This is a genomic window from Alteromonas sp. KS69 (assembly GCF_003989595.1).
Lineage (GTDB): Bacteria > Pseudomonadota > Gammaproteobacteria > Enterobacterales > Alteromonadaceae > Alteromonas > Alteromonas naphthalenivorans.
In genome coordinates, this window is record NZ_PYHU01000013.1 from 1 (window position 1) to 57671 (window position 57671).

Annotated in this window: 49 protein-coding genes (1 of these 49 running past the window's edge); 28 read left to right on the forward strand and 21 right to left on the reverse strand. The window is 44.5% G+C overall.

Annotated features, from left to right (window positions below; genetic code table 11):
* Both C7Y69_RS10165 and C7Y69_RS10170 read left to right on the forward strand, forming a co-directional pair.
* Window positions 1-1996, forward strand: a 1996-nt coding sequence (locus C7Y69_RS10165) for a hybrid sensor histidine kinase/response regulator (RefSeq protein WP_126872638.1), incomplete at its 5' end; no start/stop codon positions are given.
* The gene (locus C7Y69_RS10170) at window positions 1980-3227 is read left to right on the forward strand and encodes a response regulator (RefSeq protein ID WP_013785889.1); all 1248 of its coding nucleotides are present in this window, start codon (window positions 1980-1982) and stop codon (window positions 3225-3227) included. The genes C7Y69_RS10165 and C7Y69_RS10170, both read left to right, overlap by 17 nt.
* 111 nt (window positions 3228-3338) lie before the next feature.
* On the opposite strand, the gene C7Y69_RS10175 is transcribed toward C7Y69_RS10170, so the two are convergent.
* The 7 genes from C7Y69_RS10175 to C7Y69_RS10205 all read right to left on the reverse strand — a co-directional run bounded on the left by C7Y69_RS10175 (window position 3339) and on the right by C7Y69_RS10205 (window position 13267).
* Window positions 3339-4682, reverse strand: coding sequence for a tetratricopeptide repeat protein (locus C7Y69_RS10175; protein WP_013785890.1), 1344 nt, complete (start codon window positions 4680-4682; stop codon window positions 3339-3341).
* Between the two features lie 18 nt (window positions 4683-4700).
* Window positions 4701-6893, reverse strand: a complete 2193-nt coding sequence (locus tag C7Y69_RS10180) for a DUF3857 domain-containing protein (protein ID WP_013785891.1) — start codon at window positions 6891-6893, stop codon at window positions 4701-4703.
* A 258-nt stretch (window positions 6894-7151) separates the two neighbouring features.
* Window positions 7152-7739, reverse strand: a complete 588-nt coding sequence (locus tag C7Y69_RS10185) for a single-stranded DNA-binding protein (RefSeq protein ID WP_013785892.1) — start codon at window positions 7737-7739, stop codon at window positions 7152-7154.
* Window positions 7740-8021: 282 nt separating this feature from the next.
* Window positions 8022-9584 carry a sodium/sugar symporter gene (locus C7Y69_RS10190; protein WP_126872640.1) on the reverse strand — a complete coding sequence of 521 codons (1563 nt, stop codon included), beginning with the start codon at window positions 9582-9584 and terminating at the stop codon, window positions 8022-8024.
* Window positions 9585-9861: 277 nt separating this feature from the next.
* Window positions 9862-11001, reverse strand: coding sequence for a galactokinase (gene galK / locus C7Y69_RS10195; protein ID WP_013785895.1), 1140 nt, complete (start codon window positions 10999-11001; stop codon window positions 9862-9864).
* Window positions 10994-12049 (reverse strand): UDP-glucose--hexose-1-phosphate uridylyltransferase, encoded by a 1056-nt coding sequence (locus C7Y69_RS10200; RefSeq protein WP_013785896.1) that lies wholly within the window; start codon window positions 12047-12049, stop codon window positions 10994-10996. The genes galK and C7Y69_RS10200 overlap by 8 nt, the downstream gene beginning before the upstream one ends.
* 201 nt (window positions 12050-12250) lie before the next feature.
* On the reverse strand, window positions 12251-13267 hold the full coding sequence (locus C7Y69_RS10205) for an aldose epimerase family protein (RefSeq protein ID WP_013785897.1): 1017 nt from the start codon (window positions 13265-13267) through the stop codon (window positions 12251-12253).
* Window positions 13268-13551: 284 nt separating this feature from the next.
* Between C7Y69_RS10205 and C7Y69_RS10210 the strand changes: the two genes are divergently transcribed.
* A complete protein-coding gene (locus C7Y69_RS10210) occupies window positions 13552-14553 on the forward strand; it encodes a LacI family DNA-binding transcriptional regulator (RefSeq protein ID WP_126872641.1) in 1002 nt (333 codons plus the stop codon).
* Window positions 14554-14924: 371 nt separating this feature from the next.
* Here C7Y69_RS10210 and C7Y69_RS10215 read toward each other — a convergent pair whose 3' ends face one another.
* From C7Y69_RS10215 to C7Y69_RS10225, 3 genes are read right to left on the reverse strand one after another with little or no spacing between them, the layout of a single operon-like run.
* Entirely contained in the window at window positions 14925-15785 is an 861-nt protein-coding gene (locus tag C7Y69_RS10215) for an alpha/beta hydrolase (RefSeq protein WP_126872642.1), read from the reverse strand.
* Between the two features lie 29 nt (window positions 15786-15814).
* Window positions 15815-16408, reverse strand: coding sequence for an HAD family hydrolase (locus tag C7Y69_RS10220; RefSeq protein WP_126872643.1), 594 nt, complete (start codon window positions 16406-16408; stop codon window positions 15815-15817).
* Window positions 16409-16461: 53 nt separating this feature from the next.
* Window positions 16462-17802 carry an MFS transporter gene (locus tag C7Y69_RS10225; protein WP_126872644.1) on the reverse strand — a complete coding sequence of 447 codons (1341 nt, stop codon included), beginning with the start codon at window positions 17800-17802 and terminating at the stop codon, window positions 16462-16464.
* 211 nt (window positions 17803-18013) lie between these two features.
* Here C7Y69_RS10225 and uvrA point away from each other — a divergent pair, with 211 nt between their 5' ends.
* Window positions 18014-20848 (forward strand): excinuclease ABC subunit UvrA, encoded by a 2835-nt coding sequence (gene uvrA / locus C7Y69_RS10230; protein ID WP_126872645.1) that lies wholly within the window; start codon window positions 18014-18016, stop codon window positions 20846-20848.
* Between the two features lie 116 nt (window positions 20849-20964).
* Here the strand turns inward: uvrA and C7Y69_RS10235 are convergent, their stop codons facing one another.
* Window positions 20965-22464 carry an Hsp70 family protein gene (locus tag C7Y69_RS10235; RefSeq protein ID WP_013785903.1) on the reverse strand — a complete coding sequence of 500 codons (1500 nt, stop codon included), beginning with the start codon at window positions 22462-22464 and terminating at the stop codon, window positions 20965-20967.
* Window positions 22465-22633: 169 nt separating this feature from the next.
* On the opposite strand from C7Y69_RS10235, the gene C7Y69_RS10240 reads away from it, so the two are divergent.
* The gene (locus tag C7Y69_RS10240) at window positions 22634-23068 is read left to right on the forward strand and encodes an acyl-CoA thioesterase (protein ID WP_013785904.1); all 435 of its coding nucleotides are present in this window, start codon (window positions 22634-22636) and stop codon (window positions 23066-23068) included.
* Window positions 23061-23762: a 2OG-Fe(II) oxygenase gene (locus C7Y69_RS10245; protein ID WP_126872646.1), complete on the forward strand. Its 702-nt coding sequence runs from the start codon at window positions 23061-23063 to the stop codon at window positions 23760-23762. Before C7Y69_RS10240 ends, C7Y69_RS10245 begins: the two co-directional genes overlap by 8 nt.
* A gap of 93 nt (window positions 23763-23855) precedes the next feature.
* On the opposite strand, the gene C7Y69_RS10250 is transcribed toward C7Y69_RS10245, so the two are convergent.
* The 3 genes from C7Y69_RS10250 to C7Y69_RS10260 form a co-directional block, all read right to left on the reverse strand.
* A complete protein-coding gene (locus C7Y69_RS10250; RefSeq protein WP_409513428.1) occupies window positions 23856-24326 on the reverse strand; it encodes a DUF3299 domain-containing protein in 471 nt (156 codons plus the stop codon).
* 107 nt (window positions 24327-24433) lie between these two features.
* Window positions 24434-24964: an inorganic diphosphatase gene (gene ppa, locus C7Y69_RS10255; protein WP_013785907.1), complete on the reverse strand. Its 531-nt coding sequence runs from the start codon at window positions 24962-24964 to the stop codon at window positions 24434-24436.
* Between the two features lie 118 nt (window positions 24965-25082).
* Entirely contained in the window at window positions 25083-26060 is a 978-nt protein-coding gene (locus tag C7Y69_RS10260) for a class 1 fructose-bisphosphatase (protein WP_013785908.1), read from the reverse strand.
* A 274-nt stretch (window positions 26061-26334) separates the two neighbouring features.
* Between C7Y69_RS10260 and mpl the strand changes: the two genes are divergently transcribed.
* From mpl to C7Y69_RS10275, 3 genes are all read left to right on the forward strand, one after another.
* On the forward strand, window positions 26335-27717 hold the full coding sequence (mpl, locus tag C7Y69_RS10265; protein ID WP_013785909.1) for a UDP-N-acetylmuramate:L-alanyl-gamma-D-glutamyl-meso-diaminopimelate ligase: 1383 nt from the start codon (window positions 26335-26337) through the stop codon (window positions 27715-27717).
* Window positions 27714-28349 carry a flavin prenyltransferase UbiX gene (locus C7Y69_RS10270; protein WP_013785910.1) on the forward strand — a complete coding sequence of 212 codons (636 nt, stop codon included), beginning with the start codon at window positions 27714-27716 and terminating at the stop codon, window positions 28347-28349. The genes mpl and C7Y69_RS10270 overlap by 4 nt, the downstream gene beginning before the upstream one ends.
* A gap of 78 nt (window positions 28350-28427) precedes the next feature.
* A complete protein-coding gene (locus tag C7Y69_RS10275; RefSeq protein ID WP_126872648.1) occupies window positions 28428-29228 on the forward strand; it encodes a S1/P1 nuclease in 801 nt (266 codons plus the stop codon).
* A gap of 168 nt (window positions 29229-29396) precedes the next feature.
* Here C7Y69_RS10275 and rraA read toward each other — a convergent pair whose 3' ends face one another.
* A complete protein-coding gene (gene rraA, locus C7Y69_RS10280; protein WP_013785912.1) occupies window positions 29397-29882 on the reverse strand; it encodes a ribonuclease E activity regulator RraA in 486 nt (161 codons plus the stop codon).
* 358 nt (window positions 29883-30240) lie between these two features.
* Here rraA and C7Y69_RS10285 point away from each other — a divergent pair, with 358 nt between their 5' ends.
* Genes C7Y69_RS10285 through C7Y69_RS10320 form a run of 8 tightly spaced genes read left to right on the forward strand, consistent with a single transcriptional unit; the run spans window position 30241 to window position 36552 of the window.
* Window positions 30241-30759, forward strand: a complete 519-nt coding sequence (locus C7Y69_RS10285; RefSeq protein ID WP_013785913.1) for a phosphatase PAP2 family protein — start codon at window positions 30241-30243, stop codon at window positions 30757-30759.
* A gap of 1 nt (window position 30760) precedes the next feature.
* Window positions 30761-31828: an MJ1255/VC2487 family glycosyltransferase gene (locus tag C7Y69_RS10290; protein ID WP_013785914.1), complete on the forward strand. Its 1068-nt coding sequence runs from the start codon at window positions 30761-30763 to the stop codon at window positions 31826-31828.
* A 51-nt stretch (window positions 31829-31879) separates the two neighbouring features.
* Window positions 31880-32062, forward strand: coding sequence for an LPS translocon maturation chaperone LptM (lptM, locus tag C7Y69_RS10295; protein ID WP_256770312.1), 183 nt, complete (start codon window positions 31880-31882; stop codon window positions 32060-32062).
* On the forward strand, window positions 32062-33312 hold the full coding sequence (gene lysA, locus C7Y69_RS10300; protein ID WP_013785916.1) for a diaminopimelate decarboxylase: 1251 nt from the start codon (window positions 32062-32064) through the stop codon (window positions 33310-33312). Before lptM ends, lysA begins: the two co-directional genes overlap by 1 nt.
* Window positions 33313-33347: 35 nt before the next feature.
* Window positions 33348-34178, forward strand: a complete 831-nt coding sequence (gene dapF, locus C7Y69_RS10305) for a diaminopimelate epimerase (protein ID WP_013785917.1) — start codon at window positions 33348-33350, stop codon at window positions 34176-34178.
* Window positions 34175-34870 carry a DUF484 family protein gene (locus tag C7Y69_RS10310; protein ID WP_126872649.1) on the forward strand — a complete coding sequence of 232 codons (696 nt, stop codon included), beginning with the start codon at window positions 34175-34177 and terminating at the stop codon, window positions 34868-34870. The genes dapF and C7Y69_RS10310 overlap by 4 nt, the downstream gene beginning before the upstream one ends.
* A 5-nt stretch (window positions 34871-34875) precedes the next feature.
* Window positions 34876-35799, forward strand: coding sequence for a tyrosine recombinase XerC (locus tag C7Y69_RS10315; protein WP_013785919.1), 924 nt, complete (start codon window positions 34876-34878; stop codon window positions 35797-35799).
* Between the two features lie 30 nt (window positions 35800-35829).
* The gene (locus C7Y69_RS10320; protein WP_013785920.1) at window positions 35830-36552 is read left to right on the forward strand and encodes an HAD-IA family hydrolase; all 723 of its coding nucleotides are present in this window, start codon (window positions 35830-35832) and stop codon (window positions 36550-36552) included.
* A 72-nt stretch (window positions 36553-36624) separates the two neighbouring features.
* On the opposite strand, the gene cysE is transcribed toward C7Y69_RS10320, so the two are convergent.
* Window positions 36625-37443: a serine O-acetyltransferase gene (gene cysE / locus C7Y69_RS10325; RefSeq protein ID WP_013785921.1), complete on the reverse strand. Its 819-nt coding sequence runs from the start codon at window positions 37441-37443 to the stop codon at window positions 36625-36627.
* A gap of 321 nt (window positions 37444-37764) precedes the next feature.
* Between cysE and uvrD the strand changes: the two genes are divergently transcribed.
* Window positions 37765-39936, forward strand: coding sequence for a DNA helicase II (gene uvrD / locus C7Y69_RS10330; RefSeq protein ID WP_013785922.1), 2172 nt, complete (start codon window positions 37765-37767; stop codon window positions 39934-39936).
* A 36-nt stretch (window positions 39937-39972) separates the two neighbouring features.
* Entirely contained in the window at window positions 39973-41229 is a 1257-nt protein-coding gene (locus C7Y69_RS10335; protein WP_126872650.1) for a diguanylate cyclase, read from the forward strand.
* Here the strand turns inward: C7Y69_RS10335 and rarD are convergent.
* From rarD to C7Y69_RS10350, 3 genes are all read right to left on the reverse strand, one after another.
* Window positions 41217-42167: an EamA family transporter RarD gene (rarD, locus tag C7Y69_RS10340; RefSeq protein WP_126872651.1), complete on the reverse strand. Its 951-nt coding sequence runs from the start codon at window positions 42165-42167 to the stop codon at window positions 41217-41219. The genes C7Y69_RS10335 and rarD overlap by 13 nt on opposite strands.
* A gap of 138 nt (window positions 42168-42305) precedes the next feature.
* Window positions 42306-43643 carry a magnesium transporter gene (locus C7Y69_RS10345; RefSeq protein ID WP_013785925.1) on the reverse strand — a complete coding sequence of 446 codons (1338 nt, stop codon included), beginning with the start codon at window positions 43641-43643 and terminating at the stop codon, window positions 42306-42308.
* A gap of 30 nt (window positions 43644-43673) precedes the next feature.
* Window positions 43674-44168, reverse strand: coding sequence for a thioesterase family protein (locus tag C7Y69_RS10350; protein ID WP_013785926.1), 495 nt, complete (start codon window positions 44166-44168; stop codon window positions 43674-43676).
* Between the two features lie 162 nt (window positions 44169-44330).
* Here C7Y69_RS10350 and recQ point away from each other — a divergent pair, with 162 nt between their 5' ends.
* Window positions 44331-46169, forward strand: a complete 1839-nt coding sequence (recQ, locus tag C7Y69_RS10355) for a DNA helicase RecQ (RefSeq protein WP_126872652.1) — start codon at window positions 44331-44333, stop codon at window positions 46167-46169.
* 137 nt (window positions 46170-46306) lie between these two features.
* Here the strand turns inward: recQ and C7Y69_RS10360 are convergent, their stop codons facing one another.
* Window positions 46307-46975: a glutathione S-transferase family protein gene (locus C7Y69_RS10360; RefSeq protein WP_126872653.1), complete on the reverse strand. Its 669-nt coding sequence runs from the start codon at window positions 46973-46975 to the stop codon at window positions 46307-46309.
* Between the two features lie 206 nt (window positions 46976-47181).
* On the opposite strand from C7Y69_RS10360, the gene C7Y69_RS10365 reads away from it, so the two are divergent.
* The 8 genes from C7Y69_RS10365 (at window position 47182) to C7Y69_RS10400 (ending at window position 57512) form a co-directional block, all read left to right on the forward strand.
* Complete coding sequence (locus C7Y69_RS10365; protein ID WP_126872654.1) at window positions 47182-48645, forward strand: protein adenylyltransferase SelO; 1464 nt, start codon at window positions 47182-47184, stop codon at window positions 48643-48645.
* A complete protein-coding gene (locus tag C7Y69_RS10370; protein ID WP_013786032.1) occupies window positions 48633-48941 on the forward strand; it encodes a DUF3630 family protein in 309 nt (102 codons plus the stop codon). Before C7Y69_RS10365 ends, C7Y69_RS10370 begins: the two co-directional genes overlap by 13 nt.
* A 123-nt stretch (window positions 48942-49064) precedes the next feature.
* Window positions 49065-51905, forward strand: a complete 2841-nt coding sequence (locus tag C7Y69_RS10375) for a putative bifunctional diguanylate cyclase/phosphodiesterase (RefSeq protein WP_126872655.1) — start codon at window positions 49065-49067, stop codon at window positions 51903-51905.
* Window positions 51906-52058: 153 nt separating this feature from the next.
* Window positions 52059-52673 carry a GTP cyclohydrolase II gene (gene ribA / locus C7Y69_RS10380; protein ID WP_013786034.1) on the forward strand — a complete coding sequence of 205 codons (615 nt, stop codon included), beginning with the start codon at window positions 52059-52061 and terminating at the stop codon, window positions 52671-52673.
* Between the two features lie 163 nt (window positions 52674-52836).
* Complete coding sequence (locus C7Y69_RS10385) at window positions 52837-54195, forward strand: DUF3300 domain-containing protein (RefSeq protein WP_126872656.1); 1359 nt, start codon at window positions 52837-52839, stop codon at window positions 54193-54195.
* Between the two features lie 145 nt (window positions 54196-54340).
* Window positions 54341-55330, forward strand: coding sequence for a zinc transporter ZntB (locus C7Y69_RS10390; protein ID WP_082605070.1), 990 nt, complete (start codon window positions 54341-54343; stop codon window positions 55328-55330).
* A gap of 167 nt (window positions 55331-55497) precedes the next feature.
* Complete coding sequence (locus C7Y69_RS10395; RefSeq protein ID WP_126872657.1) at window positions 55498-56979, forward strand: methyl-accepting chemotaxis protein; 1482 nt, start codon at window positions 55498-55500, stop codon at window positions 56977-56979.
* Window positions 56979-57512: a DUF6436 domain-containing protein gene (locus C7Y69_RS10400; protein ID WP_013786038.1), complete on the forward strand. Its 534-nt coding sequence runs from the start codon at window positions 56979-56981 to the stop codon at window positions 57510-57512. The genes C7Y69_RS10395 and C7Y69_RS10400 overlap by 1 nt, the downstream gene beginning before the upstream one ends.
* Here C7Y69_RS10400 and C7Y69_RS10405 read toward each other — a convergent pair.
* On the reverse strand, window positions 57509-57671 hold the 3' end of the coding sequence (locus C7Y69_RS10405) for a histone deacetylase family protein (protein WP_126872658.1). Its footprint extends 806 nt past the window's final position; only the last 163 of its 969 coding nucleotides appear in the window; its start codon lies off the right edge, out of view; its stop codon occupies window positions 57509-57511. The genes C7Y69_RS10400 and C7Y69_RS10405 overlap by 4 nt on opposite strands.

Genomic DNA, 57671 nt, shown 5'->3' on the forward strand with positions numbered 1-57671 from the left:
GGGAAAATCCCTAGAACCCCTTAATGAAGCCACTGCACTTAGCAATGCAAAAAGCAACTTCATGGCAGCAATGAGTCATGAGATACGCACCCCATTAAATGGCATTATAGGTCTGCTAGATTTATGCGAGCATCAAGAAGAGTTTAAAGGGAATGAGCTATTAAAAAGAGTGTCTAAAAGCTCTATCTCACTGTTAAGCCTCATCAATGATGTTTTAGATTTCACTAAGTTTGATGCCAATATGGTACAGCTCTCGCCGTCAGACGTTAATTTGAGAGTACTGTGTGAAGAGCTAATTAACACCTTCTATGGACAGGCAAAGCAGCAAAATGTGGAACTTACGTTGTTTGTCGATCCCGTCATATCTCGAATTGTTAGTGTAGATGAACTTCGCCTTACCCAAGTACTCACAAACCTTATTAGCAATGGTCTGAAGTTTAATCAAAAGCTAAATGCAACACTTCGCCTTGAGGTATTGCAAGATGATTTAACCAACTACATTCACTTCAACGTTATTGATAATGGGATTGGGATAGAGAGTACTAAAGTACATACGATTTTTGATCGCTTCACCCAAGCTAATGATGATATTCACAAAACGTTTGGTGGCACCGGACTTGGGTTAAGCATCTGTCAGAAAATAGTACAGTTAATGGGTGGCGGTATCTATGTAGACAGTGAGCTAGGCAAAGGCTCTACCTTTGTGGTGCAACTACCATTAGAAGCCTGCTCTGCGCCGGAAATAGAGCTAGCGCCAGCAAATTTAGACACGTTCACTTTTGAAACTAACAGCGCGGTATTTTTTAACGACCTCAATCGCTATGCACAGCGATTCCACTTTAAGGCCATCTTAACAGACGCCTTACCCAGTAACGCATTGCCAAACCACTTCTACTTACTGGATGCATCTAGCGGCTGTGAAACCGAAGTAATTAATATTGAACAGGCATTGCAAGATAACAGGCCTCCTATCCCTGTGCATCAAATCGCGCTGCTCGTGGATAATGTGAATATGCATGCCCAGCTAACTATTAAGCAAATTCATCTCGCTCCACTCAAGTTAGCCGAATTGTTAAGCCTAGCAGCACCACACTGCCCTTCCTTGTCGGCTACTGCTGCAAGTATGTCACCCAAAAACATTTCCGACCGATTGCGAATTTTAGTAGTAGAGGACAACCCAGATAATATTTACGTGCTCAAAAAACAGTTTGATGCGCTGAACATTAAAGCAAGCTTTGCAATGTCTGCTGAAGAAGCGATTATTTTCTTCGAACAACAGCCGTTCAATGTGGTTATTAGCGATTACCAGATGCCCGTCATTACTGGTGGAGAACTGATTGGTATTTTGCGATGTTTAGAAGAAAGTGAACAGCGACCCAAGTCTACCATGCTAATCCTTACCGCCGACAATTCTAAGCAGTGTCAGGCTCACTGTAACGAGGTGGGTGTCGATAGAATCTTAATGAAGCCCTTAACCTTGCAAACCCTAGCAGATTTAATTAGCCGTCTTAACAGCGAACAATCCGCCCTGACTTCCTCTGTGGAAACCGTCACAGATGAACACGATGCGGAAAATCTCCTCTTTGAAGCGGACTTTTTTGATGACAGTAGTGAGGTTAATAGTAAGGTTGATTCTACGCGTGTTTTTGATATTGCAGCACTCACCGAAATTGTTGGCGATATTAGCCCACAAGAGGAGTACGACTATTTATGCGGGTTTGAACAAAGCCTGAGTAAAGACTTGCCTCTTATGCTTGATGTAGTGGATGTTGAAGACTGGCAAACCCTCTCGAAGTTTGCTCACAGATTGAAAAGTAGTGCCAGAATTGTTGGTGCTTATCATTTAAGCCAGAAGTGCGAAACGGTGGAACATATAGGGCGTCAAATTCCCGCAGAACCACTCATATTGTTAGATTGGGAAGAAATGAAACTCGCTATTGAAGAACTCATTACCCATATAAGGAAGTATTTGGAAAATCATGACTCAACCCAGTGAAGCACAAATTGTACTCTACATTACAGAGCCGCAAAGTGACGAAATCGTTCTTGAGGTTATTAAGAAGCATTTTGATGACTACGTTACCTGTGATTCTTTAAGAGACTTATGCAAGCTATTAATTGATTCTAAGCCCAAAGTGCTTTTGCTGACAGGCGACTCATTAGAGAAAAGCTTGTTTACTTATTACCGCACACTGGAAGCACTAAAATCATACCATCTATGCAACCACAAGATAGTTAGTTTAATACCTCGTCAGTTTGAAAGAGAAGCTTATGAAGCCCATGCGGCGGGGATTATCGATGATTACATGATTGCCCGGCCGGTTTATGAACTACATCGCATTATATTAATTTGCGAACATTTATTCAGCGAACTAGGGGTGCATGTTCAAGATAAAGAGATGCTGGCTCAACAAACCTACTTTAGCAAAATCGATCATTTTGATGACAAAATAAAGCAGGCTTTAAAACAAGGCCTAGACTACAAAAATCAATTACAGTTAGAGTTTGAAAGCTCTATTGTAGAAATTGAAAACGCATTAGAACGCGCAGTAACACGGGTAGAAATGGAGCAGTCCGTAGATCTTGATATTGCCAAGTTACAAGAGACCCTATCTAAAATAAAGTCAGACCAAATTCGCCCAGAGCTAATTAAACTGCAAGCAAGGGCAATTAGCTTATTAGAAAAAACCCTTGATTTAAAAACCGCAGAATTAACGTCAAATACTAACGCTGAAGAAGCAACGACAGGTGCGAGCACTGAAACAAGCGCAGACGAAAAAGACAAGGGCTATGTCTTTAACCGACTATACAACCAAGATATCGACCCTGAAAAAATACTGGCAAAAAAGAACGACGTGCCCTCTATTCTTGTGGTTGAGGATGACATTATTAGCCTTCAATTAACTAAGCGATTGATTGATAAATATAAGATGCATTGCGATACCGTTACCACAGGCAGGCAAGCCTTCGCTTCTTTGACCGCCAAAAAGTACGACCTTGTGCTGATGGATGTGAATTTACCAGACACTAATGGCATCTACATTGTAGGCCAGGCTAACTCGGAGCAAAGCCTAAATGCTGACACACCGATTATTATGTTGTCGGGGGATAAACATAAAGCCACGGTGACTAAAGCGATGCAAAAGGGAGCTAAGGGTTACATTATTAAGCCCCTGCAAAAAAGCTCGTTTGATAGGTTAATTGAAAAATATATCCCTAAGGCTTAAACAAACACTTAGGTAGTTATTCACCGTTTTATTTGAAAAAAGGCTGTATGGGGAACCCTGACGGGAACCCCGTTACATTAGAATAGGTTTGGCAGAGTAGGTCTGGCCCTGCTACTTTTTTGCAGCTTTAATTTTATTCTTCGCTACTGCGAATTCGAAAAACGTTCTTATATCAAGTTCGTAAATACGCTGCCAGTAGGTCTCTGCAAGTTCAGCGTTGTCGTTTTCTATGTGGTTTAGCGCTGCAATGAATAGGGCTTCAGACTGTTCGCAGCGATCACTCGCCAGTGCCATCAATTGCGTTTCATCAATACTGCCTTTGGCAAAGTTAAGCATCCCTTTTTGCCAATCATCCAATTCAAGTTTCTCAGAGGCAAAGTTTAATAGCTCACGACTTTCTTGGCTATTACCCTGCATTCTATAGCCATACGCACCATAAAGTACCCCATAGATTCGAGCCTCGTCAGCTTGACTATAACGACTAGCAAGATTAGCTACTTTATCCCAATTTCCCGCCGCAATATTTGCGTAAATTTGGGTAAGTAAAATCTCTGCTTTGCTATCAACATCAGTTATCTCATAGTCGATGACTTTATCGATTTTGGTATCCCATAAATACATTTCATTTAAATAACTCTGATAGCTAGGATCTAATTTAGCCGCTTTTTGTGCGGTATAGACGGCCAACGTGGTTTTATTACTAATACGGAATAATTCCGCGAGTAAATTAAAATGAAATGGATCATTAGGAAAAGACTGCGTCAGAAGACGGCTTTCGGTAATGATATCGTCTAATGGTTTATAAGTGCCCGTATCACACATATTATTAAGTGCGTATTCCGTTTGATAAAGCACCCAGTCCGACTTTGCATCAGGATTACTATCATCTCGCTTGCGCGCCGCCTCTACAATGTATAACGCTAATTCAACCTGATCCTGATTATAATAATAATAAGCTAACTCTAAAGCCCCATTCATAAAAAATGGATTGTCACGAACCGTTTGTTTTAACGCCGCTAACATTTTTTCGTCTTGGGGTTGCTCGAGTAAGTAAGAGACATACACCGGCGGTGCAATATCTAACGTACTCAAAAACGGGTGCTGATTATAAAAACCTTGCCACTTTTGTTCGTCGTATTCTTGCTCTACAAATGCTAATTGCAAATTCAACCGGTAATAGTGAAAAGCAAAATACCGATCGTTAGGCGCTTGTTTTATGCCTTGTTGCAAATTGCTTTGCAGCTTATTCAATAAGTCATAATCCGGCTCTCGCTCAAACGCCTTTAGCTGGTACTCAACTAAATTGCGCAATGCCTGCGAATCGTTAGGATAATTCTTAACCTGCTGCTCTAAACCAACGAGTTCAGACGAGGCATTTACATTTTGGGTTGAAGTAGACTCACAGCCGCTCAGTAATATCGCACCAGCAAGTAGTACAATTCGGTAAAACATCATCTAATAATCCTTTATGTACTAATACTGATAGCCAAGCGATTCAGCACGCTCGAACGCCGCTTCAGACAGCGCGTCTTTGCCATTAAAACCATGCACAATACCCAGTAAAAACTGCACTTCCCCATTATCTTTGTTGCCATTAGCAAGTTCGGTAACATATTCCAACGCCTCGTCAAAGCGCCCACTATCAAGTAAGGCTCGCGAGTGCGCTATTTGCTCTTCTATCGATAACGCTTCGTGGCTTTGCGGTGATGTTGCCACCACCTTGTCATAGACGAACATACTCTCGCTGCCTTTTTGAAAGGCATCAATAGCATTAAAAAAGGCCGCATATTCTTCAACCGGTATGGTTTGCGCATACAGTACAAACTTTGAGGTACTTGTTACCTCGTTGTCACTAGGCTGCGCAGTATGTGTAATTTCAAAAAATGGGTTTTGATAATTACTGGCAGGCCCATTTTGCACTAGTTCTGCATCTGACCAAGGGGCTGGATAAGTAATAGAAAGTTCTACCGTAATGGGTATTTGTATATAAAGGTCTTGGTCGCGCTCAGATACAGGTTCCATGATGGAAAAACCGGTAAAGACTTTTAAAATTTGCGCATAATTCATGCTGTAATGAAAACGAGAAATGTCTTCAGTAATAGAGAGTAAATCTACAAAATCTCCCTCTATTTCAAAAGGTGTAGCCGAGTCTGCGGGATCCGTTGCGGTAAACGACGTTACTCGATTATCGTGAACAAATGGCGACAGAAGTTGCTCTACTACAGCGCGCTTTTCTGGCGAAAATTGATAGTAACTACGAAGGTTCGTTTCTACCTGACCGTCAAAACTCATCTTTACTGATGCGTCTAATGCAGAATCATTCAGCGAATAATCAACCGCCACTTTTGCCACATTCTCTTCAGGTTGAACATGGGGAACCTCTACTAGTTCACCCGCGCTGCCCGTTACCACAAATGTACGTTTGCCCCCAAGCATGGCACTTAACCCCGGGAAAGTGCCCGTTTGGCCACTGGTATCTAGCCAATAACTACCTTCATCCGTGGTAACGTAAGTGATCATATGGTTAAAGTTAAGTGCTGGTAAATCGTCAAATACAACACTTCCATTGTAGGTATTTACGAGTGCTGGTGATGCTTTTATACCGGCTTCGTTGAGTAGCGCCACAATAAGAGTTGTTTGGTCTTTACAGTCACCATAGGCGTTCTGCAGCACTTCTTGCGCAGTATGAGGCTGATAGCCCCCACGATTAACATGTGCACCTATATAACGAACATTTTTTTGCATGTAATCAAACACCGCTTTTACTTTATCGGTCTGGGTGTCCTGCTCACTAAACAGTTCATTCGCTAACGCGGTAACTTTATCTGCTGGCATCAAGCTTGGCTTGAATAAGTCCCAGTACCAATCATCTACTGTTTTCCAATTGTTCATCGTAGAGACGTAAACAAGAGGTAAGGTTTCATCGATAGGCGGCATGCCAGACTCAATTTCTATGCCTTCTAGCTTATCCATTTTCCACACGTATTGCGTTGTGCTTCCACTTTTCGTCACAAGCGGAGACAAATCCGTGTTTCGATTTTCGATATATAAATCAACGGTGTTTGGAATAGTGAGTGTGGTTAACGAGGACAGAATAGGATCGATTCTCACCCAGTTTTTCAGCGGTAAAAACTTTACGTGATTAAAGCGAATGCCTGTGAACCATTCACCATCGATAATCGCTTTCGTCTGCTTTTCGTTAATTTGGTACTCGATAATATTACCGACTTTTAACTGAGGCACAGCGAACTCAATACGCTTCATATCATCAAGGTAATCGTCATTATTAGCCGACACTTCAGAGATAGCATCATCTTGCATATTGAAAATTTGACCGTCGGCAGCAATTACCCGAGCAAAATCGATACTGCTAGTGTGATAATAAGCATTGAACGAGTTAACCAATTTTGAATAGTCAGATACCGCCTCTTCGCTTGCAATATAGATAGCACGGTAATATTTGGTGGACTCTAAACGTTGCTCGTCGACCGTAATTTCGGTTCTGCGACTGAGTATTACCGCCCCCCTGTCTGCATATTCTGTAGCGTCCGTTTTGAGTGCTAATAAAGTCTCGGCATCGGGACCTATACTCGTCGTTTCTGCACTTGCGTTAGTTATCGATAAGAAACTCAAAAAGATAACGAACACTCGGATATATACTGCCATCCCATTCTTCCTTGTTGATACAAATTCCAACCAAACGCGTGCGTTCAACTGTTTATTTTTTAAGTTATGCTGCCGTATCTTGCGTTAATTGTCGATAAGAGATTTCTTATATCAGTGCCCCTTTAAATTTGTCTGATACATATCGCGCTTCACAACGAGCTAATTAGCTACTAATCAATTAATTTTGAACAAAAAAAAGCCCTTAATATAAGGGCTTAGTATCTATTTTTTTGATTTACAAAAAAGCTTTATCAGAACCTAGAACGGAATGTCGTCATCAAAATCAAAGTCTGGCTCAGCCATTGGAGGCTGCTTAGGCTGTGACTGACCGCCACCTTGGTTAGGTGCTGGCTGTTGATAGCCGCCCTGGTTTTGACCACCTTGATTTTGGCCGCCTTGTTGCTGATAACCGCCTTGGCTTTGACCACCTTGTTGCTGGTATCCACCTTGCTGGTTATTCTGAGGGCGTTGATAACCGCCACCCGCATTACCACCGCCACCTTCACCACCGCGACCACCAAGCATTTGCATTTGGTCTACAATGATTTCTGTAGTGTAACGGTCTTGGCCTGACTGATCTTGCCACTTACGCGTTTGCAATTTACCTTCAACGTAAATTTGAGAACCCTTTTTCAGGTATTCTCCGGCAATTTCTGCTAAGCGACGGTACATAGTAAGGCGGTGCCACTCAGTGCGTTCCTGCATTTGGCCTTGCGGATCTTTCCAGCTTTCGCTGGTAGCCAAGCTTAGGTTCGCAACGGCGTTACCGTTAGGCATGTATCGTACTTCAGGATCATTACCTAGATTTCCCACAAGTATGACCTTGTTAACGCCTTTCGTTGCCATTGGTGTCTCCTGTAACGTATTTAGTGCCTTGCTGCTCTATCACTTTGTGACAACAACAAGTGCGAAAGTTTCATCGATATTAGCCGGTTAGTATATCTTATTTTGAACGGGAGAAATTAAGTTTTTTCTCTCCCGTGTGCTTTCAAATTTGAACGCTATCAAAATATTCATCGCTTGTCGGCTGAACTTTCGCATGGTTTTATCGGGCGCTTGATAGCTTAAGCGCCCAAACCATTACCATTTACTTTCTAACTCCACCGGCTCTTTATTGTCAGCAGCGCTTTACCACCAAGCGCCGTAGAAGGCGATAAGCAAACACACTACGGCGAACGCGGCAATATTAAACCCTTTCGTTGTAGCGAATTCGACCTCATCTAAATCTACCGCATTTTCATGTACACCTTTTTTCTCTGCAAGCGACACGATAATAGCCACAGAAACACAAAGTAAGAACACAATTCCAACGCGGTCGATAAACGGCAGTTCAGGCCAGAATTGACGGAATACAATACTAAGTACAAAGGAACCTAGTGCCGCACACAGTCCACCGGTTGCAGTGGTCTTCTTCCAGAACATGCCCAATACAAACAAGGCGCAAATACCTGGCGTAAAGAAGCCTGTAAACTCTTGGATATATTGAAAGGCTTGGTCGAAATTACCCAACAATGGTTTGGCCGTGATCATGGCAATAATCAGTGAGACAAAGCTCACTATACGCCCTACTTTCACATAGTGATGTTGGCTTTCATTTGGGCGTTTGTCTTTGTATAAATCCATAGTGAAAATGGTCGATACACTGTTGGTCATCGAGGCTAACGACGACACAATAGCTGCTACTAACGCGGCAAAAATAACCCCTTTCAACCCTACTGGCATCATGCTCATAAGTGATGGGTAGGCTTGATCAGGCTTTGAAAGCTCCGGCACTAATAGCACTGCCGCAATGCCTGGTAACACTACAATCAGTGGCATTAACAGTTTAAGGAATGCCGCAAACGCTATCCCTTTTTGGGCTTCTTGTAGGCTTTTCGCCGCCAATGTGCGCTGAATAATGTATTGGTTAAAGCCCCAATATGAGAGGTTCATTATCCACATACCGCCAATGAGTACGGAAATGCCCGGCAAGTCCATATAATGCGGATTATCTTTCGATAAAATCATATCGAATTTTTCAGGTAACTGGTTGCTAAGGTCGATAAAACCTTGAATGGGGCCATTACCGCCACTGATTAAATTAAGCGCGGTGTAAGACAAAAACAGGCCGCCGAATATTAACAATACCACTTGAATAATGTCGGTAAGTGCCACAGCTTTTAGCCCGCCGTATAATGAATAAGCCAGCGAGAAAGCACCTAGGAATATCATGCCGTAAACCATATCCACACCAGCAATGGTGTTAATGGCTAAAGCGCCTAACCACAATACCGCGGTTAAGTTTACAAATACGTAAACACCCAACCAAAATACTGCCATGACTTTACGCACTCGATGGTCGTAACGCTGCTCTAAGAACTGCGGCATGGTATATATTTTGTGCTTTAAAAAAATAGGTAAAAAGTATTTCCCCACAATGATAAGTGTAATAGCTGCCATCCACTCATAAGAAGCGATAGCTAAACCTAGTTGATAGCCAGAGCCTGACATACCAATAATTTGTTCTGCCGATATATTTGCTGCAATCAGCGAGGCCCCTATTGCCCACCACGGCAAGCTAGAGCCTGCTAAGAAGTAGTCGTTCGTATCTTTTTCGTGTCCCTGCTTTTCCCTTGATACCCACCATGCGATGCCGATAAGCGCCACCACATAGATCACAAACACTGTGATATCTAACGATGCTAATTTCATAGTTTTTCCCAACGATTATTTTAGTTTTGCGGTGCGAATTTTCTCGATGCAGGGTCGATGAAGGCTATTGGTTTTATTATTATTGTAAAAGTTAAAGTCCACACCATGACTTTCTTTATGACTTTGCCCAAAAGCGCATCATTAATATCACATTTCATTAACTTAGATGAACAAGAATTGTAAATTTAAGGCAAAAAAAAGCGTTGTTTTGAAATTCAAAACAACGCAAGGGGCACAATTAATTGTTAACGGGAATCTTGTGTATTACATATAATGTTTAAGCAAATGCACCTTGAGTGGCAGTGCATACATATATATCAGCTTTGTAGCCAGTCTCGTCAAAGTACTTATCAGCAACCACTTGCTTAACCGCATCGACAGAATCAGTTGGAACTAACGCCACGACGCAGCCACCAAAACCACCGCCCGTCATGCGAACGCCACCGGTTTCACCTAATACTTCACCAATAATTTCAACAAGGTAGTCAATGGGCGGTACGGTAATTTCAAAGTCGTCGCGCATAGAAACATGCGACTCTGCCATCGCCTCACTCACCGTAGTGATATCACCTACCTTCAACGCTTCACTTGCACTTAATGTACGCGCATTTTCAGTAATAATATGACGGGCCCGGCGATAAACCACTTCAGGCATATGGGGCTTAGCGGTTTCCAGCATTTCTATCGTTGCTTCACGTAACGACGGAACGCTTAATAACGACGCGCCTTGCTCACACTGTTCACGACGCAAATTGTATTCGCTGTCTACCAAACCGCGTTTTACATTTGAGTTAATGATCACAATCTGATGTGATGATGGCAGTGGAGAATGTTCAATCGCCAGTGATTGGCAATCAAGCAACATTGCACTTCCTTCGTGCCCCATTGCCGATACCAATTGATCCATAATGCCGCACGAACAACCCACAAAGGTGTTTTCAGCTTTCTGACCAAGTAAGGCCGCTTGAACACCGTCTAGCGGTAATTCATATAGTGCGCTAAGGGCTTTCAAAATAGCGATTTCAAAAGAAGCAGATGAGCTTAAACCCGCGCCTTGTGGCACGTTGCCTGTAACAACAAGATTAGCACCAGAAAAATCAGGTAAGGCATCCTTAAGCACTTTAACTACGCCACGCACATAATTCGCCCAGCCTTGATTGTCGTCATACTGAATATCGTTAAGTGAAAACTGATTTTGCTGATTTTCATAATCAAGCGCTGTCACTACAATATCGTTGTCATCACGTTTGGATGCAGCAACCCACGTACCAAAGTTAATGGCGGCTGGAAACACAAATCCTTCGTTGTAGTCGGTATGCTCACCGATTAGGTTCACTCGACCTGGCGCGTGGGCAATAAGCGTAGGCTCTGTGCCGAAACAACGTGTAAATTCTGATGAAAGTAACTGGTTATCCATTGGTGTTCTCGCGTTTCTTATAGTGCACTACAGGCAGTGCTTTTAATCGGTCTGCAGCTTGCTCGGGCGTAAGATCGCGCTGAGCTTCAGCCATCATTTCGTAGCCAACCATAAATTTACGTACACTTGCTGAGCGTAAAAGTGGCGGGAAGAAATGGGCGTGTACAGTCCATTCTGGGTGCGTTTCGTTATCGAACGGCGCACTATGCCAGCCCATTGAATAAGGGAATGATGTTTCAAATAAATTGTCGTAGCGACTGGTAATATCACCAATAATTTGCGCCAACGAGTAAGATTGCGCATCGGTTATTTTATCTAATGACTGTACGTTAAAGCGCGGAAGCAATAAGGTTTCAAAAGGCCAAGCTGCCCAGTATGGTACTACTACAACCCAGTCATCGTTTTGACAAACTACTCGCTCTTGCTTTTCCACTTCTTGTTCGGCGTAATCGAGCAACATAGGGCGTTGGTTTTCTGCATAGTATTGACCTAGTTGAACCAGCTTTTTAGCTGGGTCTGAAGGTAAATGCTGCTGCGCCCAAACTTGCCCGTGAGGATGCGGGTTTGAACACCCCATTGCAGAGCCCTTATTTTCAAAAACCTGAACCCAGGTAAACTCTTCGCCCAGTTCTTTGGTTTGTGCTTTCCAACAATTCACCACATCGGCACGTTCATCGTCGGTAAGCTCCGGCAACGTTTTGCTGTGATCGGGAGAGAAGCAGATAACACGGCTGCAACCTTGCTCGGTTTCAAACTGGAACAACCCACTTTTTTCACTGGCTTGTTCTGTATCTTTTTTCAATGCGGCAAAGTCATTTTCAAAAACGAATGTGCCCGTGTAGCTTGGGTTCACTTCACCGTTTACCCGCGTATTTCCTGGGCATAAGTAGCAAGTGGGATCGTATGAGGGCTTTTGCTCGTTCGAAGGCTCTTCAGATTGTCCTTGCCAAGGGCGCTTAGCGCGATGTGGCGACACTAAAACCCATTCACCTAGTAGTGGGTTATAACGGCGATGTGGGTCGTCAGTTGGGTCGAAGGGCTTTCCCATAATTTCTCTCACTATTTATTTGGCTTTCGTTGAAATTTTGCCACACCGTCACCAAACAAATTTTGTGTGAATGGGTGTAATCAAACCAAAAGGTTAAACGTTTACCCTCAATGATATATTAAGGGCTCGCGATTATCAATTATCGAATAAAGATAATACATTGTTAAATAAATTAACAATTAAAGTGTACTCTCTATTCGTTTAAATCAGCTTAAATTGATACCGAATTTCAGCGGTAAAAGGTTTATCGGGATAAATAATGCAATCAGGAAACTGTGGCTTATTCGGTGCATCGGGGAAGTGCTGAGGCTCTAAACATAATGCGCCAAGCTGACTGTCAGTTTGTAGACTTCCAGTGTAAAACTGAATACCCGGTAAGTCGGTATATAAATCCATTTGTAGGTGTGTATCTTCAGCAAAAACTTGGGCCTGAGGTTTTCCAGCAACCGATTCATTTAATACGAAGTTATGATCGTACCCACCCACTAGATTATACAAATCATGTGATTTCACACTGTTTTCGTTCACCCGCGTTAGTTCACTAAAGTCGAACGGCGTGTCTGTAACCTCTACAAGGCTGCCTGTTGGCAACAAGGTATTGTCTGCATCGGTAACTTTCTTTGCGTCAATTTGCACGAAGGTGCTTCCCACTGTCTTATCTTTACTTAACGTAAAATAAGCATGTTGGGTGAGACTGAAAGGGGTCGCTTTGTCTGTGGTAGCATTTAATGACAACGATAACGTATTAGCATCATCTAAGGTATAAATAGCCTCAACGTTTACGTTGCCAGGAAAACCTCCCTCGCCATCGGGGCTACTTAAGCTTAAAGACAACGAAACACTGTCAGCATGCGTTTCTGCTTTAGCCTTCCACATCTTTTTATGGAAACCAGGAATGCCGCCGTGCAAGTTATGTTCACCGCCATTTTTATCTAGATGATACTCCGTACCTTCTAACGTGAACGTTCCATGCCCAATACGGTTGGCAAAACGCCCGACTATTGCATTTCTATAACTGGGGTCGTCCACATAGCCATCAATGGTTGAATAAGACTGCACGCAAGCATGAAGCTTACCTTGGTCATCTGGCACATTTAATTCGTGAATTATGCCGCCATAATTCAAAATTTTTGCCTGCATACCCTGTGAATTACTTAACGTGTAAAGGGTGACATTCTCACCATCAACGACACCAAAATCAGACGCTTCAACTTTCATAACAATGCATTAACCTTTTTTGCAAGAAATGAAGATTACCATTTTTAATTAATAGGCTGGCACGACCTCAACAGCATGGAGGGTATACGTTTTCTTATTCTGTTTATAGTGCTATTTGGTAGAACATTTTTATGTTTTTTTGTAAATATACTGTACGCTGTATGCCATAACAGAGGATAGTTGCAGCCAATACGGCTAAATTGAGTAGCAAAAATGCTTACTGGCCTACCTAAACTGCGAGTCTTCACTTCTATAACCTAAATATTAATTGCTAATTTATCTGTATGGCTACGATTAAAGACATTGCTCAGGCTGCAGGTGTATCGCTTGCAACCGTTTCACGCGTTATAAATAACGGCCCTAAAGTTGGCAAAGATACCCGCCAGCGGGTAAAACTCATCATGGAAGAAATGGGTTATAGACCCAACGCAAACGCCAGAGCTTTGGTGACTAAGCGAAGTGCATCGCTAGGTGTAGTGTTAGCTGAACTTCATGACCCTTTCTTCGCTATGCTTGCCCATGGCGTTGAAACCGTCACTCGTAAGAATAACGTTCAAATTCTATTAAGTGCGGGCTCGATAGAAAAAGAAACCGAATTACGAGCTATCGAAATTCTACTAGAACACCGCGTAGAAGCCATGGTGGTTCACAGTAAAGCTTTAGATGACAAAACCCTTATCGACTTTGCTAAACAAGTACCAGGTTTTGTATTAATTAACCGCTACATTCCTGAAATTGCTAATCGTTGTGTTTGGTTAGATAACGTCACCGGCGGGCGCTTGATGGCTGAACATGCTATCAATCAAGGTCATAAAAAGCTGGCGGTAATAAGTAGCCAATATCGTATTGATGATCCTAACCACAGATTAGAAGGCATCGTAAACGCTGTCGAAGCAGCCAAGCTTTCCTTACCTGAAAGCATGATTGAGTATGCGACCCCAGATCAAGAAGGTGGTGAATTAGCCATACAGAACTTACTCGCTACTGGCGCTGAATTTACTGCGGTGCTTGCCTATAACGATGCAATGGCCTCTGGGGCAATGACCATGTTACAAGACCATGGCATTGCCGTACCCGAGCAAGTGTCGGTGATGGGCTATGATGATGTGTTGTTAGCTAAATATTGTCGCCCTAAATTGACAACCTTACGTTACCCCATAGAAATGATGGCAGCAAAAGCGGCAGAACTTGCATTGAAATACGCTGCAGGGGCAAAACCTGAAGAAGGCCTAACCTTTAAATACACGCCCACTATCGTTAAACGTGACTCGGTTGTACGGGTCTAGCACGCTGTTTTCTTGACTTTGTATGTGGTTAGGTTCTTACCTTTATAAATAGGTAAAAATTATGAAGGTAAGACACTACCTGTTAGAAAATTTCATGGATGATAGATCTTGACAACTTACTGAGCTTGATCTGTTAACGAAAATATTTATCCCCAATCCCCTGCTACTAGCGATCCTTACACCGCTAAAGATCTACTTATCAACCGATCTAAAATAAACTTGCTACAGCCCTTGATTTAATTGAGCTAACGTGATCTGACCAGTTAGTCTAGGAATATCACGATCTTGTCGTAGATTTATAAACTTAGGGAGTTACCAACAACTTGATCCACACTTTATCCACAGGTCTGAAAGTGTGATAAACCTTGATTCTACGGGCTTATATGGCTGATGAACCTTTGATATTCTTCTATCGCGAAGTCGTGTTTCAGTGTGGCGTTATGGGTAGCCCCGGGTACCACGCTAATGTACTTTGCATCACTCGCGGCAGTCGCTAATAACTGCTTGCTGATTTCAAATGGGGTGATGACGTCTTTCTCGCCTACCAATAACCAAAGTGGGCCTTCGTAATGTCGCAAAATAGGCGCTATTTGCATTAGGTGTACTTCAGGGTGAAGTTTCATGCTGGTTAGTGAATTAGAAAACCCGGGCACCATATTGGCAATAAGATCGGATATGTCGTTAAACGCCCCATCGAGCACTAGCCCGCCAATAGGTTTGTTGGCCGCCACATAGCTAGCAAAATAACTGCCTACGCCTCGGCCATGCACAATAGTGGGTAGTGACTTATCGAAAATACCCTCGGCGTAATCGAATACGGTCAATGCGTCGGCTTTAATTGCATTAATGCTAAGCTTTTCAGATTTATCACTGGCACCCACACCTTGATAATCCATCCAAAGAATATTCGCTGGAATCTTGCCTAAGCGATGCAATACGCTGTTGTTTTCACTCACCGGCATACGGTTATCGGCGTAAAAAACAATATTCACTACAGGCTCAGCATACGACACCGCTACCCCCCTTAAGGTGAGGCCTTGATCATTATCAATTTCTACGCGAGTAATCCCAGCCGAAGTTTGGTCTTGCTCGATGGCGGCATGTAACTTTGTGGTAGTCAGTGGTTTTATTTGGTTGTCTTGATGAAAAAAAGCGCTTGGGGTTACATTAATCGCGCAGGCGATCAAGCCTAATGACATAACAGCCACAGTGAATATTTTTGAAAATGTCATATCACAATCCTTGTTGGCTACGTGTTTGGTTATACCAATGAATTTACTATCTTACCGTCTTTTACCATAACACATGTCATCCCTGCATCTAGCGCTGCCCGTTGACCCATTTCAGTATCTTCAAATACTACACAATCTTCTGGCGCAACATGCATTGCTTCTGCAGCCATTAGGAAGGTTTCTGGGTGGGGTTTGCCGTTTTTGACATCATCGGCGGTGACCAATACTTTCAATTGATCAATAATATTATGATGGCTTAATAACCACTCAGCATGTTGTCTGTCAGAGCCGGTGCCCACAGAAATTGGATGACTTTTAATGTAATGATTAAATACGGCGAGGGTATCTGGAATTAACATAGGGATATCAGGTAACTTTTCTGAGGCACGCTTTTTAAAACCTGCCACTTCTTCGACATCGTTTTGTATATTGTATTTAGCATTCAACATCTCGACGGTCTCGAGTGTTGGTACGCCGCCTAAACTGTGGATGTAATCGGCATCAAAAGGGTAGCCGAATACTTCACAAGTCACTTGCCACGCATTGATATGCCTACCCATTGAATCGACTAAGGTGCCATCCATATCAAATATAATGCCTTTAAAAGACGATAAATCTATCACGGTCGCACTCCTACGTTCGTTATTCTAGGCAATGAAAGCCAATGTGTTTTCTACTAAGCGCTATCAATTACCGCTCTCGCTTGGGTAGCATCGAAATCTCTATTTACTTTTAAATATACCGTGCCATTTTGACTATTTAAAGTCACCTCTAAAACACCTGGAACCAAAGCAATATTTTTCTCTAACGCGTCTTGCTGATGTTCAGTAAAGCTACCGTTCATCATGACACGCTTAACGCGGCTTACTTCCTTTAGCCCCCAAATAATATACAGCCAAACCAATGTGCTTAACGCCCCAACCATATAGGCGATATCAGGCGTCCAAATATCGGTCACAAAGCCAGATAACATGCCACCTAAGAATGCGCCGAAGAACTGGAAACTAGCATAAATTCCCATGGCAGTGCCTTTTTGACCTGCTGGCGCAATACTCGAAACAAGAGAGGGAAAGTTGGCTTCTAAATAGTTAAAACCAGTGAAAAACAGTACAACAGCTGCCGTAGTTACCCACCAGCTATGGTCTTTCATGGCAAGGGCTGCAAACGCGCTGCCCATCAGCACCACGGCGAAAAATAGAAAGGATTTCGGTGTGCGCCCCCGGGCCATCCCCATCATTATGACTAGCCCCACCACGGAAATACCTAATACCGGTAAATACACGGTCCAATGGGTATCAAGGGCCATATCGAAATGCAGTAACGTTAAGGGCAGTTGTACAAATAACAAAGTGATAAGCATGTGCAAAATAAGCACACTGACGTTCAAGCGCCAAAGCTGTGAAGAGAACACCAAGCGTTTAAGTTGACCTTTTTGCGGTAGCGTATCGCCGCTACTGAGTATTTCACCGTTTGGCACAACCCATTGCACTAGAGGCATACAAACAATAGCTAACACACCGGTAATAGCGAAAATACCCGCCAAGCCCCAATTATTCGCAATGAGTGGCCCTAACAACACAGCCATGTAAAAAGAAAAACCAATAGCAATGCCGATGACTGCCAGTACTTTTGCCCTTTGGCTTTCACGGCTAACGTCAGTGGCTAATGCCATAATCGCACCGGCGATGGCGCCTGCTCCTTGTAATATTCGACCTACAATAAGCCATGCCATAGTGTCGGCGTTGGCCGCCACGAAACTCCCGAACGCAAATACAGCCAAGCCGAACAAAATGACCGGCTTGCGCCCCCATTTGTCAGACATCATCCCCATTGGAATTTGCAAAGCAGCCTGTGTTAAACCGTATCCACCCACCGCTAACCCCACCATTAAAGGTGAGTAGTCTGAATAATCCATAGCAGCGACGGCTAATACCGGCATCACCATAAATAATCCCAGCATGCGTAATACATAAACCGATGCTAGCGCTAGCGAGGCGCGCAATTCCAAAGCGTTCAAAGCTGTACCGTTCCTCTAAATCAGTCTGACAGATAGTGTGGGCGCGAAGTGTAGCATATATTGATAAGCTGCCCACGTTCACAATAATCGATTAATGTAATCTTAAGTTGATCTCATTGATAGCCAATCAGTATAACTTGATCATGCAATGCAATATCAATTTGCTTGACGACTATGGCATACTGATTCTTTTTTTCGCACTTAGGCTTCAATGGATAAAATCGAGATACGCGGTGCCCGCACCCACAATTTGAAAAATATCGATTTAACACTGCCACGAGACAAGCTGGTAGTGATAACTGGGCTGTCAGGCTCAGGTAAATCGTCTTTAGCATTCGACACCCTATACGCAGAAGGTCAACGTCGTTACGTTGAATCGTTGTCTGCGTATGCTCGTCAGTTTTTATCTATGATGGAAAAACCTGATGTTGATCATATAGAGGGTTTGTCACCGGCTATATCCATTGAGCAAAAGTCAACGTCACATAACCCACGTTCAACCGTGGGGACTATTACTGAGATTTACGATTACCTTCGTTTAATGTTCGCCCGTGTTGGCACGCCACGATGCCCTGACCACGATGTGCCGCTAGACGCACAAACCGTGAGCCAAATGGTAGATAAGGTGCTGGCAATGCCAGAAAGCAGCAAATTAATGCTGCTGGCGCCTATCGTGAAAGAACGTAAAGGTGAACATTTAAAAACCCTGCAGAATTTGTCTGCCCAAGGTTTTATTCGTGCACGAATAGATGGCGATGTATGTGACCTGTCCGATCCACCGCCATTAGACTTACACAAAAAGCATACTATCGAAGTGGTAGTGGACCGCTTTAAAGTGCGTGACGACCTAGCGCTACGCTTATCAGAATCGTTTGAAACCGCATTAGCGTTGGCTGGCGGGAATGCGCTTGTAGCCGACATGGACAACAGCGATGCTGAAGAAATTGTATTTTCAGCTAACTTCGCCTGCCCGCACTGTGGTTACAGTATTAGTGAATTAGAGCCTAGATTGTTCTCGTTCAACAACCCTGCTGGAGCGTGCCCAACCTGTGATGGTTTAGGCACAAGACAGTTTTTCGACCCAACACGTGTGGTGGGTAACGACGAGTTAAGCCTTGCAGGCGGCGCGGTTCGTGGTTGGGACAAACGTAGCTATTACTATTTCCAAATGTTGCAATCGGTTGCCGACCACTATGAATTCGACCTTACTGGCCCCTTTGGCGAGTTAGACGAAAAGCACAAAGACATTGTGTTGTATGGTTCTAAAGGTAAGTCGTTAGCGTTTAAATACATTAACGAACGCGGCGATGTGATGGAGCGTAAGCACCCGTTTGAAGGCATTATTCCGAACATGGAGCGCCGCTATCGGGAAACTGAGTCTAACGCGGTGCGTGAAGAGCTGGCTAAATACTTAAGCCAACAGCACTGTAGCAGCTGTAACGGCACACGTCTGCGTGTAGAAGCCCGTAATGTCTTTATTGAAGACACGACACTGCCCACTATTGCTGATAAATCAATTGCCGATGCATACGACTTTTTCGAAAATTTATCGCTAACAGGCCAGAGAGCGCAAATTGCAGAGAAAATTCTAAAAGAAATTCTCGATCGTTTACGCTTTTTGGTTAACGTTGGCTTGAACTACTTATCCCTTTCGCGCAGCGCCGATACTTTGTCAGGCGGTGAAGCACAGCGTATTCGCCTTGCTAGCCAAATTGGTGCTGGGCTAGTTGGCGTAATGTATGTTCTTGATGAACCCTCGATTGGGCTTCACCAACGAGATAACGAACGCTTATTGAAAACCCTAAGACACTTGCGTGATTTAGGTAACACGGTATTAGTGGTAGAGCACGACGAAGACGCCATTCGTGAAGCCGATTATATTGTGGATATTGGCCCTGGAGCCGGTGTACATGGCGGCGAGATTATTGCTGAAGGTCAGCTTGAAGACATTCTAGCAAGTGAAGACTCACTTACTGGTAAATACCTATCTGGTCGTGAAAAAATAGTTATCCCTGAAGTTCGCACACCCATTAAAGATGATAAATGGTTGGAATTAAAAGGGGCCACTGGCAATAACTTGAAGTCGGTAGACTTGCGAGTGCCTATGGGCGTGATGACCTGCGTAACCGGGGTTTCTGGTTCAGGTAAATCTACCCTGATTAACGATACTTTTTATAAAATCGCCCACTGCGAATTAAACAAAGCCACCACTTCAGAGCCTGCGCCTTATACCTCAATGACGGGGTTAGATCAGCTCGATAAAGTGGTCGATATTGACCAAAGCCCTATTGGCAGAACGCCCCGTTCTAACCCTGCAACTTACGCTGGAATTTTCACGCCTATTCGTGAAATATTCGCCGGAACGCAGGAAGCGCGCTCTCGCGGGTACAAGCCAGGTCGGTTTAGCTTTAACGTGAAAGGGGGTCGCTGTGAAGCGTGTCAGGGCGACGGTGTAATTAAAGTAGAAATGCACTTCTTGCCTGATGTGTACGTACCGTGTGACGTGTGCCAGGGCAAGCGCTACAACCGTGAAACTTTGGAAGTGAAATACAAAGACAAAAACATTCACGAAGTGCTAGAAATGACGGTAGAAGATGCTCGAGATTTCTTCGACCCCATTCCTGCCATTGCCCGTAAATTGCAAACGTTGAAAGAAGTAGGCTTGGCCTATATTCGTTTAGGGCAAGCAGCCACAACGTTATCTGGCGGTGAAGCACAGCGAGTTAAGTTAGCCAAAGAATTATCTAAACGCGATACCGGCCAAACGCTGTATATTTTGGATGAACCCACCACTGGGCTTCACTTCCACGATATTAAACAGTTACTCGCCGTACTGCATCGCCTCCGTGACCATGGCAATACAGTGGTGGTTATTGAGCACAACCTTGATGTGGTCAAAACTGCCGACTGGATCATCGATTTGGGCCCAGAAGGTGGTTCAGGCGGTGGTCAAATTATTGCTGAAGGTACGCCTGAGTTGGTGGCTGAATCTACAGTGTCTCATACCGGCCGCTTCTTAAAGCCGATGCTTGAAGCACAAGCCTAAGCTTACGAGCATAATGGCTTAGTATCAAAACAAAAAATCGCGCCATTTCGGCGCGTTTTTTTATGTAGTTTTTTATGTAGTTCTGTTAAATACTTAGGTACTTAAATGACCACGCGTTAAAACTTAAATGCTTGAATAGCCAAGCCTTCGCACACTGAGTTAAACGCATCGTTCTCTAGTCGTGGTAGCCCGGTCAGTAGCTCTTCATACAGTGCGTCGATAATAATCGGAGATAAGCTCATACCGCCGGTAACCATGACTACCTCGGGTGCTGCGCTGCTTTTCTCTAAACATTCCACCACTAACGCTTTCACCTTACTTAACCACGGCTTTAATGCGCTTTTTAAGTCTTCGGTACTAATGTTTACATCAAAATCATCTTCAATGTAATGTAGCGGTAAGGTGATCTTGTCTTTGCTAGAAAGCAGTTCTTTTGCCATTCTCACCGAGTTAACCACCCGCGCCGACAATTTGTTTTCTTGTACTAGCAACAAACGCTCTAATTGCTCAGGGTGCTTAGTGACTGACATGGTTTGCGAGATTTCTAATCCGTAGTCATCAGAAAAGAACCGAGTAAGTGCAGGAATGTTATCAACCGCACACATATCTGAATAGTAGGTAGGGGGGATGGGCAGGCCGTTAATCATTTTTAGCCCCATTCCCATTTCAGGCGCTACTACTTTCAGTAACAAACTCTTATCACAATCCATGCCGCCTAAGCGTCTTCCCGTTACCGATAGCACGTCTTGCTTTCTATCCAGTTGGTTATTTCGTTCAGGTGAAAGATTAATACAACAGATATCTGTGGTACCACCGCCAATATCCACTATAAGCGCAGTGGTATCGCGGGGTAATGTCTGCTCAATTTTATACGCCGCCGCAATGGGCTCATCCAAAAAGTTAATTTTACTAAAGCCAGCATTAGATGCAGCTTCAGTCATAATCTGAATAGCTTGGGTGTTCCCCACTTCACCACGGGTACCATGAAACTTAACCGGGCGACCTATAACTACCGATGAAACAGGCTTTTCTAATTGGGTTTCGGCACACTGTTTAAAGTAGGCTAGCTGCTTGGCAATAATGCCAATAAATGCCTTTTTCTGGTCGCCATCTAAAGATGCACCTAAGAAGTTTTTAGGTGAGTAGATAAGCCGGCCCTTATCAGGCATTTTTAAAAAGCGCTTAAACCCTTCTTCACCGAAGGCAAACTTACCGTGTTCTACTAGTCGCAATAATGGAATTTCTTCCAGCGACATAGCATGCATAAGTTGCTGAATGGCCTTTCGTTGCAATGCAGGTCGGTTATGGTATTCACCACGAAGCGATTCAATGCGGTTGCTATAGCGAGACTGCTCTTTGGGGTCTTTAGCGTCGTAATAGCCCTGCTTGGCTTTATCTATTTGCTCGTTGATTAAACGCTGCAACTGCGACACCTTAGCTTCCACCATGGCATCGGGCGGAGGCGGCAGTTCATCCTCAAAGTATATAAATACAGACGAGCGAATTTTATTACCCTGTTCAAGTGATGGGTCGAGCTTTATATGTCTATGTGTAGCCCCATCAAAGTACACCACCTCAGAATTTGAGGTACCGTAATCAATCCCAATTGCAGTCATAATTATTGTTTAATCAGAAATTTGGCGCAGATTGTAATTTAAAACCACGCTGGGATCACTTTTCATCTTGATTTCGTTTCTAATGGCCGCTCAGATTGAGCCAGATTACTGAAAAACCCAATATAGCGTGATAAAGTGAGGGCACATCACGATAAAAATAAGAGGCCATATGTCAGTAGCCACTCCATCAGAAATCATCCCTATGGAAATGTCATTCGAAGTTAGGTTTTGTGAGACCGATGCCCTGCAACACGTAAGCAATACCGCATTAGTCAGCTGGTTTGAAGCGGCGCGCGATCCTATCTTCAGAATATTTACGCCAACGATGGATTTACAGAACTGGCCGCTTATTTTAGCAAGCTACAAAGTCGATTTTCTTGCGCAAATTTTTTACGGAAAAACCGTTACCGTAAAAACGTTCATCAGTCGTTTAGGGAACAGTGCGTTTGATGTGTATCAAGAGCTTTGGCAAGACGGGAACCTGTGCTCAACGGGTATCACGACTATGGTACATTTCGATTATCAGCAGCAGCGCTCAGCGCCTATCCCTGACGATATAAAAGCGACATTGCAAGCACACTTTAAGGCGCTACCTAATGGCTGATTTAATTGACGTTATTGATGACGTTTTATCTCCCGAATTGTGTACCCAACTTATCGCGCGCTTTGAAAAAAGCCCCAACCTCACTCAAGGTAAAACCGGCGGCGGTGTCGATTTAGATAAGAAGCGTAGTGTTGATGTATCTATTTCTCAACAGCCTGAGTTTGCTGACTTGTTTAAGCAGGTAATGCAGTTAACAGGCGAGCAATTAGTTAAGTACATTGAGAAATACTATTACGCCTTGGTTGGCCCAATAGGGTTGACCGTTCGCCATCCAAAAACCGGCGAGCCCGTTAAACTAACCGGTGAAAACTTTGAAGAAGTAGGTAAGCCTAACCTTCACAACTTGGTTAATTATCTTTTTCGTATTGGCGACATTAACGCACAGCGCTACAGTGCAGGTAATGGCGGTTACCCTTACTGGCATTCAGAGGTTTATCCGCAAGCACCTCATAATGAAGCTTTGCATCGCGTATTACTGTTTATGTTTTACTTAAATGATGTGGAAGATGGTGGGGAAACCGAATTTTATTATCAAGATAAAGCCGTAAAGCCTAAATCGGGCAGAATGGTGATTGCCCCTGCTTATTTTACCCATACTCACCGTGGGCAAATACCTAAAAGCAACGACAAGTACATTCTAACCTCGTGGCTGCTGTTCAATCGCGCAGAACAAATCTATACACCACAAGGCTAGAGAATATTTTTTGCCTATAAGGAGCTTCTTAGTCTATGAGGAGCTTCCCTGCCTATAAAAAGTGCTTGGGCCCGCCTAAATGCTTACGCTGGCCTAAAAAGCACTTACTGCGATACCTTTAAGTCGATACCCTACCGACGCGATATCACCTTTCCAGCCTTCAGTGCTAAGTTCGCCAGTTACCCATATCGCGTCGTAAATATTATCAAGAGGAATACCCTCTTCAAACGTCACGTACACAATTTGATTCGACGCAGGCGGCGGTACATGAATACAAGCGCCAAAGTAAGGCACGAGTAAAAATTCAGTTGTGAGTTCAGGCGTGCCTTCAAGGGGCACCACAAAGCCAGGAATTTTTACCCGCTTACCATCAAATTTATCAACTACTGGGGCATCTGGCTGCAACTGTGACATTTCACCATTGTGCTGAACGGCGGGAGGCGCAAGTTCATTAAACCCTTCTGGTACCAAATCTTCCCAATACACTTCAATAGGCTCTTCGTCGCTAAACGCTGAGAACGCCGGAAGTAATATGACTAAGGCTAAACCCAATGCCTTTCCCATGACTTTCAACATAACACTCACTTAAATAAAAAGGTCGCTCTTAAAATAAAAAGGGCCGGTACTTACCAGCACCGACCCTTTTTAGCATGTCTTGTAAGCAGCGTGAATTATTCTGCTTCGAAACGCTTAACGCTTGCGACAATTTCTTCTTTCGCTGCTGCTGAGCCAGCCCAGCCGTCAATCTTAACCCACTTACCAGGTTCAAGATCTTTGTAATGAGAGAAGAAGTGCTCGATTTGCTGTAATAGCAACTCAGGTGCGTCTTCAGTTTCTTGCACTTTACGGTAAATAGTAGAAAGCTTGTCGATTGGCACTGCCAATACTTTAGCGTCTTTACCTGACTCATCAGTCATGTTCAAAACACCAATTGGACGACAACGAATTACTGAACCCGCTAATAGTGGGAACGGCGTCATTACCAATACGTCAACTGGGTCACCGTCTTCAGACAAGGTGTTAGGCACATAACCGTAGTTAGTTGGGTAGTGCATGCAAGTTGCCATGAAACGGTCAACAAACATAGCGCCTGAGTCTTTGTCTACTTCGTATTTTACCGGGTCAGCGTGTGCTGGAATTTCGATAACTACATTCACTTCTTCAGGCAAGTTCTTGCCCGCAGGAATATCATTCAAGCTCATTCTAAGGTCCTTTCAATGATGTTTTAAAAAATGTGGCGCTAAGTATACGGTGACGGCGGCAAAATAAAAACGGTTTAGCGCTAATCACACGCAAAACCGCCTTTATTTAGCAATATTTCTATTCACTTTTACCGTAATAGCTTAAACAGGTTTCAACTTCTTCTTTAGAACCAATAATACATGGTACGCGCTGATGTATTTCTTCCGGCATGACTTCAAGAATTCGCCCTGCACCGGTTTCCGCTTTACCACCGGCTTGTTCCATCAAAAAGGCCATGGGGTTTGCTTCATACAGTAAGCGCAATTTACCTGGCTTAGATGGGTCACGTTTATCGTAGGGGTACATGAAAATACCGCCGCGACATAATAAACGATGAATATCACCGACCATGGCTGCTACCCAACGCATGTTGAAATTTTTCTCACGAGGGCCATCTTTACCTGCAATTAGGTCAGCAATATAGGCTTGCATAGCCGGTTCCCAGTGACGCTGATTTGACGCGTTAATCGAGTATTCAGTGGTTTGCTCTGGCACCTGAATATTAGGGTGAGTAAGTAAGAAACCACCGTGGGTCTTATCTAATGTATAAATATGAGTGCCGCGGCCAGTGGTTAATGCAAGCATGGTAGACGGACCATAAAGTACGTAACCTGCTGCCACAATTTGTGTACCTGGCTGAAGAAATGCTGATGGATCATCAGGCTCCATCCACTGAGGGGCGTGGGTAATTGAGAAGATAGTACCAATTAAGCTGTTAATTTCGGTGTTCGATGAGCCGTCTAGTGGATCGAAGCTCACCAAATAATTACCATCTGGGTTGCACGGTACAACATCGTCTTCTTCTTCTGAAGAAATGGCTTTTACATAGCCCGACTCACGAAGCGTATCTTTAATGATGTGATTAGAAATTACATCTAACTTCTTTTGCGTTTCACCTTGTACGTTTTCTGACAAGGTAGAACCCAATACGCCAGCAAGGGCACCTTGACTCACTCGGAATGAAATTTCTTTACAGCTCGCTAACAAGGTTCTTATGAGCAGGATCAGCTCTAACGGGGCACCATCTTCTTGCAACTGGGAATTTAAACGTCTCATCTTAGTTAAGCCTTTTTTTAGTGTGTAGGGTATGACAATGGGAGGCGCACAGCTTTCCTTACCGGCTTTCTCTCACATTACCAACAAGCACTGCTTTATATGCTCGTTAATTTGATTGTAACCGTGAATGCACCGAAGTGGAATAAGCCAAGCGCAGGCAATCTACACAACATACCAGTGAAAGCAGGCATTATGCGTAAAAATGCATTATTTAACCTGCTGCTGTTCTGATAAAGTAGCCAGTATTCAATGCAGTAAAAAATGAGAATTCGCTATGCATTTACATATTCTAGGTATTTGCGGTAGCTTTATGGGTGGCATCGCAGCCATTGCGAAAGCCTTGGGCCATAAGGTCACAGGCTCAGATACCAACGTGTATCCGCCCATGAGTACCCAACTTGAAGCTCTTGGTATAGAACTTACCGAAGGCTTTAATACTGACCAATTCGATCCAACTCCAGATATGGTCATTATTGGAAATGCGATGTCTCGTGGCAACTCGGCGGTTGAGTACGTGCTAAACAGAAACTTGCCATATACCAGTGGCCCGCAATGGTTGCTTGATAACTTATTAAAAGATAGATGGGTCATTGGTGTATCAGGAACCCACGGCAAAACCACGACCAGCAGCATGGTGGCGTGGATTTTAGAGTACAGCGAATTAAACCCCGGCTACCTTATTGGTGGTGTGCCTGAAAACTTTGGTGTGTCTGCCCGTATTGGAGAAAGCCCGTTTTTTGTCATTGAAGCAGACGAATACGACAGCGCCTTTTTCGATAAGCGCTCTAAGTTTGTGCATTACCGACCTAAAACGCTGGTGATTAATAACTTAGAGTTTGATCATGCTGACATCTTCGCCGACTTAGCCGCCATTCAAACCCAGTTTCACCACCTTGTGCGCATGGTGCCAGAAAATGGCCTGATTCTTACGCCCAACCACACGCCCGCTATTGAGGAAACCCTTAAAAAAGGTTGTTGGACGCCACGCCAATGTCTAGGCAAAGAATGGTCCGCAGAACTTATCAATAAAGATGGTAGCCAGTTTAACGTGCTATTTAACAATGAGATTGTTGGCGCAGTACAGTGGGAACTGCTTGGCCAGCACAATGTGGATAACGCACTCATGGCCATTGCTGCGGCTCATCATGCCGGTGTTACCCTCCACGATGCCATTGCCGCGCTATCAAGTTTTAAAAATGTTAAGCGCCGCATGGAAATAAAAGGCGTAGTGACACTCGCAGCTGAAGGTAAACCCGTGACGGTTTATGATGATTTTGCTCATCACCCCACCGCCATTGCCACCACTATTGATGGACTTCGCAAGAAAGTAGGTAATGCCCGCATACTGGCTGTGCTGGAGCCTCGTTCGAACACCATGAAAATGGGGGTGCATAAGAATACCCTTGCTCACTCTTGGCAGGCCGCCGATGCAGTTTATGTGTATGAACCTCAAGGGCTAGACTGGTCGCTAAAGGAAGCAGCAGCTGCTAGCCCAGCGCCCACCACCGTATTCAATGATGTTGAAAACATTGTAAAAGTATTGCAAAGCGAAGTGCGCCCTGGCGATCATATTCTTATTATGAGTAATGGTGGTTTTGAAGGCATCCACAACCGTGTTTTACGCGTACTTACCCCGTCAATCGAGGTAGAAAAATGAAACATGATAAGCAAATTACCCTAGCTATTACGGGTGCTTCCGGCACACCATACGCACTATCACTATTAACGTCGTTAGTTAAAGCTGACTACCAAGTGTATGTGCTTATTTCTTCTGCCGCTAAAGTGGTGATGGCTACAGAAGAAAATATAAAAATTCCCGCGAGGCCTGAAGACGCCAGTGCTTTTTTCATTGAGCACTGCGGCGGCAAGCCTGGTCAAGTGCAAGTATTTGGAAAAGAAGAGTGGTTTTCACCTGTTGCATCAGGTTCAGCAGCACCGGCCAAAATGGTAGTATGCCCTTGCTCTACGGGCACCCTTTCGTCTATCGCCGTTGGTGCTAGCGACAATTTGATAGAACGGGCAGCCGATGTAGTATTAAAAGAAAGAGGACAGCTTATTCTGGTACCACGAGAAATGCCCCTTTCCTCAATCCATTTGGAAAATATGCTTAAATTGTCACAAATGGGTGCGACAATAATGCCAGCGGCACCTGGTTTTTACCATAATCCTAAGACCATCGAAGATTTGGTCGACTTTGTTGTGGCGCGTATTCTTGATCATCTCGGCGTTGAACAATCTTTAGTGGCACGCTGGGGTTATGAAACCGCTAAACATAGTGGTAACGCTTAGCTAATAGTACATTGCTAATAGAAACAGCCGCTAGAAATAGCGATTTGCAAAATTTAAAAATAGAACAAAGGAAAATTAATGACAGCGTTGAGAAATAGGACTTTCGCCGTTGCGCTAAGCTCACTTATTACGTTATTTGTTTCGTCGCCAGCGTTTGGCTGGGGCCAAACAGGCCATCGGGTTACTGGCGCTATTGCGCAGCAGTATTTAAGCCCCTTGTCTCAAGCTGCTGTAGCAGAACTATTACCAAACAGTTCGCTAGCAGAAGCATCAACTTATGCAGATGAAATGCGCTCAAACCCAAGTGAGTTTTGGCAAAAGATGTCTACCCATTGGCACTATGTAACAGTGCCTCAAGGGAAAAACTATGCTGAAGTTGGTGCGCCTAGACAAGGTGATGCCGTTACCGCACTTGAAGCCTATACAAAAACCTTAAAAAGCGATTCGGCCACTATTGAAGAAAAACGCTTAGCGCTACGTTTTATAGTGCACATTATTGGTGATTTGCACCAACCGCTGCATGCGGGTGATGGCAGCGATCGCGGCGGTAACGATGTAAAAGTAAATTTCTTTTGGCAGAACTCTAATTTACATCGGGTGTGGGACTCTCAAATGCTAGAGCAACGTAAGCTGTCTTATACAGAATGGACAACATGGCTTACAGAACACATTACACCGGATGACATTCGTAGCTGGGCAACCACAGATCCGTTAGTGTGGATTGAAGAAAGCACTAAACTCCGTGATGAAGTCTACCCTGAAGATGCCAACAACATGAGTTATGACTACTTATATCAGCATCTTCCAACGGCTAATCAGCGTTTACAAATGGCTGGTATTCGACTTGCCATGTACTTAAACGAAACGTTTGATAAGTAATTACCAATACATACCGCAGAGGGTTCTGCTAGCGGCTATTGGTAGTTGCTGAATCCTGAGCACAAAAAAGCGGAGGCACTTTATTCAGCTGTCTCCGCTTTTTGTTGTCTTAAACCTGCGTATTTAAGCAATAATTCTCAAACGTCGCTAAGAAGCTAGTATCAAAGCTTAGTCGATATCGAGAGGTTCAGGTGAAAGAATAACACCCGTGCTATCAGCATAAAGGTGATCTTCTGGCAGAAAGGTAACGCCACCAAAATTAACCGGTACGTCAACATCGCCAATGCTTTCACATTCAGCGTTAACAGGTATTGCCGCCACCGCTAATACGCCAATATCCATTTCGGCCAAGTTATCCACTTCACGTACACTGCCGTAGCACACAATGCCTTCCCAGTCGTTATCTATTGCTACTTGAGCAAGGGCTGCATCGAATAAGGCACGACGTGTAGAACCACCACCATCAATTAGCAGTACTTTACCTGCACCAGGTTGAGCCAATACACGGTCAATAAGACCACGGTCTTCGAAACACTTAATCGTGGTGATTTCGCCACCAAAAGAATAACGGCCGCCAAAGCTTGCAAAGATAGGGTCAACTACGTCGACGCTGTCTGCAAATAAATCGCACAATTCAGAAGTGTTGTAATCCATTGCTCTACCTTACTTTAATTGAGAGTAGTAGGTTATTTACCTTGTTCTAGCATAGCATTAATTTAGTCGTTGAAAACGCCTGATTTATGAAGTTTCAGGGAAACAGCAACAACCTTTCCACTAAATAGACTGCCACTCTTATTAGCAAAGACATTTTCACCTACTTAGCACGTAACTTGCTTACCTTTTTATAAAAGACTAACTCGCTAGCACACCGCACCTAATAGAAGTTAATACGTGCAGAACAGCCTGACCAACGAACCTTTTCATCTGTCATAAAGGTTTCTTTTTTCTGTCACTGGTTGGTCACAGAATGCTTTTAAATTGTTCAATAATCAATCGAAAGGGGGCAAGGCTAATGCTTCTTAAATCCTTGACCAAATACGATACAAATTTGTTCTATCGCTTATACAGTCTTACCGTAAAACGAGATTGTCGCAGTATCATCTGGTTATCAAAAACCGGAGATGGATACCTTTACTTGTTCATTGGCGCCTTATTATGGGCTTTTGAACCCGAGCATGGCGAACTTTTCCTCTACACAGCGCTGATGGCATATGCGCTGGAATTACCTATCTATGTGCTGCTTAAGAAAATGTTCAAGCGCCCGCGCCCTTGTGATTTTCTATTGGATTTAACAGCACATGTTACGCCATCCGATAAATTCTCTCTGCCCTCTGGGCATACTGCTGCGGCTTGCTTAATGGCAAGTATTGTAGCGCATTACTATCCACCATTCGCGGTACTGGCATACAGTTGGGCAGCCCTTATTGGCCTGTCTCGCGTCTTGCTAGGCGTGCACTACCCATCAGATGTAGTCGCAGGTATGTTACTTGGTATCACTATCGCATCGTTGAGTATTTCCATCCTGGGGTAACATGAAATTATTGTATGGCGTGCAAGGCACCGGAAACGGGCACATTGCTCGTGCACGAATTATGGCGGCAGCACTAGCCAAGCGTTCAGATGTTGAAGTAGATTTTGTTTTCACAGGTCGTGAACCCGATAAATATTTTGATATGGATGTATTTGGCGACTATCGCACCTTCACTGGCTTAAGCTTTATCACTAAAAGTGGCCGCGTAGACCGGTGGCAAACCATTAAAGAAGCTAATATCAGTCAATTTCTAAAAGACGTGAAACGTTTTGATGCAAGCGGATACGATCTTCTCGTTAACGACTTTGAGCCTGTCACAGCGTGGGCGGCAAAGCGTCAGCATATTCCGTCAATTTCAATTAGCCACCAAGCCGCATTTTCTTATGATGTGCCAAAATCTGGCGACACCATTATTGATCGGCTGCTAATGAAAAAATTCGCCCCTACCGACCTTCAATTAGGTGTCCATTGGTTTCACTTTAATCAACCGATCATTCCGCCTTTTGTGGCAGAGAAACCGCTATCAGTACCGGGTAAGGGTCATGTGTTGGTTTACTTACCATTTGAAGATGTTAGCGACGTTCAACAAATGCTGGAGCCTTTAAGCGACCAAAAATTTCAGTGCTTCCACCCCGATATTAGCGAAATTAAAGACGCGGGACACATTCAGTGGAACCCTACGTCAAAACAGCATTTCCAGCGTGCGCTACAGCATTGTAATGGCGTTATTGCGAACGGAGGTTTTGAACTTTCAAGCGAAGCCTTACAGCTAGGCAAGAAGCTACTTATCAAGCCTCTTCATGGCCAATTTGAGCAGCTATCAAATGTACTCACCCTTAATAAGCTTGACCTTTGCCACACCCTATTTCAACTGGATACGGATATTGTTGAAGAGTGGCTAGAAACAGCAGACATAGAAGCTATTCAATTCCCCGACGACCCTAATACATTAATTGATTGGCTGAAAAAAGGTGACTTGCAAGACACGCAAAGCCTATGTAATTCGCTGTGGAAAGAGGTTCGCTACGGCGATAAAACACAAGAACGCTTATTGTCTCTTGCATTTTAATCACGCAATGCGATGATAACGGCATTTATTGTCGTATTCGCGGGATTTTTCGTGCTTAAGAAGTGGGTTTTAGTTACATTCACAGCCATTCTACTTAGTGGTTGTGGTTATAAAGGGGCGCTGTATATTCCACAAGCGCCAGAACAAACGACGCCTACTGAAAAGCCAGACGAAACAGCGTCTTCACCAAACACGCAAAGCCAACCCGCCTCCACACCAGGAGAATCTCACTAGTGGATTTTTTCGCTTATAAAAACGGCCAGCTTTTCGCTGAAGATGTAGCCGTTGCAGATATTGCTGCACAGTACCAAACCCCTGTTTATGTATATTCACGGGCAACTTTAGAACGTCATTGGCATGCCTTTAATGATGCTATTGGTGAGCACCCTCACCTTATCTGTTATGCAGTAAAGGCCAATTCAAATCTAGGTGTACTCAGTACACTAGCCAAAATTGGCTCTGGTTTTGACATTGTTTCTGGTGGTGAATTAGCACGTGTTATTGAAGCCGGTGGCGATGCCAGCAAAGTGGTATTTTCAGGTGTAGGTAAAAAAGCAGACGAAATACGTTATGCGTTAGAGCAAGGCATTATGTGCTTTAACGTAGAGTCTGAGCCTGAATTGCATCGCATTAACGCGGTAGCAGAATCCCTTGGCAAAAAGGCGCCTATTTCGCTTCGCATCAACCCTGACGTAGATGCAAAAACGCACCCCTATATTTCAACAGGATTGAAGGCAAACAAATTTGGTATCGCCCGTGAACGCGCGTTGCAAACCTACGAGCTAGCCGCATCACTTCCTTACTTGAACGTAGTGGGTATGGACTGCCACATTGGTTCGCAATTGACTGAAATTGGCCCCTTTGTCGATGCACTAGAGCGTTTGTTGCTGCTTATTGATGAATTAGCCGAGCGCGGTATAACCATTGATCACTTAGATGTTGGTGGTGGCTTAGGTGTGACTTATAACGACGAAGAACCGCCGCATCCAAAAGCTTACGCTGCAGCGATGGCAGAAAAAATGGTGGGTCGAGAGAACCTTAAACTCATTTTAGAGCCAGGCCGCGCTATTGCCGCAAACGCGGGTATTTTAGTCACTGAGGTTGAGTTTATCAAAGAAGGTGAAGAGAAAAGCTTCGCTATTGTTGATGCCGCTATGAATGACCTGCTTCGACCTGCACTTTACTCTGCATGGCAGAATATCATCCCAGTAAAACAAGAAAGTACTGCTACAGCACGCAATTACGATGTGGTAGGCCCGGTATGTGAAACCGGTGATTTCATCGGTAAAGACCGTGAACTTGCTATCGAACCAACTGACCTACTAGCAGTGCGAAGCGCCGGTGCGTATGGCTTTGCAATGGCATCAAACTACAATAGCCGCTGCCGTCCAGCAGAGATTATGGTAGATGGTGATGCAACAATTGTGGTGCGTGAAAGAGAAATTCTAAAAGATCTCTGGAAAGGTGAGCACAAACTTACGTAAACTAGGGTTAAACTCAAAATAAAGATGCGCGGTTAATGCAGGTTCAGTTTTCAAAAATGCACGGTCTGGGAAATGACTTCATGGTGATTGATAATGTCACCCAGAACGTCTTTTTCTCGAAGGACAAAATACAGCAGTTAGCAAATCGAAACTTCGGTATAGGGTTCGATCAATTGCTTATGGTTGAACCGCCTTACGATCCTGAACAAGATTTTCACTATCGCATATTTAACGCTGACGGCTCTGAAGTTGAACAATGTGGTAATGGTGCTCGTTGCTTTGCGCGCTTCGTAAAGCAAAAAGGGCTAATTAACCGCAATAAAATTGTGGTGAGTACTAAAGCTGGGAAAATGGTGTTGTACTTGGAGAAAGATGGCCAAGTTACCGTGAATATGGGCAAGCCCGAATTCGAGCCAGCTAAAATTCCACTGAAAGCGAACAAACAAGAAAATACCTATATATTGCGCGTAAACGATAAAACCTTGTTTTACGGTGCCGTATCTATGGGTAACCCGCATTGCGTCATGGAAGTGGAAGATGTAGATACCGCGCCTGTTAAAGAAATAGGGCCCCTCGTTGAACGCAACGAACGGTTCCCAGAAGGCGTGAATGTGGGCTTTATGCAGATTATTAATGAATCGCACATTCGATTGCGTGTATTTGAACGTGGCTCGGGTGAAACCTTGGCATGCGGCAGCGGTGCATGCGCAGCAGTTGCAATTGGTCAGATTCAAGGTAAATTAAGCAAAGATGTTCGGGTAGATTTGCCCGGCGGCAGTTTACGGATCCGTTGGCCAGGCCCAGATAATGTATTAAAAATGACAGGGCCCGCCGACCATGTGTACGACGGACATATAAATTTATGAGTGAATTATCAGGACAAGCTAGCGCATCAGCGGTAGTAGACGTGTTTTCAGGCGACAGCGATGTTTCCTCAGAACAGGTTCGCACTTTTTTGTTAGAAAACCCTGATTTTTTTGCTCAATACCCAGAACTACTCGAAAAACTTAAAATTCCCCATTCGCATAAAGGCAGCGTCTCGCTGGTTGAAATTCAAAGTGAGCAATTGCGCAAAAAAGTTCGCCAGTTGAATTATAAACTTACGCAACTGGTGAGTATTGCCAAGCAAAACGAAAAAATTTACCGCGTATACACCGACCTAAACGTACAATTACTGCGTTGCGAAAGTGTGGCAGAAGTTCAGTTTACCCTTGAAGATGTGTTGCAAGAGCGTTTGCAGTTGTCTTCTGCGGTGATAAAAAGCTTCAAGGGCCCTCATGCTATTCCCGAGTTACAACGCAGGTTATTTACCGAAAAGCGCTTTAAAACGTCGAACTTTTTTTTCGGACGATTATCGCAGCACGAACGCCAGTTATTGTTTGCTGATAGTAGCGCAGAATCTGTTGCCCTAATGCTATTAGACGACAACCAAGAAATTGGTATTTTAGGTATTAGCAGCAGTGATCCAAGCCATTTCACCCCTGATATGGACACCTTGTTGCTACAACAGCTACAACAAGTGCTTAATATTATTTTGCCTGAGATGATGGGGTATTAGTTTTCGTGACAACGGAAACTGTACTGAGCGAACCTTGCCACCTTTGGCTTGAAAAGTTTCTTCTCCACCTACAAGTTGAACGCGGTTTATCGCCGCTTACTATCAGTAACTACCGCAGACAACTTACCAGCATAGCCATTACTTTGGGGCTTTACGAGTGGTCAGGTATGACGCCCTCTGATGTAAAGCGCGTGATGGCGGCAGCAAAAATGGACGGGCATAAACCCCGTAGCATAGCATTGCGGTTGTCAGCTCTTCGTACCTTCTGCCAATACCTTATTGATAACGAACAGCTGTTCAGCAACCCCGTGGAGGGTATTCAAGCGCCCAAACAAGGCAAACCATTACCTAAACAGCTTAGCGTTGATGAAATGCAGCAGTTGTTGGCAAATGAACAAGCCGCCAGCGGCGATACCGACGAAGGCATTATTTGCCGCGACGTAGCCATGTTTGAATTACTCTATGGCTGCGGACTTCGATTAAGCGAACTAACGGGCTTAAACTTAAGTGACTACCCGAAAGACGGTACCATTAAAGTGACCGGTAAGGGCAGTAAGCAGCGTATATTGCCCTTAGGCCGACAAGCGCAAAAGGCGCTACATGCTTGGCTTAAAGTGCGCCCTGCTTATGCTTCACCCTATGAACCCGCTATTTTTGTTAGCAAGCGTAAAACCCGCATTTCAAATCGCCAAGTGGCTAACCGGCTTAACCAAATGGCAGAGTTGCAAAGCCTTAGTCAGAAAGTAAGCCCACATAAACTGCGCCATTCTTTTGCCACGCACGTATTAGAGTCGAGCGGCGATTTACGGGCGGTGCAAGAATTATTAGGCCATGCCAATCTATCTACCACGCAAGTGTATACTCATTTAGATTTTCAGCATTTAGCCAAGGTTTATGATGCCGCGCACCCTAGAGCACATAAAAAATAATCCTCTTTTGAAAATAGGCCTTTAACTATTATGCAGTTCTTCAGAGCCATAAATTCCGTGAAGGCTATGACCTTCGACCTTGATGACACCTTATATAATAACGAACCTATTATTCGCCAAGCCGAAGCAGCATTGAATACGCATTTAAAGCAGTATCACCCCAAAGCAGCAGCATTAACTCCTACACACTGGCAACAGCTAAAGCGGGATGCTATTACGGCCAATCCTACTTATTCATCTGATATGGGAAAACTTCGCTTAGCGGTGTTAAATGCGGCTTTGATACATGATATTCCACCCCAAGACACCCACACGTTAGATGCTGCCGTGCAAGCCTGTTTCGACTGTTTTTATCATGCCAGAAGCGAGTTTGATTTGGCTGATGATGTGCATAAAACCTTATCAATTTTAAGTGAAAATATGACACTGGTAGGTATTACTAACGGCAATGTAAACGCTGACCAAATAGGTATTACGCCTTATTTCGATACCATTTTACATGCCAGTACTAGCCGACCTATGAAACCTTCACGGGCTATGTTCGATGAAGCAGCAAGCTTTATAGGCGATGCGCCGGAAAATATATTGCACGTGGGCGATAACATTATTAAAGATGTGTATGGGGCGATAAATGCGGGGTTTCAGTCTGCTTGGTTTGCATGCAACCGAGAAATGCATTTACCCCGTGAGAGAGCATCTGTACTCCCTCACGTGGCATTAGATTCGTTAGACGAGTTAGCTTACTTCTTGTAAGTAAATCAGTAAGTAGCGCTTTCTCTTAAGGTACTGGCGCTTAAAGTACTTGCTCTTAAAGTACTGGCGCGTTTAAGGCTTTTGCGAGTAAGGCTGATTGTCTTCTAACACGTTTTGGCGCATAGAATCGCAAGGGCGCTGGCATACTGGGCGTCCAACCACTTTAGCCGGCACACCGACTACTGTAACGTGCGGCGGTACATTGTCTAACACAACACTACCCGCTCCCACTTTAGAGCCTTCGCCAATTTCGATATTGCCAAGAATTTTAGCACCCGCACCTACTAACACGCCTTGGCGAATTTTAGGGTGACGGTCACCCGACTCGTTCCCAGTTCCGCCAAGCGTTACGCTTTGCAAAATAGACACGTTGTCTTCTATAACTGCGGTTTCACCCACCACAATTCCGGTAGCGTGATCGAACATCACCCCTTTACCTATTTTAGCGGCAGGGTGAATATCCACGCCGAAGGTAGCCGAATTACGGCTTTGTAAGAACAAAGCAAGTTGATGTCTACCATGCAACCACAAGTAATGCGCCATGCGGTGAACTTGCACTGCGTGGAACCCTTTGAAGTGCAGCAATGGCACTAAGAAATCATCTACTGCGGCGTCTCGGGCACGAATAGCATTAATATCTGCCATTGCCGACTCACTAATTGACGGCTCTAACAAATAGGCTTCATCGAACACTTCACGAATGGCAATAGCCGGCATCACTTCATCAGCCATTTTGCTTGATAATATAAAGCTTAACGACGATTCAAAATTATGATGTGCTGAAATACAGGCGTGAACATAGCTTGCTAGTAGCGGCTCGCTTTCTGCCACAGTTTGCGCTTCTTTTTTTAACGATAACCAAAAGTCAGTCGATGGAGAGAGTGCGTGCATGAGGCAGTTCCTGTAAAAATAAAGTTCAGAGCCCACTTAAATGCGGGTAAAAGGCCTACATTGTATTAGGCAACATAATGGCTCGAAGTGTACATGAGCCACAGTTAAAACAACACCTACAGACTACGCTTCAAGCGTGAAAATTGTTCAACTTATCGATAACCTGCCCGTGAATACCGCTGGTGTCGTCTAAACAAGGCTAAGTTCATCGCTAAAAATTCCCCCTAGCCGCTAAGCTTCATCAAACAGGCCTGTATAAATTCACAGTCAGCTGGCATAATGTTGCAGCATTGAAACTAGACAAATTAGGTTGACCATATTATGGATGTATCCCGACTGCTTGACGAGCTTAACGATAAACAACGTGAAGCGGTAGCAGCCCCTCTTTCTAACGCCCTCATATTAGCTGGCGCAGGAAGTGGCAAAACTCGGGTGTTGGTGCATCGCATAGCATGGTTAATGGAAGTGGAAAATATTGCCCCGTTTTCCATTCTGGCCGTAACCTTTACGAATAAGGCCGCGAAAGAAATGCGTGGCCGAATAGAGTCGTTGATGGGTCGTGGTCTGAATAATATGTGGATTGGTACTTTCCACGGATTAGCTCACAGGCTGCTTCGCGCCCACCATGCAGAAGCTAATTTGCCTGAAAACTTCCAAATTCTTGACTCAGACGACCAATACCGTTTGATTAAACGTATTTTAAAAGCCATGAATTTAGACGAAAAGCACTGGGTGCCCCGTCAAATTCAGTGGTATATCAACGGCAATAAAGACGAAGGCCTGCGCCCTCAACATATTGAAACCCACAATGACCAAACCCAACAAAAGATGCGTGAAATTTACGCCGCGTATCAAGACGCGTGCGACCGCTCAGGGCTTGTGGATTTTGCCGAGCTATTATTGCGTGCACACGAACTTTGGGCTAAAAACCCAGAAGTGCTCGCTAATTACCAACGACGTTTCCGCGCCGTATTAGTTGACGAATTCCAAGATACCAACAACATTCAGTACGCATGGCTACGCATGCTGTGTAGCGGCAATCAAAACAATATCATGATTGTGGGCGATGACGACCAATCTATTTACGGCTGGCGTGGCGCGAATGTTGATAATATTCAGCACTTCTTGAAAGATTTCAATAACCCCACAACCATTCGATTAGAACAAAACTACCGTTCTACCGGTACCATTTTGAAAGCCGCCAACACGGTTATTGATAACAACACAGGGCGGTTAGGTAAAGAGCTTTGGACCGACGGCAACGATGGCGAGCCCATCTCTGTTTATGCGGGGTTTAATGAGTTAGATGAAGCCCGCTTTATTGTGTCGAAAATTAAAGACTGGCTGAACCAAGGCAATGCGTTAAAAGACACTGCCATTTTATATCGCAATAACGCCCAGTCGCGGGTATTAGAAGAAGCCTTACTGCACCAAGGTACACCGTATCGCATTTATGGCGGCCTTCGATTCTTCGAACGCCAAGAAATTAAAGATGCACTTGGCTACCTTCGTATGATGAATCATCCTCATGACGATGCCGCCTTTGAACGTGTAGTGAACACGCCAACTCGCGGTATGGGTGAAAAAACCCTCTCACAGGTACGAGAAGCCGCCAGAACACATAATTGCTCTATGTGGCAGGCTAGCCAACTACTCATTAACGAAAACGCGCTCAAAGGCCGTGCACTTAATGCCCTTCAAAGTTTTGTGCTGTTAGTTACCGAGCTTGAACAAGCTACTGTAGACGAGCCTTTAGAAAAACACGCCGACGTGGCCATTAGGCAGTCAGGCTTATACGCCATGTATCAAGCCGAACGCGGCGAAAAAGCCCAAGCGCGACTGGAAAACTTAGAAGAATTGGTTACCGCGTGTAAGCAATTTACCGTACCTGATGAAGCAGAAGAAATGACGCCGCTTTCTGCCTTTCTTGCTCACGCCTCGTTAGAAGCAGGCGAAACCCAGGCGGGCACCGATCAAGATGCGGTGCAGATGATGACGATTCACACCGCAAAGGGGCTCGAATTCCCTATGGTATTTATGGCCGGTGTCGAAGAAGGCATGTTTCCAAGCCAGATGACCAATGATGAACCAGGCAGAATGGAAGAAGAACGCCGCCTGTGTTACGTGGGCATGACTCGCGCCATGGAAAAGCTATATATTACTTACGCGGAAAGCCGCCGTTTATACGGGCAAGACAAATACCACACCGCATCTCGCTTTATTCGTGAAATTCCAGCTGACTGTGTTGAAGAAGTAAGACTCAAGTCTACAATTTCTCGACCGATACATAACCGATTCAGCCAAGCGACCTCACACGCCTCATTTGAAGAAACTGGCTTTCAGTTGGGCCAAAAAGTTGTTCACCGTAAATTCGGTGAAGGGATAGTACTAAACTACGAAGGCAGTGGTGAACACGCTAGGGTACAAGTTAATTTTGACGAATTTGGTACAAAATGGCTCGTTCTCGCCTATGCTAAATTGGAAAAAGCATAGCAATCTGGCAAGAAGCCTGAACCCAAGTAGAGAAATATGCCGCAAAATGTGCTGGTGATAGAAAACAGCGATAAAAATTTAGACGTTGTATCAAAACTTGTCAGAAAAGCAGGGTTAATCCCTGTTGGCGCTCACTCGTTAACGGAAGCGAGCGCCCGTTTTGCGCTTATGATGCCTGAAAGTTTCTTGTGCGCCATTGTTGCTCATAACTTACCTGATGCGCCGAATGGCGAAGCCATCGACTTCGCTATTGATGCCTTTATTCCAGCCATAGTCACTACCGATACGCTAGAAGCAAAAACCCGAGACAGGGTCTTAGAAAAAGACGTCGTTGATTACATTCCCAAAGAAAACGCGCAAAATTACGATTACTTAAGCCGTTTACTGTTTCGATTAGAGAAAAACAAATCGACAGGTGTTGTAGTAGTAAGTACGCACCGTTCATCTAGACGAAAAATGCTTTCGCTGCTTTATCGACACAACTTTGTGGTTTATGACTGCCCTACCGCCAGTGAGGCTATGAGCATACTGGCTGAGCATGCACATATCAGGTTGGTTATCACCGATAACGCGCTTCCAGATATGACCGGTACGCAGTTTATTTCAGGCCTGCGTAAAGCCTTCTCAAAAGAACAGTTAGCCATTATCGGTCTTGCAAGCGACCAACGCCCGCTGATGTCTGCTCATTTCATTAAAAGCGGTGCGAACGACTTTTTGCATTTACCTTACTGTCATGAAGAGTTTTTATGCCGGGTAATGCAGAATATTGAATATATTGAAAGCGTAGAAGCCATTCGACGTGCGGCCAATACCGATTACTTAACTGGGTTGCCTAACCGCCGTCATTTCTTTTATACCGTTACCGTGCAGTACAAAAAGCTTCCTGAGCAGCATGCTTTAGCGCTTATCGACCTGGATCATTTTAAACGTATTAACGATACCTACGGGCATGATGCGGGCGATCATGTGCTCAAAGCAGTAGCTAACCTATTGCAAGTGCATTTTAACGATACGCTGGTTGCACGTTTTGGTGGGGAAGAATTTTGCGTTTACTTGCCTAAAATCGACCTTAATAACGCACAAGAGCGGCTAAATAGATTCAGAATAGCGTTAGAGAAAATGCCAATTCAATTAGGCGAAGAAAGCGTGAAAGTAACCTGCAGTATTGGGCTTTGTAATACACCTACGCAAAATATTGAAACCTTGCTAAGTAGCGCAGATAAGCTTTTATACAAAGCAAAACATGCTGGGCGTAACCAAGTTTACCTAAACAGTGAAACTCAAGAAGTTTGAGTTTCACTGGTTACCTTAGCCGACTGCACCGATGCCTTTAGGGCTTTTCGCTGTTTTTTGTAGGCAATAAGAGAGTCGACACTAAATACTGCAAGTGCTAGCCACACAAAACCAAAGGTGATTAGCCTAGCCTCATCTAACGGCTCATCGTACAAGTAAACTGCCAGCACGAACATGAGTGTTGGCCCTATGTATTGCAAAAAACCTAAGGTTGAATACATGATACGCCGTGCTGCTGCGGTAAAGCATAACAAGGGCGCAGTGGTCACAATACCGGCGGCTAAAATAAGCATGTTTAAGCTAGCGTCGTTATTAAAAAGGTTGCTGTATTCTGAACCAAATAGCAGCCAATACCCTAAAGCTAAGGGTGATAACATTAACGTTTCGATAAAAAGGCCCGGCAAAGAATCTACCGCTACCTGCTTGCGTAAAATACCATAAATACTAAAACTGCCCGCCAATACAAGTGCAATCCAAGGCACATGACCGTAAGAGAAAATCAAAATAGCCACACCCACGATGGCTAATACCACCGCCACTCGCTGAAACGTTCTTAGCCTTTCGCCTAGAAAAAGCCGCCCAAGAAAAACGTTAATAAGCGGGTTGATGTAGTAACCTAAGCTAGCATCCAATATGTGATCGTTATTTACTGCCCAGATGAACAGTAGCCAGTTGGCGCCTAGCAAAATGCCAGCGACCAATAACACCTGCATCACCTTTTTATTTCGCAAAGCTGCGGCAACCTTGGCCCACTGCTTTAACCCAGCAATCAAGCCTACCAGCACCAACACCGACCAAGTTACCCTGTGCATTAGAATTTCTGCTGCGGGCAATACAGTAAGCTGTTTAAAGTAGATTGGCGCTATACCCCACATGGTGTAGGCCGCGATGGCACACATTATTCCGACTTGGGCAGCACTGGCTTGCTGAACGCGCATAGTTAGCTATCACTTTTTAAGGCTGAAAAAAGGCGCGTAGTGTTCATTACCTTACTTAAGAAAGCAAGCCTATCACGCCCAGAATGGGGTATTTACAGACAAAGTTAGTCTAGGGGTGATGACAACTTATAGTTCCAGCTATAACAGAAATAACGTTCCCAACCCTAAGAAGGCAACAAAGCCAACAATGTCAGTCACTGTGGTAAGAATAACTGATCCAGACAACGCGGGATCTATCTTAAGTCTGTCCAAAATAAAGGGCACGAACACACCGGCAAGCGCAGCTGCCACAATATTAAAGAGAATGGCTAGGCAAATCACCATGCCAAGTAGCGCATCGGCAAACCAGAAATAGGCCACTATGCCTATCACCAAAGCCCATATCACGCCATTTAGCCCCCCAACTTTGAGTTCTTTCATCATAAGTGCACGTAAGTTGGCTGGCGTTACTTGCCCAAGTGCCAGCCCGCGCACAATCAATGTAAGCGTTTGGCTGCCTGCTATACCACCCATACTAGCAACCACTGGCATGAGTACCGCCAGCGCAACCACCTGCTGTAATGTAGCTTCAAACAACCCGATAAACCAAGATGCCAAAAACGCGGTAAGCAAGTTGATACCTAGCCACAATGCACGGTTTCTCGCACTTTTTGCCACAGGTGAGAATAAATCTTCGTCTTCATCCATACCTGCAGAGGCCATGACTTGACGCTCGTAAAACTCGTTCATTAACTCACTGGCCGAAGCGATATCTAAACGACCAATAAGTTTGTTCGATTCATCTACCACAGGTAACGACGATAGCCCTGAACGCTGCACTTGTAAGGATGCCGCGGTAGACTCATCAGTGCCCACTAGCATAGTGACATTTTCTTCGGCCATGCTAATCAGTGAACTGTGTTCTTGCGCCGCAAAAAGACGATGAATCTTCACCAGTGCGGTAAATTGACCGGAACGGTTCACCAAATAAATACTATCGCAGTGCTGAGGTATGTCTCGTCGTAATAGGCGTAAGCCTTCTTTCACTTTTGCATTAGCCGGTAGTACTAGCAACTCATGACTGACCCAGTGACCCACTTGTTCGTCGGGAAACTGCGTCGCTTCGCGGAAATACTTACGTTCTTGGCTATCAAGGGCTTCGTATGCGACATCAACTAACCGCGTGGGTAATGAGTCGAGGAGTTCAAGTAAGTCTTCTGCGTCAATATCAGCAAAGATAGACGCCCACTCGTTATGCGGCGTGGCGTCGATAAGAATTTCACGGGGATCGCTTCGCATTTCCACCAGCACGCTAAGCTTGCGATCACGTGGAATGCCCTCCCAAACGACGAGACGTCGCTCTAGGGGTAACGATTCTAATAAGGAGGCAATGTAGACAGTATCCTGCCCACTTAATGCGGTAAGAATAGACGCTGGGTCATCACCCATACCATCTGTTACAAACTCTTCGATAAGATCGGGTAATGGCTCCGCCACTCGACACCTCCAAAATGCATTATATACCGGCTACCCCAACATATAGGTACCCGTACCAAAGGCAATATGATCGCCTTTTTCGTTGTGAAGCTCCATCCTACAAACCGCCAACTTAGCGCCGCCGCGAATAACTTTTGCCGTAGCAATAAACCGCTCTCCACGACCCGGTCGCAAATAGTCAACGCGCATATCTACGGTACCCATTCTCGGTAGACGGGTTTGCAAGCTTGCTAGGTCAGTATCGTTAGTTCGTTTAATCGCTTCGATAATAGCGACCAAGCCGCCTATGGTATCTAGCATAGTGGCTGTCACGCCGCCATGAAGAATTTTTTGCAGTGGATTTCCGGTTAAGGCTTCACGCCAAGAAACATGAAGTTCTATGCTGTCACTTTCTACCCCTTCATTCGGGCGAACAAACTCTAACCCTAATAACTGGTTAAACGGCATAGTATCACGAAATAAACTAATAACATGTGCAATCATATCGTTGCGGCTAGGCATATTTTTATTGTCTGAAGTGCGCATATTGCATCCTTTCTTATGAGTAGCATTACATCGACGTTAGCCTACTTTTAAGGGATGCACTGTTTTAATTTATTATACCTTTTCATATGACTTCTGAATTTTAGTCCAGTTTTTGCGTTTGTTTCGTGAAGAACGATAGAAAAACGCGTAAAATCCCCCGCCATGACTACTGTAATTGCCGACACCACTATTAGTTCTCCCGTTCCCGATGCGCTAACCCCTGAAAACGTTTTAAAAAATGTGTTTGGGTACGATGAATTTCGCGAGGGACAAGGAGACGTCATCCACCATGTATGCCACGGTGGAGATGCACTTGTATTGCTACCTACCAGTGGTGGAAAATCTATGTGCTATCAAATTCCAGCGCTTATCCGCGCAGGTACTGGCATTGTAGTGTCGCCACTTATCTCGTTAATGCAAGATCAAGTAGAACAGTTAAAAGCCTTGGGTGTGAAAGCCGCTTACCTAAATTCAACACTTAGTCAGGAAGACCAAGCCAGTATTTCAGAGCAAATGGTGTCTAACCAGTTAGACTTATTGTATGTCTCTCCTGAACGATTGCTTCAATTTGGCTTTCAGCAAACGCTTCGTACTACAGAGGTAGCCTTATTTGCTATCGATGAAGCCCACTGCGTCTCCCATTGGGGGCACGATTTCAGGCACGACTACCGGGCCCTCGGCCAGATTAAAGCCCGCTTTCCTGATATCCCTGTTATTGGGTTAACGGCTACCGCAGACATCGCTACCCAAAGCGATATTCTCACCCAACTGCAACTTAATGACCCCCTAGTTTATAAAGGCAGTTTCGATAGACCGAATATTCGTTATCGGGTGATGTCGAAGTACAAAGCCTTCGAACAGGTTGTTACTTACGTTAAGCAACAAGAAGGCAGCGGGATTATTTATTGTAATAGTCGCGCCAAAGTAGACGACTTACATGCCAAGCTATTCAAGCAAGGTTTTCGCTGCGCGGCGTATCATGCGGGTATGGATGCCGACGAACGAGAATTAGTTCAGCGCCAGTTTTTGAACGATAAAATTGATATTGTTGTAGCCACGGTCGCCTTCGGTATGGGGATTAATAAATCGAACGTGCGTTACGTGGTGCATCACGATGTACCTCGCAGTGTTGAAAGTTACTACCAGGAAACAGGCCGCGCAGGACGAGACGGCCTTGAATCTGAAGCCATGCTGCTGTTCGATGAAAAAGATGCGGCTCGGGTACGTCAGTGGATTGAGCAAGGTGAGCAGGCCGATAGAAATGCCATCGAACTTCAAAAGTTTGCGGCCATGGAGGCCTTTTCTGAAGCGCAAACCTGCCGCCGACAGGTGCTGCTTAACTACTTTTCTCAATTTAGTGACAGTGCCTGCGGCAACTGTGATATTTGTCTAGATCCACCCACCATGATTGACGGCTTGGTCATTAGCCAAAAAGTACTGTCTTGTATTCTTCGGCTTTCACAGCAAGCCTCTACCCAATACCTTATTGATGTACTGCGCGGCAAACAGCTAAAGCGCTTGCAAGAAGCTGGGCACCACCAGCTTTCAACCTATGGTATTGGCAAAGACAAATCTGACAGCTATTGGCACAACATGATTAATCAGCTTATCCATAAGGGGTTAATACGGGTTGATATTACCGCCAACGCTGCGCTTCGCTTAACCGAAGCTGCCCGCCCTGTATTAAAAGGCGAAGTGGCCGTACAGCTAGCGGTACCTAGGTTAGAATTCAAGCCAGATAAAAAGGCGAAACAAGCGCCGGCTAACTACGACCGCACCTTATTTATGCGCTTAAAGCACTTACGCAAAGTGCTGGCAGAAGAAAACGAAGTGCCGCCTTATGTGGTATTCAGTGATGCTACGCTGGTAGACATGGCCGCTAAGCTCCCGACCACCCGCGATACTATGTTAGATGTAAGCGGCGTAGGGCAAACCAAGCTATCGCGCTACGGCGACGCCTTTATGCAGTTGATAAACGATTACATTCATCGTGAACAATAGCGGCAGTATTTAGTTAGCATATGGGTTTAGCTAAATCCTATTCCTCGCCAGAGCCTATACCCACAAAGGCCTGCATCTAAACAGGCCTATATTTAAATAAACCTACATCTAAACAAAGAAGGGCTCAACATTGGGTATTAGGCGTATGCGTACTCACCGCCTTTTTCTAGCGCTTGCTTATACGCAGGCCTTGCATGTACCCGTTTCACGTATTCCCGAATGGCAGGAAAATCTTTGGCATTCCCACTTGCCACTAATGACTCTAATGGAAATATCATTTGTACATCAGCTCCGGTGGGTTGTTCACCGGCAAACCACGTGTGATGGGCAAGGTAAGACTCTACATAACGCAAGCTTTGGGCTAAATTGGGCCCATAATAGGCATTTAAAATTCCATCGATTAACTTATTCGTAATAGGTTTGATAAAGAAAGGTTTAGACCCTTTTTGACGGGCCTTTTCAAGCACCAACCTAGCTACCAAGGGTGGCATTAGCGAGCCTTCGGCAAAGTGTAACCAAAATAAATACTGCTGCAGATTTTCACCGCTCTCAGGAGAGGTAAAATTTGTTTGTCCATGCTGGCGAACTAAGTACTCGACAATGGCGCCCGACTCAGCAATTGCCCCTTCAGGGGTAGTCAGTACAGGCGAACGACCCAGTGGATGTACTGCACGTAACGATTCCGGCGCAAGATTAGTGATGCTATCTCGCTGATAGTGTTCAATATTATAATCAACGCCTAGCTCTTCCAATAGCCATAAAATACGTTGAGATCGAGAATTATTTAAGTGATGTAACGTGAGCATAATGCTTCCTTTAGGCCCTAATAAGGCCGTTTTTTATTATTGCTAGCTTATGTCTTTTATACACGTTTTATAGAGGGGAAGTTTAATTTTAATCTGTGATAAGTTGCACTGTGTCTCACTGATGTAAATGGCGCTTTTATTAGCCTTCACATTTTGCTACTTTCCGCCCTATAGATTGTGACACGCCATCGGGAAACGACTAACTAATGGGTTTATTAAATCGCTATGCAGAAACCCTATCGGAACTGGGTAGCTTTGTACTTCCAGCACCGCTTAAAGACATGCGAGTAGGCTTGTTTAACACCACCCTAGCCAACGAGCTTGCACTTCCTGAACACTTGCTGCAGCCTCAAACTATGCTTGATTGGCTACACTCTCCTGTTACGCCCCTTACACAACAGGCATTTGCACAAAAATACGGTGGCCACCAGTTTGGTCAATGGAACCCTGAATTAGGCGATGGCCGTGGACTGCTTTTAGCAGAAGTTATCGATTCAAACGCGCAGCCCCACGATCTCCATTTAAAAGGCGCCGGCCCTACCCCCTACTCTAGGCACGCTGATGGGCGTGCCGTACTACGTTCTACATTAAGGGAGTATATTGGCGCTGAGGCACAGCATTATTTAGGTATTCCCTCTAGCCGTTCGCTGTGTCTTTTTACTAGTGAAGATACCGTGTACCGAGAGCGCCCTGAAACCGGTGCCATGATGATAAGAACCGCCCCTAGCCATATCCGCTTCGGTCACTTTGAATATTATTTTTATGCCAGTCAAAAAGATAAATTACAGCGGTTACTCGACTTCACCATTGAGCATCATTTTGCCGAATGCAAAGCGGCAACAAATCCTTATGCTGCTTTACTAGGCGCAGTAGTAACGCGTACTGCTAGATTAGTCGCGTTGTGGCAAACCCACGGTTTTGTGCATGGCGTAATGAACACAGACAATATGTCTATTCATGGCATTACCTTTGATTATGGGCCGTTTGCCTTTTTGGATAATTACGAGCCTGGCGCGGTCTTTAATCACTCTGACCATCAAGGCCGCTATGCCTTTAATCAACAGCCGGGTATTGCCCTTTGGAACTTAAATGCCCTTGCCCATGCCTTTTCAGGACATTGCTCTGTTGATGAAATAAAAGCCGCTTTATCTACCTTCGAGCCAACTTTCATTTCCCAATATCAACACTTGATGCTATCTCGTATGGGCATTGAGACTAATGAGAAAGAGCAAAGCCTTGCTGTCATGCAGTCTTGGCTACAAATACTTGAGACCAAGAATCTAGATTACACGTATTGCTTCCGTCAGTTGGCGTTGGCAGATATAAACAAGGCTCAGTGTCCTTTTCACGATATCTTCGTTAGTCAGGAAAACAGGTTCAAACAAGTAACACTTGTTGATCAAGAAAAAGCAGATGCATGGTGGGAAAGCTACCGTAAGCTGCGTTTAGCAAGAGAAGAAGAAACTGAGCTCTTGTCGCTAAACCCTGCGGTCATTCCTCGTACTCATTTACTTCAACAGGCGATTGAATTAGCCGAAAAGGGTGACTTCTCACTCTCTGATTCTTTGTTAGAAGCTACTAGCACACCATATGATGCTAGATGGGATACGCATCCCTTTTCAAAGCCACCTTCATCATCAACGAACACGAGTTTGTCATGCAGCAGTTAACCATTCAAAACCTCAAAGCCTTGTCGAAAATAAACGGCCACGCTTTGTTTATCGATACCCCACTTCCCAGTACACCGTTAAAAACTCAGCAATGGGAGCAAACCTTCTGTACGCTTTTTAATTTAACCGCGACAAATCAAGAGTGGGGAGCCGACCGCTATCAAGTTACGTTAAGTAACGGCAGCTTCAGCTGTATGTTGTTTATCGAATGGCTTTGCGAAGCCATTTGGCTTGAGCCAATAGGAAGTAATGAAAATGCGCAGGACCTGTATGACTATCTATTTGATGAAACGTGAATGACTTTTCATCATTCTTTTCATTATTTCTTTCCCCAAAAACAGGATCTTCCGTTACTATTAGTTTACTGATCTTTGAGAATTTACGTTAATAAGGTAGCTATGCCATTCAAAAGAAAAGGAATGTTGGCATTCTTCATTGCTTGTATCACCTTATCTACTTGGGCGTTAAGCGACGCCATCCAAAATTCGGCTGTTGCATCAGAGCTTACCATTGACCAATCTTTTCGTGTCGCCACCATTAACGAAAGCAGTTCGTTTTTTGTCGCGCATAAATCCATGACGTACTTAGATGTCCTTCATCCTTCTAGCCCCTTAACCAGCAGTATTCCGCTTGATAGAAATAATAGTCGACTCTGGATTTCTAATGAATTAAGGAACGAGGGATTTAGCACTATTCCCCTAGTGCTAAATATAGACAGGCTTAATATTAACGACCTTCAAATTTATTTGCTTGATGGCAATGCTCGAATCATTAAGTCTTATCGTTACCAAGCGGGTAAAGGGGATTTTTCACTAAAGAAACCTTTCTCTGCCATCCGCTTAAGCTTTTCACTAACGCCACAAGAAAATGTTCGGCTGGTTATTGGCGTATATGATGATGGTCTTCGCTATTTCCCAATTTCGCTATGGGAAAAACAGGCGATTGAACAATACGATGAAACCTTGCTTATTCTACTTGGCATCGTACTGGGTATGCTCACGGTATTAACTGGCTATTTCCTGCTGTCTTACTTATATCAGCGCACCCCAGCCCGTTTCTGGTTGGCGGTAACCAACTTTGTATTGTTTGCGCTGTTTTTTATGGCGCAAGGCGGGCTTGCGACATGGCCTTCTTTAACTAATGCGAGCGAAATAACCTTTGCGGTACTCATTAGCCTTAGCTTTGTGACACTCGCAAAAGTGACCCACAGTTTGTTTTCCCCTATTCCATTAGTGCTAAGAATACTTACCTTTGCACTCCCTATTGGTATGGCTATCGCGGCAGTATCAACGAGCGCGTACGATGCAACCCGCATCCTTTTTGCCGCCAGCCCGTTTATTGCTGCTTATCATATTGGCTTAGCATTTATTTTTAAGGATAAACAAAATCTTGCATCAAGCCGATTGTTCGCCTTCGCCTGGGTGTTCGTATTCATGCTTTATGCGGTATTCGTAAAAATCGCCTTCGACAATGCCTTTTACACCGCCCCCATTGTCATGATTATTCTAACCCTGCTGACCTTGTCCCTTCTTTGCATCGGGTTTGCCGTTGAATTAAAAGAGCAGAACGTGAGCCGGTTACGATTGTCTGAAAGTGAAGCTACGATCAGCAGCCTTCATCACTTTTACGATTTGTTTAGAAATTCCAGTGAAGGCCTTTACACCTCTACCCTAGACGGGGAATTAAAGACAGTTAACCCTGCCATGTGCGCCCTGTTTGGCTATACCGATGAAGCGAAAATGTTAGCAGAAGTAAAAAACACCAAGCAGTTTTACGCTAATGCGGAAGACCGCGACGTACTGGTAGGAGAACTACTTCATAGCGGGCAGGTAGCGGCGCGGGAAATTAAAGGAATGCGCGCCAACGGTAGTGCATTTTGGTTTTCCATATCTTGTCAGGTACGAGAAAATGAAAGTGGTAGTTTTTTATATGGCTCTATTATCGATGTTACGGAGAAAAAGCAGTCAGACTCTAGTCTACAATTTATGGCGACACACGACTCGCTAACTGGAGTTTATAATAGGCGTCAGTTTGAAACTACTCTGACCGCTAGACTAAGCGAGAAGTCACCCATTCCACCGTGCGTGCTGTATCTCGATTTAGATCGCTTTAAAATTGTTAACGACACCTCTGGTCATAAGGCAGGCGATGCCCTTATTAAAGATATTGCTCACTTGCTAGAAAAATCACTTCCTAATGAGGCAATGCTAGCGCGGATAAGCGGCGATGAATTTGGTGTTATTTTTGAAAACCAGCCTGAAGAACAAGCTTACTTACAGGCAACCGCATTATTAAATGCCGTTCAGGATTACCGCTTTTCATGGGAAAACCGCATATTTAGCTTGGGGGTTAGCATTGGCATGGTAGTGTGCACCGACCCCGACGCCAGTGCAGAGCAATATATCTGCATGGCAGATGCCGCGTGTTATTACGCCAAAGAGCAGGGGCGTAATCAAATTCATAAGTACAGCAAAGACGATGAAAGCATGCTGCGCTACCAAAATGAGCTGGATTGGGTAAACAGCATTCAATCGGCATTATCAGAAGACAGATTCTTACTTTACTACCAGCCGCTTAGACCATTAAGTCGACCCAATGACGGCCATTATTATGAAGTGCTTCTGCGCATGAAAGAAACTGATGGTCGCATTGTAGAGCCCGCCGCATTTCTGCCTACCGCTGAACGCTTCGAGATGAACGTGAAAATAGATAAGTGGGTTATTGTTAATACCTTTAATTGGCTAAGTGAGCATCCCGAGCATTTGGCTGAACTCAAGCGCTGTAGTATTAATTTAAACTGCCATTCCTTAGCCGACAGAGACTTCAAACTTTTCGTGTTAAACGCGTTTGAGCGTTATAAAATACCTTACGATAAAATTTGCTTCGAGATGATTGAGTCTGTCGCCATTATCAAGATGGAATACACTATCGACTTCATGCGTACTTTCCATCGTTTAGGCTGTTCATTTGCGTTAGATGATTTTGGCAGAGGGTTTGCGTCATATGGTTATCTAAAACACCTGCCTGTCGATATTGTCAAAATTGACGGTACCTTCATTAAAGACATGCGAGCAGATCCTGTTGATGTCGCTATGGTGTCTTCCATTAAAGATGTCGCCAAAGCCCTAGGAATGCAGACTGTAGGTGAGTTTGTAGAGTCTGATGCCACTATGACACAGCTAGGTAATATGGGCATCGATTTCGCCCAAGGTTACGGTGTAGCTGAGCCCGCGTTGCTTGACGACTTCAAACCGTTATAACCTAAAACCGATTAGGCTATGGTATTGCTACACTTTAAAAGGGGTATATTGTAACATTCGCGAATTAATGAATGGGAGCTGTACCTGTCTCAAGCCCTTGTAAAAGGCAAGAACACCCCCACATAACGCTTATGATCCAGGTGTAGAAGTAACATGAGCAGCAAACAACCTAAATACGAATATGTCAGTTCCGCAAAATTACCCACTCGTCATGGTAATTTTAAAATCCATGGTTTCGTTGAAACCAGTGGACAGGAGCACGTGGCGCTTTCCTATGGTGAATGGAAAGAAAACGATGTAGTGCCCATCCGCATTCATTCTGAGTGTCTAACGGGAGATGCACTTTTCAGCACCCGTTGCGACTGTGGTTTTCAGTTAGAAAAAGCCATGCAAAACATTGCCGAAAATGGTTTTGGTGTGTTGCTTTACCTTCGTCAGGAAGGTCGTGGTATTGGGTTGCTGAATAAAATTCGCGCTTATAATTTACAAGATAGCGGCATGGATACGGTTGAAGCCAACGAACATTTAGGTTTTGATGCCGACTTACGTAGCTATGATATTTGTAAGCTAATGCTTGATACCTTGGGTGTACAGCGCGTTGAGTTGATGACCAATAATCCCAAGAAGCTAGCGGCGTTAAAATCGTTAGGCATTGATGTAGTGGCACGTAAACCTATCGATCATGGTATTACAAAAGACAATAAGAACTACATCAAAACCAAGACTGAAAAACTTGGACATGCATTCGACCCCCACTCTTTTAAGTAAGTCACTTTTCCATTCACTCTATTCCAACCTGAATAACATTAATTCAGGTTGGTTCAGGTTACGTTAATACCAGAAGCGTTATAACACATACAGACTTTGTGACATTGCCTGTAAAAAGTGCTTAGTTTAAGCATTTCCATGCAGAGTAATGTAAGGAGAACGTATGAAAAAACTGACTTTAGCTTTACTCGTAGCCATGGGAACCCTATCTACTTCATTCCCCATGCTGGCTTCAGCATCAGTTGAGCCAGAAACTAAGGTAGATAACTACCAGTATTCAGACGCTGAGCTAGATAGCTTACTTGCGCCTATTGCACTTTACCCTGACACCTTGCTTACTCATATTATGATTGCGGCCACCTACCCTCTTGATGTAGTGGCAGCAGACAGGTGGCGTCAAAGCAATTTGCACCTTACCCCTGAACAAGTAGAGCAAGCGCTAGACCCGGTTACGTGGGATCCGAGTGTAAAAGCCTTGGCTGCATTTACCGATATTCTGCACACCATGGCCGAAGATCTTAATTGGTTACAGCAACTTGGTGATAACGTGCTAATTAGTGAAGCCCGTGTACTGGATAGAGTGCAGTTGCTTCGCCAACACGCCCTTAACACCGGTAACTTACAATCGAATGATTATCTTGAAGTCGAACGTGAGATAGAACAAGAGCGCAGCGTGATTGTTATCGCACCTCGCCATAGAGATGTGGTTTACGTGCCTTACTACGACCCGCTTATTGTGTTTGGGCTTTGGTCTCATGCCATAGCGCCTGTGCACTGGCATCATAGGGTTAGCTACCGTCATCGCGGGAATTTTTTCTGGGCACCGCAAGTTAGGCTTTCAAGCTTCTTCTATTTTGGTGGTATTCGTTGGAGCAATCGCCATGTAGTGATCCACAGAGAACCAGTGCGCCATTATTACAGAGGCACCCCCAATAAACGCGTTTATAGCAAAGGTTATCAGCGCTGGCAGCATAATGCTGACCACCGCAGAGCCCGCTACTCTAACCGCGTAGTACATAGTGCGCCTAAACGATATAGCGCCAATCGTTCAGTGAAAGTAAGAAGCAACGAGCGTGGTAACACTAGGGTTATCAACGCTAAGTCTTCAAGGCACACGCAGACAAGCATTTCTCAAAATAATCATCGAAACATACAACACAATAACCAACTTAAAGGGCAAACTTCGCGCAATGTAAATGTGGCAAACAAGCAGTTAAAAACACCACGAACAGTCACGACTACTAAGACCATGAAGCGTGAGAGTAATAAGGCTTCAGGGCAGAAGTACCAGCAAGGCGCTTCTACTCATGTAAAGCGGGCGCAAACTAGCGCTAGAAATACGCAAACTAGGGATACTCGTACAGCGTCTAACCGTTCGTCAATGTCGCAACAACGTGCTACACGAAATGTTGATCGCAGCACTAGTCGTGACAGAAGCGTAAGTCGAGAGAGAAGCGTAAGCAGGCAAAGCAACGTTAACCGTAACAGAAGCGGGCAAAGCAAATCTCATTCACAGAAGTAGGTTGAGACTAAACCGGTTGAGGCAAACACGCCACCAACGTAAAAACCAAACGCGCCTTGTTCATACAGGCGCGTTTGTTTTTAGATGGCAAGCGGCTTTATCTCTGCGTAGTATGAGGTAACTTTTTCTGATGGTAATGGTTCATATGCACGCAGCCTCAACTCCTCAAGCCTTATTATGGGCTTATTTACTATCTCCCAATGGTGAAACTAAAACCATTGAAGCGAAAGCCATTCCCGACGCCTTAGCACAATGTTCGTTCAGCGATGAATACCTTTGGTTGCATGTCCAATCAGATGCTGAAGACGCTGGCACCTTATTGCAATCTAGTGGCTTACACCAAACGGTTATAGACAGCTTACTTGCTTTAGAGACAAGGCCAAGAGCCATGACCCTACATCAGGGAACCTTGGTGTATTTGCGAGGCATCAATAAAAACCCTGATGCCGACCCAGAAGATATGGTGTCGCTACGTACGTGGTACAACAAAAATATTATTGTAAGTGCTCGGCGTAAAAACAGGCGATTAGCCTCCATTCAAAACCTTCGAGATGAAATAGCTTCGGCACAGGTACCTATAAGCCCATCAGCACTATTGCTGAACATGATCACGAAAGTCGCTGACACCATTTTGGACACGGTAGATGAAATGGACGAGAGCCTAGTAGGGTTTGAAACCCGTGAACAACTTCGAAAGGAAGATAGGCAAAATTTATCTATTGTAAGACGCCAAGCCGCATCTATCAGGCGCTACCTTGCGCCACAACGTGATGCGTTAGATGCCCTACTTCGTTTACCCGATGCGTTATCGCAAAATCAGAGTTTTGAACTGCGTGAGCAAACCGACCGCATGAGCCGGTATGTAGAAGATATGGACTTATTGCGAGAAAGAGCAATTGTACTTCAAGACGAATTGCGAAACCGAATAGCGGAACAACAAGGCGTGCGCATGTACGTATTGTCGATGGTAACGGCGATTTTCTTGCCCTTGTCGTTTTTAACGGGTGTGTTCGGCATGAACGTAGGCGGATTACCGGGTACCGAATCTGCCAATGCTTTTTTATATTTAATGCTTGGAATGGGAGCGCTAAGCATCTGCATGTTGGTAGCGATGCTGTGGAAGCGCTGGCTGTAGCTAGCGTTTAACCAACCATTAAAATTCATTAAAAATAATTAACATTCAACGCATTAGTACAAAGGCTAATAGATTTTAATTTTTTTAATCGTATGATTGGTCAAAATAGCGCGCTTTGCATTTCTTGCCTACACTTAGGCAAACTGCTTTAGTGGAGAGAAAACAATATGCAGTACCCTTGGATACTAGAAGGACACAAGATCTTTCGAGTGGTAATACTGATCCAACTAGTCATTTCTTTTGTTATTGGCTTCGTGACAGGCGATATCTTCACTGCCGTGGTGCTTGGCATTCCTATCGCTGCTCTACCTCTTTACTTCAGCTTTCAACAGCCCCAGTCGGTTATTAGCCGTCGTGCGGTTGCCATTGGCATACAATTACTCACAGCGCTGCATATTCATCAAACCTTCGGGCTTATTGAAATGCACTTTGAAATATTCGTGACACTGGCGTTTCTTTCTTATTTCAGAGACTGGAAGGTTATTGCAACCGCCACTGCCGTGGTTGCGGTACATCACATCAGCTTTTATATTCTTGCTACGCAAGGTGCTCCTGTATTTATCTTTCAAGAGGGAGACCTAACGTTCCCTATATTATTAATGCACGCGGCTTTTGCAGTAGCGGAAGGTGGCCTTTTGATGTACATGACCAAACAAGCCCATCAAGAAGGTGCTGGCGCCGCAGAGTTACGTATCGCTATAGAGAATATGCAGAAATCTGAAGGGCAAATAGATTTATCTGTATCCTTTGAGAGAGAAAACGAAATACTTCGTCCATTTGGCGAACTTATTGACCAAGTTAAAGACTTGGTTGCTTTAGCGTCTTCATTAATGAATGAAGTCGTTAAAGGTTGTGAGAAAATGGAAACGGCGGCTAGCAATATGTTTGAGATTAGCCGCAATACCGACCAAGAAATTGCCATGGTGTCTGCTTCGTCTGAAGAAATTGCGCAAACCATGCAAATGTCTGCCGAACAAACCACCCGTGCTAGCGACAAAGCGTCTGCTGCAGAGGCCTCTTCAGGTTCAACTCGCGACACTATTGTAACCACCAGTCGAACCATAGATTCGCTGCGTAGTACGTTAAACAACGCCGCAAAAACTAATACGGCCCTTAACGAGCAATGTTCGCACATTTCAGAAGCTATGCGTGCCATAACGTCAGTAGCAGAGCAGACTAACCTACTGGCGCTAAACGCGGCCATCGAGTCGGCGCGTGCTGGTGAGCACGGTAGAGGGTTTGCAGTGGTTGCTGATGAAGTGCGTACCTTGGCCATTCGTTCAAAAGAAAGTGCTGATCAAATCACCTCGGTAACCGAGCAATTAGTAAGTCAAACGGCAAGTTCGGTAGACCAGATGCAAACCTGTATTCAGCTTGTTGATGAAGCTGTACTGTCGGCTGATACTGCTACCCAAGCAATGTCTGAAATCACCACGCAAATTCAGTTTGCCAGTGAAAGCATGACTGAAATTGCCACCTCTGCCGTTGAGCAAGAAACCGCATCGGCTTCCATCGCACAAAGTACAGCTCGGTTAAGTGAACTGACTTCTGAAGAGCTCGCTACGGCGGAATCGTTGTCAGCAGAAGTGGAAATTTTGTCTCAAATTTCACAACAGATGCGCGGTGCTATAGGTCGCTTTAAGCTGTAATGTCGAAAAAGGGAAGTTGGACGCTGTTGCTGGTATGGGCAATTAGTTTACTAAGTGCTGTTTTGTTTTATAGCCAGCGTCAAATTTCTGAGTTCGACCCTAAAGGCACCTTGCTGCATCAATCAACAAGCGTCACCTTTGACGCTTCGTTGATATCTCTGCTTAAAGACTATGATGTGCCTGCTGGCAGTATTGTTCATGTGGGTACGCAGGAAAAGTGTTATTGCGACACCCTTACCGATTCTCATCAAACTCAGCTGATCAACAACCTAGGTCAATTAGGCTACAGCGGCTTGACGCTAGACATTGAAGATGTGCCAGAACTCGCCTCTATATTGCCTTCGGTACCTACCCTTATTGTTGTAGACACCCAGTATAACCTTCGCTATTTAGGGCCTTACGCTACGGGGTACGGTTGTTTTACCGGTAAAAATTTAGTGGATGAAATTAGCGGGTATGCAACAAGTTCGTCTTACATCAATGCCGTGGTGAAAACCGACGCCGATGGGTGTTTTTGCAACCCGCACCGTTAGGGGTGAGATAGCCCTTTTAAATGTGCTACTACACTGCGCCCAAGTGCGCTTAAATCGTATCCTCCTTCAAGCGTACTCACAACACGGCCATTACAGCAACTATCAGCAACACGCCTGATACGCTGGCTCACCCAAAAATAATCATCTTCGGTAAGGCGA

Coding starts and splice junctions, on each gene's coding strand:
- ribA (WP_013786034.1), top strand. CDS start 52,059: ATGAGCAGCAAACAACCTAAATACGAATATGTCAGTTCCGCAAAATTA.
- C7Y69_RS10180 (WP_013785891.1), bottom strand. CDS start 6,893: ATGGCAGTATATATCCGAGTGTTCGTTATCTTTTTGAGTTTCTTATCG.
- C7Y69_RS10335 (WP_126872650.1), top strand. CDS start 39,973: ATGCCGCAAAATGTGCTGGTGATAGAAAACAGCGATAAAAATTTAGAC.
- C7Y69_RS10190 (WP_126872640.1), bottom strand. CDS start 9,584: ATGAAATTAGCATCGTTAGATATCACAGTGTTTGTGATCTATGTGGTG.
- C7Y69_RS10170 (WP_013785889.1), top strand. CDS start 1,980: ATGACTCAACCCAGTGAAGCACAAATTGTACTCTACATTACAGAGCCG.
- recQ (WP_126872652.1), top strand. CDS start 44,331: ATGACTACTGTAATTGCCGACACCACTATTAGTTCTCCCGTTCCCGAT.
- C7Y69_RS10215 (WP_126872642.1), bottom strand. CDS start 15,785: ATGACATTTTCAAAAATATTCACTGTGGCTGTTATGTCATTAGGCTTG.
- C7Y69_RS10395 (WP_126872657.1), top strand. CDS start 55,498: ATGCAGTACCCTTGGATACTAGAAGGACACAAGATCTTTCGAGTGGTA.
- C7Y69_RS10320 (WP_013785920.1), top strand. CDS start 35,830: ATGCAGTTCTTCAGAGCCATAAATTCCGTGAAGGCTATGACCTTCGAC.
- C7Y69_RS10200 (WP_013785896.1), bottom strand. CDS start 12,049: ATGGGAAAGCCCTTCGACCCAACTGACGACCCACATCGCCGTTATAAC.
- C7Y69_RS10365 (WP_126872654.1), top strand. CDS start 47,182: ATGGGTTTATTAAATCGCTATGCAGAAACCCTATCGGAACTGGGTAGC.
- rraA (WP_013785912.1), bottom strand. CDS start 29,882: ATGGATTACAACACTTCTGAATTGTGCGATTTATTTGCAGACAGCGTC.
- C7Y69_RS10285 (WP_013785913.1), top strand. CDS start 30,241: ATGCTTCTTAAATCCTTGACCAAATACGATACAAATTTGTTCTATCGC.
- C7Y69_RS10235 (WP_013785903.1), bottom strand. CDS start 22,464: ATGACTGCAATTGGGATTGATTACGGTACCTCAAATTCTGAGGTGGTG.
- C7Y69_RS10375 (WP_126872655.1), top strand. CDS start 49,065: ATGTTGGCATTCTTCATTGCTTGTATCACCTTATCTACTTGGGCGTTA.
- C7Y69_RS10205 (WP_013785897.1), bottom strand. CDS start 13,267: ATGAAAGTTGAAGCGTCTGATTTTGGTGTCGTTGATGGTGAGAATGTC.
- C7Y69_RS10210 (WP_126872641.1), top strand. CDS start 13,552: ATGGCTACGATTAAAGACATTGCTCAGGCTGCAGGTGTATCGCTTGCA.
- dapF (WP_013785917.1), top strand. CDS start 33,348: ATGCAGGTTCAGTTTTCAAAAATGCACGGTCTGGGAAATGACTTCATG.
- C7Y69_RS10390 (WP_082605070.1), top strand. CDS start 54,341: ATGCACGCAGCCTCAACTCCTCAAGCCTTATTATGGGCTTATTTACTA.
- rarD (WP_126872651.1), bottom strand. CDS start 42,167: ATGCGCGTTCAGCAAGCCAGTGCTGCCCAAGTCGGAATAATGTGTGCC.
- C7Y69_RS10385 (WP_126872656.1), top strand. CDS start 52,837: ATGAAAAAACTGACTTTAGCTTTACTCGTAGCCATGGGAACCCTATCT.
- C7Y69_RS10250 (WP_409513428.1), bottom strand. CDS start 24,326: ATGGGAAAGGCATTGGGTTTAGCCTTAGTCATATTACTTCCGGCGTTC.
- galK (WP_013785895.1), bottom strand. CDS start 11,001: ATGGATAACCAGTTACTTTCATCAGAATTTACACGTTGTTTCGGCACA.
- C7Y69_RS10270 (WP_013785910.1), top strand. CDS start 27,714: ATGAAACATGATAAGCAAATTACCCTAGCTATTACGGGTGCTTCCGGC.
- C7Y69_RS10350 (WP_013785926.1), bottom strand. CDS start 44,168: ATGCGCACTTCAGACAATAAAAATATGCCTAGCCGCAACGATATGATT.
- C7Y69_RS10245 (WP_126872646.1), top strand. CDS start 23,061: ATGGCTGATTTAATTGACGTTATTGATGACGTTTTATCTCCCGAATTG.
- C7Y69_RS10260 (WP_013785908.1), bottom strand. CDS start 26,060: ATGAGACGTTTAAATTCCCAGTTGCAAGAAGATGGTGCCCCGTTAGAG.
- C7Y69_RS10310 (WP_126872649.1), top strand. CDS start 34,175: ATGAGTGAATTATCAGGACAAGCTAGCGCATCAGCGGTAGTAGACGTG.
- C7Y69_RS10240 (WP_013785904.1), top strand. CDS start 22,634: ATGTCAGTAGCCACTCCATCAGAAATCATCCCTATGGAAATGTCATTC.
- uvrD (WP_013785922.1), top strand. CDS start 37,765: ATGGATGTATCCCGACTGCTTGACGAGCTTAACGATAAACAACGTGAA.
- mpl (WP_013785909.1), top strand. CDS start 26,335: ATGCATTTACATATTCTAGGTATTTGCGGTAGCTTTATGGGTGGCATC.
- C7Y69_RS10370 (WP_013786032.1), top strand. CDS start 48,633: ATGCAGCAGTTAACCATTCAAAACCTCAAAGCCTTGTCGAAAATAAAC.
- C7Y69_RS10290 (WP_013785914.1), top strand. CDS start 30,761: ATGAAATTATTGTATGGCGTGCAAGGCACCGGAAACGGGCACATTGCT.
- C7Y69_RS10275 (WP_126872648.1), top strand. CDS start 28,428: ATGACAGCGTTGAGAAATAGGACTTTCGCCGTTGCGCTAAGCTCACTT.
- C7Y69_RS10360 (WP_126872653.1), bottom strand. CDS start 46,975: ATGCTCACGTTACATCACTTAAATAATTCTCGATCTCAACGTATTTTA.
- C7Y69_RS10175 (WP_013785890.1), bottom strand. CDS start 4,682: ATGATGTTTTACCGAATTGTACTACTTGCTGGTGCGATATTACTGAGC.
- cysE (WP_013785921.1), bottom strand. CDS start 37,443: ATGCACGCACTCTCTCCATCGACTGACTTTTGGTTATCGTTAAAAAAA.
- ppa (WP_013785907.1), bottom strand. CDS start 24,964: ATGAGCTTGAATGATATTCCTGCGGGCAAGAACTTGCCTGAAGAAGTG.
- C7Y69_RS10185 (WP_013785892.1), bottom strand. CDS start 7,739: ATGGCAACGAAAGGCGTTAACAAGGTCATACTTGTGGGAAATCTAGGT.
- C7Y69_RS10400 (WP_013786038.1), top strand. CDS start 56,979: ATGTCGAAAAAGGGAAGTTGGACGCTGTTGCTGGTATGGGCAATTAGT.
- uvrA (WP_126872645.1), top strand. CDS start 18,014: ATGGATAAAATCGAGATACGCGGTGCCCGCACCCACAATTTGAAAAAT.